This window comes from Achromobacter sp. MUI-25009338, from assembly GCF_057359325.1.
Genome location: NZ_CM170627.1, coordinates 2,323,365 through 2,378,202, shown reverse-complemented (window position 1 = coordinate 2,378,202; position 54,838 = coordinate 2,323,365). Strand labels below are relative to the sequence as shown.

Here is a 54,838-nt window from a genome sequence, read left to right as displayed (position 1 = left end):
CCGGCGGGGAATTCGCCTCGTCCACGGCCTACCTGGTGGAGGCGGCGCCGCCGGGCAAGAAAGGCGTGTACGGCGCCTGGCAGATGTTCGGCCAGAACCTCGCCAACCTGGCCGGCGCGGCCACCGGATTCCTGCTGACGTCGCTATTCACCGAAGAGCAGCTGATCGCAGGCATGTGGCGCGTGCCGTTCGTGATCGGCCTGCTGATCGCGCCGCTGGGCTGGTGGATACGGCGCTACCTGGACGAGCCGGAGGAATCCGAACTCGCCATGCGCAAGGGCGAGAAAGTCAGCTTGGCCGCGATGTTCAACCGCTACCCGCGCTCGATCGCCGCCACGCTGTGCCTGACCACCTGCGCCACCGCGTCGGTCTACACCTTCATCATCTACCTGCCGACCTTCGTCACGCGCCAGTTCAACTTCGCCCTGCACGACGCCTTCACGGCGCAGTCCATCGGGCTGCTGGCCCTGATCGTCGCGATTCCGCTGGCCGGCGCGCTGTCCGACCGCTACGGGCGCAGGCCGGTGATGCTGGCGTTCCTGCTGCCCTACGCCCTGTTGATGTACCCGCTGTTTTCCTGGGTGCAGTCGGCGCCCACGCTGGCCAACCTGACCGTCGCCTTCACCGCGCTCAGCATTCTGCTCGGCGGATTCCTGGGGCCGTTCGCGACCGCGCTGGGCGAGCAGTTCCCGACCAATGTGCGCTCGGCGGGGCTGGCGGTCTGCTACAACATCGCGGTGATGGTGTTCGGCGGCTTCGGGCAGTTCATCGTCACCTGGCTGATCCAGACCACCGGCGTGACGCTCGCGCCCGTCTTCTACAGCCTGGCCGGCGGCGTGGTCGGCGTGATCGGCTGCATGCTGAGCCAGCCTGCCCGCCACGCGGCGCCGGGTCAGCCGGTGCTGCGCGACAGGCTGGCCTGATAACATACGGCGCATCAACCCGGGGAGTCTGCGTCGACGGGCCGCGCCAGGCCCGCCACGCGCGGCGCCCCGTCCAACCCGATCCAGATGCCAGACCGCTCCCCCACCCTCGCCGCCCAGGCCCGGCTGTCGCACGACCTGCTCCAGGCCGTACGCCGCGATGCGCCGCTGGTGCAGTGCCTGACCAATTTCGTTTCCATGAACTATGCCGCCAACGCGCTGCTGGCCATCGGCGCTTCGCCCGCCATGGTGCACGCCGCCGAAGAGGCGCCGGAATTCGCCCGCCTGAGCGGCGCGGTGGTGATCAATATCGGCACGCTGTCGGCGCCCTGGCTGGACAGCATGCTGCTGACCGCCGGGTCGGCCGGCCGCGCCGGCACGCCCTGGGTGCTGGACCCGGTGGCGCATCACGCCACCGCCTTCCGCCGCGACGCGGTGGCGCGGCTGCTGGACCTGCGCCCCGCCGTCATCCGCGGCAACGCCTCGGAAATCATCGCGCTGGCCGGCGGCCAGAGCGCCGGCAAGGGCGTGGATGCGCGCGACGCCGTCGCGCAAGCGGAGGAATCGGCGCGCGCCCTCGCCGCCGCCCGCCAGACGGTGGTGGCCGTCACCGGCGAAACCGATTACGTCACGGACGGCAGCCGCGCGCTGCGCATTACCGGCGGCTCGCCCTGGATGCCGCGCGTCACGGCCACGGGCTGCGCGCTGACGGCGGTGGTCGGCGCGTTCGCGGCGGTGTCGCGGGACGATCCGTACGCCGCCGCGGTGGCGGCCCTGTCATGCTTTGGCATCGCCGGCGCCAGCGCGCACGACCAGGCGCAAGGCCCCGGATCGTACGCATGGCGCTTCCTGGACGCGCTGGCGGCCCTGGATGCCGACAGCCTGGTCCGGGCTTCGCCGCTACGCGCCTAGGGCCTGTTCACACTAAAAGGAGCCATGCACAGGCCCTAGCTTCACATCCGGTACTGCAGGCTCAGCATCGCGTTGCGCGGCGCGCCCGGCATGTTCAGGTTCGGGCTGGTCCCGTGCGCCGACACGATATAGCCCGCGTCGAACAGGTTGTACACGTTCAGCTGCACCGCATACGGCCCCTTGCGCCACCATGCGGCGACGTCGGCGGTCACATAGCCGGGCAGCCTGACGGTGTTGCTCGGGTTCGCGTAACGCGCGCCCACTAGGTTCAGGCCCGCGCCGGCGCCGAAGCCGTCTCCCAGGTTCTTGGTGACCCAGATGTTGCCGGCATGGCGCGGCGTCAGCGTGGCGCGCTTGCCTTCCACGTTCCTGCCGGCGTCCTTGGCGATCGATTCGGTGACGCGGGCATCCAGGTAGGCATAGCCCATCATCGCGCGCCAGCCGTCGCCCAGGTCGCCCGACAGCGTCCATTCGGCGCCGTCGGTGCGTTGCGTTCCGACCGGCACCAGTGAGTTGGTGACCGGATCGTTGACCTTGATGTCGGTGCGCTCCAGGCGGAAGATGGACACCGTGGTCGACAGCTTGCCGTCCAGGAAGTCGTACTTGGCACCGATTTCGTAGTTGGTGGTTTTCTCGGGCGCCAGGTCGGCGTTGCTCGCGGCCAGCGAGAACGCTTCGCCGGAAGGCTGGTACGACTGGCTCCACGAAACGTAATACGACTGCACGGCGTCGGGCTGGTACACAACACCCAGGCGCGGACTCCAGTTGGAATCGGTGCGCGACAGCCTGGCGCCGCTGCGGCGGTCCTCGGTCTTCTGCTCGAAGCGGTCATGGCGCACGCCGCCCAGCATCTTCCAATGCTCGCCCAGCGACACCATGTCCTGGACGTACAGGCCCAGGGTATTGAAACGACCCAGGTTGTCGGCGCTGGGCCGTCCCCCCACCTGCATGGGCAGCGTGGGCAGCACCGGGTCGAACAGGTCGACCGTGGCCACGTTGTTGGCCGAATAGTTCACCAGGTCCTTGTTCTGCTGCCCGACCTCCACGCCGTACAGGATCTCGTGCGAGACCGAACCCCATTGCGCGCGCTGCGTCAGCTCGGTCTGGTTGGTCCAGCCGTGCTCCTCGCGCCGCACGTTGGAGCGGTTCAGCGTCACGGTTTGCGCGGCCTCGTTCACCACGCCCGGCAGCGTGTTGTTGCGGTCCAGCGTGTAGTGGTAGTAGCGGGTGGCGTTGCGCAGCGACCAGGTGCCGTTGAAGCGGTGGTTCAGCGTGCCGGCGTAGGACTGCACGCGCGCCTGCGTGTAGTCCACGTCGCGCGCGTTCTCGGCGCCGTAGTAGGTGGACGGGTCCACGTCCACCGGCCGGCCGTGATAGGCGGGAATGCCGAAGTCCGTGACGCGGCGGTCTTCCAGGAATTCGGTCTGGATCAGGAAGGTCGTGTCCTCGCCCAGGCGCAGCATGGCCGACGGCGCGATGGCCTTGCGGTCCAGGAACTGCTTGTCGCGGTAGCTGTCGCCCTTCTCGACCGCGCCGGTCAGCCGCCACGCCATGCTGCCGCTCTCGGTCGCGCGGCCCAGGTCCAGCTCCAGGCGGCGGTCGTTCCATGAACCGTAGCTCAGGCCCAGCTGGGTGATGTCCTCGCCGGGCTTCTTGGTGATGCGGTTGATCAGGCCGCCGGAGGACCCCCGGCCGTACAGCACCGCGGCCGGGCCCTTGATGACGTCGACGCGCTCGACGTTGGAAAGATCGCGGTAGTACAGCGCGTCGTCCCGGAAGCCGTCGACGTACTGGTCGGCGATGGCGGTGAAGCCGCGGATCGACACCTGGTCGCGCTGCCCGTCGCCCGACGAAAAGCTGACCCCCGGCACGTTCTTCAGCGCGTCCTGCAAGGAATTGGCGTGCTGGTCGCGCATGACCTGCGCGGGCACCACGTTGACGGTCTGCGGGATGTCGCGCAGGGGCGCGTCGATCTTGGTGGCGCTGGACGAGTCCGGCGGGTTATAGCTCTGCGACGTATCGTCTATGCCGTAGACGCTGACGGCGGGCAAGGTGGCGGCAGAGGTTTCGCTCTGGGTCTGGGCCAGGCCGGACAGCGGCGCAATGGCGAGCAATGCTGCGGAAATCGAGCGAGTGGGATGCATGACCGTGCTGCGTTATCGGGTTGGGGATAAAACGGTCCGGCATTATTCTGCAAATGCGAATCTGTCGCAATATTTTTATCATTTGCTCATAGATCCGTGGTTCCGCATACAAGTTGCGGCCTATTACCCCTGCGGCTGGCGGTAGTAGACGCAGATGCGCCTGCCGCCGATTTCATGCACCTCGATGGGCAATTCGTACAGTTCGCTCAGCACCTCGGCCCGCACCAGCTCGGACGGCGCGCCCTGGCAGGCGATGCGGCCCGCCCGCATGGCGACGATGCGGTCGGCGTAGGTGGAGGCGAAGTTGATGTCGTGCAGCACCAGCACCACGGTCTTGCCCAGTTCGTCGGCCGCCCGGCGCAAGGTGCCCATCATGGCGACGGCATGCTTCATATCCAGGCTGTTGAGCGGCTCGTCCAGCAGGACGTAGCGCGTGTCCTGGCACAGCACCATGGCGACGAAGGCGCGCTGGCGCTGGCCGCCGGACATTTCGTCCAGGTAGCGCCCGGCCAGCGGCTCCAGGTTCAGGTAGGCGATGGCCCGGTCGATGTGTTCCTTGTCGGCCAGCGTCAGGCGCCCGCCGCTGTGCGGATAGCGGCCGAACGCCACCAGGTCCCTCACCGTCAGCCGCAGCGGCAGATGGTTGTCCTGGCGCAGGATGGACAGGCGGCGGGCCAGTTCACGGCTGTCGGCGCGGGTCACGTCCAGGCCATCGACCCGTACCGAGCCCGCGGACATCGGCAGCAGCCGGCTGACCATGGAAAGCAGCGTCGACTTGCCGGCCCCGTTGGGGCCGATGATGGCGGTCACGCCGCCGGCCGGCAGCGACAGGGACACGCCGTCGACCACCACGCTGTCGCCGTATTGCTTGCTGACTTGCTGGATCTCTATCATCGGCGCCCCCTGCGCAGGATCAGGACGAGGAACATCACGCCGCCCACGAATTCAATGACCACGCTGACCGTGGTGTTCAACTGCAGCACGCGCTCGAGCAGCGTCTGGCCGCCCACCAGGAAAATCACGCTCAGCAGCGTCGCGGCGGGAATGGTATGGCGGTGCCGGTCCGAGCCCATGGCCTGGTAGGCCAGGTTGCTGACCAGCAGCCCGAAGAAGGTCACCGGGCCGACCAGCGCGGTGGACACCGACACCAGCACGGCGATGGCCGCCAGCGTCTGCAGCAGCGTGCGGCGGTAGTCCACGCCCAGGTTGACGGCGATCTCGCGGCCCAGCGCCAGCACGTCGTAGCGGTGCCGCATGCGCCACACCAGCAGCGAGGCCGCGCACACGGCGGCCAGCGCGATCGGCAGCAGGCCCACGCGCACGCTGTTGAAGCTGGCGAACATGCGGTCCTGCAGCACCAGGAATTCGTTGGGGTCGATCAGCCGCACCACGAAACTGGACAGGCTGCGAAACAGCAGCCCGAAGATGATGCCCACCAGCATCATCAGGTGCAGGCTGCGCACGCCGTCGGCGAACAGCCAGCGAAACAGCAGGCAGGCGAACGCCGTCATCACGCCCACCTCCAGCAGGAAGGCGGCCACGGGATGCTCGACGTTCGCCGCCGCCTGGCCGAAGCCGAACACCACCACCGCCTGGATCAGCAGATACAGGGCGTCGAAGCCCATGATGGCCGGCGTCAGGATGCGGTTGTGCGTGATGGTCTGGAACAGCACGGACGAGAGCGCCACGGCATAGGCCACCAGCAGCATGGCCGCCAGCTTGGCCCCGCGAAACGGAATCACGAACGACCACTGCCCGTTGGCGCCCAGGGTCATGAAGGCGGCCACGCAGGCCAGCGCGGCGATGCCGAGCAGGCCCAGCCGCCAGGTTTGCGCGCGCATCGCCGGCGCCCGGATGACGGTCTCAGCCAAGGCGGTTCCTCCGCACGCGCAGCAGGCCGAGGAACAGGATGCTGCCCAGCACCCCGACCACCGTGCCGATGGGAATCTCGTACGGGTGGATCACCAGCCGGCCGATGATGTCGCAGGCCAGCACGAAGATGCCGCCCAGCGCGGCCACCCACGGAATGGAGCGGCGCATGTTGTCGCCCAGCAGCAGGCTGACGGCGTTGGGCACGATCAGGCCCAGAAAGGGAATGGCGCCGGCCGTCACCACCACCACGGCGGAAATCGCCGACACGATGAGCAGGCCCGCCAGCGTCAGGCGCGCGTGGTTCAGGCCCAGGTTCGAGGCGAACTCGCGGCCCATGCCGGCCACCGTGTAGCGGTCGGCCGCCGCATAGGCGGCGCCGGCCAGCGCGAAGCCTATCCACAGCAGCTCGTAGCGCCCGCGCAGCACGCCGGAGAAATCGCCGGTGGTCCAGGCATGCAGCGATTGCAGCAGGTCGTAGCGGTAGGCGACGAAGGTGGTCGCCGCCTGGATCACGCCGCCCAGGATCAGCCCGATCAGCGGCACAATGAACGGCGTGCGCAGCGGCACGCGGCGCAGCAGCGCCAGGAACAGCAGGGTTCCGGCCAGGGCGAAGCCCGTGGCCGTGAGCATCTTGCCGATCACCGGCGTGTCCGGCGCCAGCAGCGTGATGACCAGTATCCCCAGCGTGGCGGATTCGACGGTGCCGGCGGTCGAAGGTTCGACATAGCGGTTGCGCACCAGCATCTGCATGATCAGGCCGGCCACCGCCAGCGACATGCCGGCCAGCAGCAGCGCCAGCGTGCGCGGCACCCGGCTGACCAGCAACAGGCGCCAGGCGCGCTGGGCGTCGTCATCGCTCCATAACGCGCTCCAGGACCACTGGCCCGCGCCCAGGCTGATGCTGGCCGCGCACAGCAGCAACAGCAACGCCATCACCGCCGCCAGACCGCCCCAACCGCGCATCGACCGCCGCCAACCCACCTGCCCGACTCCTGCTCCCGACATGCGGCGCTACTTGGCCGCCGCCAGCGCGCCCGCGATTTCGTCGACGCTCTGCTGCATGGCCGTCAGGCCGGCGCTGCCCATCAGATACCAGTTGTAGCCGTTCAGGTACACCACGCGCTTGTGCTTCCAGGCCTTGGTCTGGCGCACCAGTTCATTGTCCAGCATGCGCTGGGCCGACACGCCTTCGCGGCCGATGGCGGCGTCGCGGTCGATCACGAACAGCCAGTCGGGATCGGTCTGCGCGATGAACTCGAAGGAAATGGCCTGGCCGTGGTTGGACACGCTCAGGCCGGTGGTGGCCGGCTTGATGCCGAAGGCGTCGTGGATCACGCCGAAGCGCGAGCCGGGGCCGTAGGCGCTCATCTTGCCGCCCGTGGTCAGCACGATCAGCGCCGTGCCCGCGCCGCCGGCCCGCTCGCGCAGGGCCGAGATCGACGCGTTCAAGGCGTCGAGCTTGCCGCGCGCGACGTCCTCCTTGCCGTAGATGGCCGCCAGCGTGTGCGTGTTGCGCGTGACGCTGCCGACCAGGTCCTTGGCGTCGACGGTCAGGTCAACGGTGGGCGCCAGCCTGGCCAGTTCGTCGTACTTGGGCGCGGAGCGGCCCGCCACGAAGATCACCTGCGGCGCGGCCGCGTGGATCACCTCGTAGTTGGGCTCGAACATCGTGCCTACCTTGAGGTAGCGTTTGTCGGCGTACTGCGCGAGCTGCGGCGGCAGCTTGGCCACGCTGGGCAGGCCCGCGACTTCCACGCCCAGCGCGTTCAGGGTGTCCAGCACCGCCAGGTCCATCACCACCGTCTTGGACGGATTGGCCGGCACCGCGGTCTCGCCGCGCGCGTGCTTGACCGGCGCCGTGGCCTGCGCCGCGCACACGGCGGCCGTGGCGCCCAGCGCCAGCGCGGTTGCGGCGCGGGCCAGCCAGTGGCGGGCGCGGCCCGTTCGTATCTGCTTTTTCATGCGTACCTCTTCATGTGGCGGGCGCCACGCGCCCTGCTGTCTCAGAACTTCACGCCCATGCCCAGCCAGTAGCGGCGGCCGTCCTCGACATAGCCGTAGTCGTCGTAGGCGACCTGCTTGTCGAACAGGTTGTAGATGCCGGCGTACACCGACACGGTCTTGTTGAGCTGGTAGGAACCGCCCAGGTCCACGAAGGTGTAGGACGGCGCCACCAGCGACGACGAGGACGGGCCGGTGATGGGCTGGCTTTCCTTGCCGCGGTAGTTCAGCCGCGCCCAGGCCTGCAGCGCGTCCGACGGCTGCCAGTTCACCGTGGTGGTGAACAGGTGCTTGGGCAGCTGGTTCAGCGGCTGGCCCTGGTACTGGCCCGACTTCTGCTCCGACTTGGTGTAGGTGTAGCTGCTGGTCATCGACCAGGCCTGCGACAGCGCGAACTGCATGCTGGCTTCCACGCCGCGCGAGTTGGCCTTGTCCACGTTCATGTAGGTGGTGGGGTCCGAGCCGAACTGGTTGGGACCGTCGGTGCACTGGGTGGCCGGGCACGCGACGCGGGTGATCTTGTCCTTGAAGTCGTTGTTGAACAGCGTCAGGCCGGCGTTGAAGCCTTCGCCGTCGTCATACAGGATGCCGATTTCCTCGGTCACCGACTTCTCCGGCGTCAGGTCCGGATTGCCGTACATATTGCCGCCGCGGCTGACCTGGCCCCAGCCGGCCACCGTCTGGCGCAGGTCGGGCGCGCGGAAACCCGTGGACACGCCGCCCTTGAGGGTCCAGCGCTCGGCCATGTGCCAGACGCCGTACAGACGCGGGCTGAAGTGCGTGCCGAAGTTCTCGTCCTCGTCCATGCGCAGGCCGGTGGTCAGGGCGAAGCGCTCGGTCAGGCGCCATTCGTCCTCGGCGAACAGGGCCCACTGGTAGCGCTCGACCTTGCTCGGACCGCCGGCCAGCTGGTTGCCAGTCTGGTCGTTCAGGCGCTGGTTCAGGTAGCTGCCGCCCAGGGTCAGCATGTGCGAGCCCAGCGGCAGCGTCCAGCTGGTCTGCAGGTCCAGGTTCTTGATCTTCATCTGGCGCGAGCGGTTGTCGAACTCTTCCTGCTGCACATAGCTGTCGGACACGCCCCAGCCCCAGCGCCCGGTGTGCGACAGCGCCCACTTGTTGCTGCGGTAATCGGTCTCGGACGACGCCGGGCAGCCATTGCGCGAGCACGCCTCGCCCGGCGCCAGCGGCGCGACGGTCTTGCCCAGCGTTTCCTGCAGCTTCTGCCGCATGGTGGTCGCTTCCAGCACGATGTCGTGGTCGCGGTTGGGCGTGAGCGCCAGCTTGGCGGTCACGCTCTCGGCGTTGCGCTTGCGAAAGCCGTCGACGATGTCGTCCTCGTCGCGCTGCGTGGCCTGGCCGTAGATCTGCAGGCCCAGCAGGTCGGTCTTGATCGGGCCGGCCAGGTAGAAGTTGCCCTGGTAGATGTCGCCCGACTTGCTGCTTTCCTGGATCGTGGTGTCCAGGCGGATCTCGCCGCCCCAGGCTTCGGGCACTTTGCGGGTGATGATGTTGATCACCCCGCCCATGGCGTCCGAGCCGTACAGCGAGGACATGGGGCCGCGCACGACCTCGATGCGCTCGATGGCCGACAGTGGCGGCGTCCAGCCGCCCTCCACGCCCGTCGAATCCGAGTTGGTGCGGGTCTCGCGGGAGTTCTGGCGCTTGCCGTCGATCAGGATCAGCGTGTACTTCGGGCCCATGCCGCGCAGGCTGATGTCCTGGCGGTCGCCGCCGCCGGTGACGATGACGCCGGGCACTTCGACCAGCGCGTCGTTCAGGTCGCGGTAGAACTTCTTGTCCAGGTCCTCGCGGGTGATGACGCTGATCGAAGCCGGCGCGTCCTGGATCTGCTGCTCGTAGCCGGAGGCGGTGACCACCACCGTGTCCAGCGTCTTGGCGGTTTCATCGCTCTGCGCCCATGCCGGCGCGGCCCCGAAACCCGCCGCGCACAGGGCCGCCGCCAGCCGTGTGCGCGAGCCCGTTGCGCGCCTGGCGCCGGCCAGTTCTTTGCTGCTCATGATCTTCGATTTCTCCCGTCCCGGGCGCCGCGCCACCCCGCGTGCCGCGTCCCGCCCACTTCCAATTTATGAATGAAAACTATTCTCATATTAGAATTGGAGCTGGCGGACAGCGGCAACACGCTTTCCGCAACTTTTATCTTCTTTGCACTTCTTGACGCATGCCTTTTTTCCATACCCCGGCGCCGCGCCGCATCCTGCTGATCGACGACGACGTCGAACTGGCGCAGATGCTGCGCGAATACCTGGAATCCGCTCATTGCCGGCTCACGCTCGCGCACACGGGCGCGCACGGGCTGGACCTGCTGGCGCAGGACGATTTCGACCTGGTGCTGCTGGACCTGATGCTGCCCGACGGCAACGGCCTGGACCTGCTCAAGCAATACCGGCAGCGCTCGCGCCGCCCGGTCATCATGTTCACCGCCCACGGCGGCGAAACCGATCGCGTGCTGGGCCTGGAGTTCGGCGCCGACGACTACCTGGCCAAACCCTTCAGCCCGCGCGAACTCAAGGCCCGCATCACGGCGGTCCAGCGGCGCTTCGACGAGCTGCCGCAGGCCCCGTCCGCCCCCCTGGCGCTGGGCGACCTGTCGCTGGACCCGGCCAGCGGGCTCGCGCGGCTGGGCGACGAAGCAATCGCGCTGACCGGCGCCGAGCAGCGCATCCTGGAGATCCTGATGCGCACGCCCGGGCAGGTGGTCGCGCGCGAGCAGATCGGCCAGTACGCGCTGGGCCGCAAGCCCGACCGCTACGACCGCAGCATCGACACCCACATCAGCGCGCTGCGCAGGAAGCTGAGCCTGGACAACGGCGCGGCCGCGCTCTCCATCCGCAATCTGCGCGGCCTGGGCTACGTGCTCACCGGCGGCGCCTGATGGCCTGGCTGCCCGCCCGCTCGCTGTTCTGGCGCGCCTTCCTGACCTTCTGGAGCGCCATGGCCATCATCATGGTCTGCGCCATGATGCTCACGGCCGCGGTGGCCTGGTACCGCTTCAACTCGCTGGACGGCCTGAATCCCGCCAGCCTCACGCATGACGCCGAGCAGATCGCGCGCCTTCAGGGCAAGCAAGGCCTCAAGCGCTGGGTGCAGGCCATGGACCAGCGCTACACCGCCCTCAAGATCTACATCGTGGACGCGCGCGACGCCGACATCCTGGGCCGCCGCCTGCCCGCCCGCGTGCACGACTGGCTGGGCGCGTACCGCGCGGCGCCCGAGCGTGCGCAGGTGGACTACCCGCCGCCCGATCCGGCCAGCGAGCGGGTGTCCTGGTGGGACCCGCAGCTGCTGACGCTGCCGGACGGCTCGCGGCTGCTGATGCGCTTCCTGCCCTTCGATTCCTCGCGCTGGGAAGTGCTGGCGCTGTCGCCGGTGGCGCTGGCGCTGCTGTTGTTCGCGCTGGCCGTGACCGCGCCGTTGTGCTGGGCCCTGACCCGCCACGTCGCCGCGCCGCTGGCGCAGCTGCGCCAGGCCACGCAGTCGCTGTCGGCCGGCCGGCTCGACGCCCACACGCCCGCCAGGCTGGCGCGCCGCCGCGACGAACTGGGCCTGCTCGCGCGCGACTTCAACGCCATGGCGGACCGCCTGAAGGCGCTGGTCGATACCCGCGAACAACTGCTGCACAACATCGCCCACGAACTGCGCTCGCCGCTGGCGCGGCTGCGGCTGGCGGCCGAGCTGGCTCGCCGCAAGGACGAACGCCAGGACCTGCAGCTCGACCGCATCGAACACGAGTGCGAGCGGCTGGACGCGCTGATCGGCAACACGCTGCGGCTGGCGCAGCTGGGCGCCCTGCCGGCGCCGTCCGACACGGTGGATCTGGCCGAAATCGTGTCCGGCGTCGTCGAGGACGCGCGCTACGAGGCCGGCGGCCGCCAGGTCGGCATCGTCTGGGACGGGCATCCGCCGGTCGCGCTCATCGGCGAGCGCTGCAGCCTGGCCAGCGCCATCGAGAACGTGCTGCGCAACGCCCTGCGCTTCGCCCCCGCGCACAGCGCCATACGCGTGCGGCTGCAGGCCGGCGCGCGCGAGGCCTGCCTGGAGATCGAAGACCGGGGGCCGGGCGTGGCGCCCGAGGAACTGGAGTCGCTGTTCGAGCCCTTCTATCGCACGCCTTCGGGCGCGCGCAAGCCGGGCAGCGGCGCCGGCCTGGGGCTGTCCATCGCGCAGGCCGCGATCGCCGCGCACCGGGGCCGCATATCGGCTCGCAATCTTTCGCCGCGGGGGTTGAGCGTGCGCATGGAACTGCCGCTGCCGCCAGCCTGAAGCCGCCGCTCAGTCGGCGTCGGCCAGGATGGCGGCGGGCAGCCGCGGCAGCACCCGCAAGGCGTTGGCGGTGGTGGCGTGCGCCACCTGGGCCGTGGTCAGCCCGCGCAGTTCCGCCAGGACCTGCGCGATGCGCGCCAGCTCCGCCGGCCGGTTGCGGCGCTGGGGCGGATGCAGCCAGGCCGGCGGGATGTCCGGCGCGTCGGTTTCCAGCACCAGGTGCGCCAGATCGACCTCGACGGCGTGGCGGCGGATCTGCAGCGCGCGCTCATAGGTCATGGCCCCGCCCAGCCCCAGCGCGAATCCCTGGTCGATAAAAGCCTGCGCCTGCTGGGCGCTGCCGTTGAAAGCGTGGGCGATGCCGCCGATGCGCGGATGGCGGCGCAGGTACTTCAGCAGAATGTCCTGCGACTTGCGCACGTGCAGCAGCACCGGCAGGCCGAATTCGGCCGCCATCGCCAGCTGCGCCGCGTAAAAGCGCTCCTGGCGCGCGCGCGGTTCGCCGCTGGCGATCCCGGGCACGAAGAAATCCAGGCCGATCTCGCCGATGGCGACGAAGCGCGGGTCGCCCAGCGACTGCCTGACGGCCGCGCGCAGCGCGTCCAGGTCGGCGTCGTCGGCGCGCTGCACATAGAGGGGATGGATGCCCAGCGCGTAGGCGCCGCCCGCCGTCCGGCCGGCCAGTTCGCGCACCACCGGGAAATTGGCGCGTTCGATCGCCGGGATCACGATGGACTGGACCCCGGCTTCGCGGGCCTCGTCGGCGACCTGCTCGCGGTCGGCGTCGAACTCCGCGGCGTCCAGGTGGCAATGGGTGTCGATCAGCATGGGCGCGGCCTCCTTGCGCCGATTATCCGCCCGTCCCGCTCAACCCGAAACCAGGCGGCCGTTTTCCATGAGAAGCTGGCGGTCGGCGCGGGCGGCCAGTTCCGGATCGTGCGTGACGATGGCGAACGCCGTGCCCGATTCCCGGTTCACCCGGGTCAGCAGCTCGAACATATTGTGCGCGGTGTGGCGGTCCAGGTTGCCGGTGGGCTCGTCGGCCAGCACGCAGACCGGCCGGGTCACCAGCGCGCGCGCCAGCGCCACGCGCTGGCGTTCGCCGCCGGACAACTGCCCCGGGAAATGCCCTTCGCGCGCGGCCAGGCCCACCAGGCCCAGCACTTCGCGCGCCGCCTCGCGCGCCCGCTCGCGGTTTTCGCGGCGCACGATCAGCGGCATCGCCACGTTGTCCAGCGCCGAAAATTCCGGCAGCAGGTGGTGGAACTGGTAGACGAAGCCCAGGCTGCGGTTGCGCACCGCGCTCTTGCGGCTCTCGGACAGCCCGATGGCGAGCTGGCCGTCGACCGACACCGAGCCGCTGGTCGGCACGTCCAGCAGGCCCAGGATGTGCAGCAGCGTGCTCTTGCCCGAGCCCGAGGCGCCGACGATGGCGACCATCTCGCCGCGCGCCACCGACAGGCTGACGTTGCTCAGCACCTCGATGCGCGCCGGGCCTTCGTCGTAGATCTTGACGATGTTCTCGGCCTGCAGCGCCGGGGTCGTGTTCTCGGTCCGGATATCAGTCATGGCGCAGCACCTGGGCGGGTTGCAGGCGCGAGGCGCGCCAGCTGGGATACAGGGTCGCCAGCAGCGACAGCACCAGGGAGGTCACGCCTATGGTCACGATGTCGCCCACCTGCGGGTCCGAGGGCAAGGCGCTGATGAAATAGATCTCGCGCGGCAGGAAATGCACGCCCAGCAGGCGCTCGATGAAAGGCACGATCACGTCGACGTTGTAGGCGATGACGATGCCGCCAGCCACGCCCAGCAGCGTGCCGATCACGCCGATCAGCGCCCCCTGCACCAGGAAGATGCGGGCGATCTCGCGCGGCCCGGCGCCCAGCGTGCGCAGGATGGCGATGTCGGACTGCTTGTCCTTCACGGCCATGACCAGCGAAGACAGCAGGTTGAACGCGGCCACCGCCACGATCAGCGCCAGGATCAGGAACATCATGCGCTTTTCGGTCTTGACGGCGGCGAACCAGGTGCGGTTGTTGCGCGACCAGTCGCTGGCCATCACGTAGGGCGGCAGCACCTTCTGCAGCTCGGCCGCCACTTCCGGCGCGCGCTGCATGTCGGCCACGCGCAGGCGCACGCCGGCCGTGCCGCTTTCGCGGAACACGCGGGCGGCGTCCTCGTCGTCGACGAAGGCCAGCGAGGAATCGTATTCGTAATGGCCCGAAGAGAACACGCCGACCACGGTGAACTGCCGCATGCGCGGCGTGAAGCCCGCCGGGCTGATCGACCCCTGCGGCGCCATCATCAGCAGCGTGTCGCCCAGCTTCACGCCCATGCCGTCGGCCAGTTCATTGCCGAGCACCACGCCGAAGCTGCCCGGCTTCAAGTCGGTAAGCCTGCCCGACACCATCTGCCTGGGCAGGTCCGAGACCTTGCCCTCGGCCTGCGGATCGATGCCGCGCACCTGCACGCCGCGCAAGGCCTGCCCGCGCACCAGCATGCCCTGCGCCGCGACGAACGGCGCGCCGGCCTTGACCTCGCTGTTCTTCTCGGCCGCCGAGGCGAACTGCTGCCATTGCTCCAGCACCCGCTCCGGCACCGCGCCGGGTATATAGAGTTCGATGTGCGGCAGCACCGACAGCATGCGGTCGCGCACTTCCTTCTGGAAACCGTTCATGACCGAAAGCACCACGATCAGGGCGGCGACGCCCAGCGCGATGCCGGCCATGGAACTGGCGGCGATGAATGAAATGAAGCGATCGCGGCGGCCGCGTCGCTGGCGGATTCGGGCCAGCCCGGCGTAGCGGGCGCCTATCCAGAGTTCGTAAGGTATTTTCAGCACGTGCGCATTATGGCATTAACGGGGCGAGGCGCCGTCGCGCGAAACGGGTTGTATCCGTTCCGGTCCCGGGCATGGCCTTACAATCCCCCACACCATGCTGATTGTTCTACCGGGCGCCCTGCCCGCCTTATCCGTGGCCGGCGAGCTGGCCAAGCTGTTGCCCGAACGCGCGCCCACCCTGCACGCCTGGCTGCAGGCCGGCAGCGCCCGGCCCCAGGCCTACGACGTGCGCGCCCACGGCTGCACCGCGTTCGAGTCCTGGCGGCTGGCCCGCGCCGGCTACACGCCCGAGGCCGGCCTGCTGCAAAGCGCCGGCCTGGGCCCGCTGCTGGCCGGCGGCCAGGCGCAAGGCGGCGAACCCGTCTGGCTGGCCGAGCTGGTCCATCTGGCCCTGGGCACCGACCAGGCCACCCTGCTGGACCCCGGCCTGATGGACCTGCGCGCCGAGGAAACCGCCGCCCTGCTGGAGACGGCCCGCCCGCTCTTCCAGGACACGGGCTTCACGGTCGAAGCGCTTGCGCCCGAGCGCTGGCGCCTGCGCCTGCCCGGCGATCTGCGTCCCCAGACCGCCAGCCCGCTGGCGGTGGCCGGGCAGCGCCTGAACGACTGGTGGCGCCAGGACGCGCAGACCCGTCCCTGGCGCCGACTGCTCAATGAAATACAGATGGCCTGGCACGACCACCCGGTCAACGATGCGCGCGCGGCCCGCGGCCTGCCGCCGGTCAACGGGCTCTGGCTGTACGGCGGCGGATCGCCCTGGACGGCCGCGGCGCCCGGCTCCGAACGCGTATACACCGAGCTGGACGCCGCGCAGCGCGGCGGCGACTGGGCCGCCTGGCTCGACGCCCTGGCGGCGCTGGACGCGCAGCATCTGCGTCCGCTGGCCGGCAAGCACGGCCTGCCCGACCAGCCCGCCGAACTGCTGCTGCTGGGCGATGACCGCCAGGTCACCCTTACCCTGAAACCGCGCGGGGGCCTGCTCGGCTTGCTGCCCGCGCCCAAGAAAAACTGGAGCGCCTGGTGGTCACACCCCGCCTGACTGTCCGCCCGTCCGACCTGGACGCCTGCCGCGTCCTCGAAGCCTCGGGCATCCATCCGCTGCTGGCCCGCCTGTGGGCCGCGCGCGGCGTCACCCATCCCGACCAGACCCGGCTGGCCTGGCCTTCGCTGCTGCCGCCGGCCGGCCTGACCCATTCGGCCCACGCGGCCGGCGTGCTGGCCGACGCGATCCAGGCCGGCAAGAAGCTGCTGATCGTGGCCGACTACGACTGCGACGGCGCCACCGCCTGCGCGGTCGGCCTGCGCGCCCTGTCGGCCATGGGCGCCGACGTGGACTTCCTGGTCCCCAACCGTTTCGAGACCGGCTACGGCCTGTCGCCGGCCGTGGTGGAACTGGCCTGCCGCCACCGCGCCGGCAAGCCCGACATCATCATCACCGTGGACAACGGCATCGCCAGCGTGGACGGCGTGGCCGCGGCCAACGCCGCCGGCATCGGCGTGGTCATCACCGACCACCACCTGCCCGGCGACACCCTGCCGCAGGCCCTGGCCATCGTGAACCCCAACCAGCCCGGCTGCGGCTTTCCGTCCAAGAACCTGGCCGGCGTGGGCGTGATCTTCTACATGATGCTGGCGCTGCGCGCCGAGCTGCGCCGCCGCGGCGTGTACGCACCCGACGGCGGCCCGCGCCTGGACGCGCTGTCCGATCTGGTGGCGCTGGGCACGGTGGCCGACGTGGTCAAGCTCGACGCCAACAACCGCCTGCTGGTCACCCAGGGCCTGCAGCGCATGCGCGCCGGACGCCTGCAACCCGGGCTGCGCGCGCTGTTCGCCGTGGCCGGGCGCGAGCCGCGCAGCGCCAACGGCTTCGACCTGGGCTTCGCGCTCGGGCCGCGCATCAACGCCGCCGGCCGGCTGGCCGACATGAGCCTGGGCATCGCCTGCCTGACCACCGACGACGAGGCCCAGGCGCTGGAGATGGCGCGCGAGCTGGACAACATCAACCGCGAACGCCGCACGATCGAGGCCGAGATGCGCGAACAGGCGCTGGCCGCCATGGAAGCGCCCGAGGCGGCCGCCGGCGCCACCGTCTGCGTGTTCGACCCGGGCTGGCACCAGGGCGTCGTGGGCCTGGTGGCCTCGCGCCTGAAGGAAAAATTCTGGCGCCCCACCCTGGCCTTCGCGCCGGCCGGCGACGACGAGATCCGCGGCTCCGGCCGCTCGATCCCGGACGTGCACCTGCGCGACGCGCTGGACCTGGTGTCCAAGCGCCACCCCGACCTGATCCGCAAATTCGGCGGCCACGCCATGGCGGCCGGCCTGACCCTGGCCAGATCCGACTTCGCCGCCTTCGCCCCGGCCTTCGACGCCGCGGTGCGCGAACTCACCGGCCGCGACACGTTCGAACCCGTGATCGAAACCGACGGCTCCCTGGAATCGGGCTACGCCAACGCCGACGTGGCCGGCATGCTGCAGCAGCAGGTCTGGGGCGCGGGCTTCGCCGCCCCCCTGTTCCTGGATGAGTTCGTGGTGCGCAACCAGCGCCTGGTCGGCGAGAAACACCTCAAGCTGTCGCTGGAACGCGGCCACCAGCGCTTCGACGCCATCTGGTTCGGCCACGACCAGTCCCTGCCCGAACGCATCCAGGCCGCCTACCGCCTGGAACAGAATGTCTGGAATGGGATGGTGTCGGTGCAATTGGTCATCGAACACGCTGGGTAGAGGCCCACCCCCGAAGCGCCTGCGGCGCTTCCCCCTCAAGGGGGCGCCACTGCGGACCGGCGAAGCCGGCTCCGCGTGGCCCGGCTCTGCGGGACCGGCATCCACACTCACCCTACCTGTTCACCAGCCTCGCCGGCTGCGCCAGGGCCACCAACGCCCCCACCACCAGGCAGCCCGACAGCATATAAAGCCCGGTGTTGGTGGTCCCGGTCAGGTCCTTCAGCCACCCCACCAGATAAGGGCTGACGAAGCCGGCCAGATTGCCCACCGAGTTGATCAGCGCAATCCCGGCCGCCGCCGCGGTGCCGCCCAGCAAGGCGGTGGGCAGGCTCCAGAACAGCGGCAGCACCGTGCAGATGCCGATGTTGGCCACGGTCAGGGCCACGATGGCCAGGGCCGTGTTGCCGCTCCACAGCGCCGACAGCAGCAGGCCGACCGCGCCGAACAGCGCCGGCAGCGCGACGTGCCAGCGGCGTTCGCGGTGGCGGTCGGAGTTGCGCGAGATCAGGATCATGCCGATCACGGCGAACAGGTTGGGCACCGCCGTCAGCAGGCCGATCGCCAGCGGGCTCTGCACGCCGCTGCCCTTGATCAGCGTGGGCATCCAGAAGCCGACGCCGTACAGCCCCATGACGAAAGAAAAATAGATCAGCGCCATGGCCCAGACGCGCGGCCGGGTGAGCGCGGCGCGGATCGGCGGGTCCTCTTTCTGCTGTTCCTCGGCGGCGATGTTGCGGATCAGCACGGCCTTTTCGCTGGCGGTCAGCCACTTGGCGCGGTTGATGCGGTCGTCCAGGTAGATCAGCACCAGCACGCCGATCACGACCGAGGGTATGCCTTCCAGCAGGAACAGCCATTGCCAGCCCGACAGGCCGTGGTCGCCGTGGAAGGTGCTCATGATCCAGCCCGAGATCGGGCCGCCGATCAGCCCGGACATGGGCACCGCGGTCATGAAGAAGGTGGTGATGCGTCCGCGGCGCGCCGCCGGATACCAGTAGGTCAGGTACAGGATGATGCCGGGAAAGAAGCCGGCCTCGGCCGCGCCCAGCAGGAAGCGCAGCGCGTAGAACATGTGCACGCTGGTCACGAACATCATGCAGGCCGAGATGATGCCCCAGGTGATCATGATCCGCGCGATCCAGACGCGCGCGCCCACCTTGTGCAGGATGATGTTGCTGGGAATCTCGAACAGGAAGTAGCCGATGAAGAAAATGCCCGCGCCCAGCCCGTACACCGTCTCGCTGAACTGCAGCTCCTGCAGCATCTGCAGCTTGGCGAATCCCACGTTGACCCGGTCCAGGTAGGCCACCACATAGCAGACCACCAGCAGCGGCACCAGCCGCCAGCCGACCTTGCGGTAAATCCTGTCCTCCTCCGTCGCCGGGATCGCCGGCGAGACCCCGGGGGCCATCGCATTTTCCATCTTTGTCTCCATTCCTCTGACGGGATGGGCCGACTTCCGGTCGGCCGCTACCCGCAGCCTAGAGCCGCAGAGTTGACAAAAAACTGAACAACTTTGGACGGCCGGAAATCGCCGACCACGGATCCGTCCCCCACCCCGCCGAGATCGCCCCACGCGGCGCTGCCAAGCGCGCTAAAATGCCAGGTTTCGCACAAAAGTCATCAAGACAGGATCAATCATGGAAGCCGAACGTCAGAACCAGCTCGCAGCCCGCCTCGCCGACTACGCGGAGCGCGAACAGGCTCTACGGAGGTATCTTTGACTACGATGCCAAATCCGAACGCCTGCAAGTCGTAAACGCCGAGCTCGAAGACCCGGCGGTCTGGAATGACCCCAAGCACGCCCAGGACCTGGGCCGCGAGAAGAAATCCCTCGAAGACGTGGTCGAGACGCTGACGGCGCTGGGCTCCGGCCTGGCGGACTCGAACGAGCTGTTCGAGCTGGCCGCCGCCGATGACGACGACGCCACGCTGGAATCCATCGAGCAGGACGCCGACGCCTTCCAGGAAAAGCTGGAAGCGCTGGAATTCCGCCGCATGTTCTCCAACCCTGCCGACCCGCTGAACTGCTTCCTGGACATCCAGGCCGGCGCCGGCGGCACGGAAGCGCAGGACTGGGCCTCCATGCTGCTGCGCCAGTACCTCAAGTACGCCGAACGCAAGGGCTTCAAGGCCGAGGTGCTGGAAGAATCCGAAGGCGAAGTCGCCGGCATCAAGTCCGCCACCATCAAGCTCGAAGGCGAGTACGCCTTCGGCTACCTGCGCACCGAAACCGGCGTGCACCGCCTGGTGCGCAAGAGCCCGTTCGACTCCTCGGGCGGACGCCACACCTCGTTCGCCAGCGTGTTCGTCTACCCCGAGGTCGACGATTCCTTCGAAGTCGAAGTGAACCCCGCCGACCTGCGCGTGGACACCTACCGCGCCAGCGGCGCGGGCGGCCAGCACATCAACAAGACCGACTCGGCGGTGCGCCTGACCCACATGCCCACCGGCATCGTGGTGCAGTGCCAGAACGACCGTTCCCAGCACCGCAACCGCGCCGAAGCCATGCAGATGCTGAAATCCAAGCTCTACGAGCTGGAAATGCGCAACCGCATGGCCGAGCAGCAGAAGCTGGAAGACTCCAAGACCGACGTGGGCTGGGGCCACCAGATCCGCTCGTACGTGCTGGACCAGAGCCGCATCAAGGACCTGCGCACCAACGTCGAAATCTCCAACACCCAGAAGGTGCTGGACGGCGACCTGGACCCGTTCATCCAGGCCAGCCTGAAGCAAGGCATCTGAGTTTCGCGACACTCCCTTCCACCGCTTCCCGAGGTTCACGAATGTCCGACACCATCGCAATCCTGACCGGCGCTTCGCGCGGCATCGGCGCCGCCATGGCGCGCGGCCTGGCCCGCCCGGGCACGCGCCTGATCACGCTGGCGCGCCGCGAAGATCCCGAACTGGCCGAGCACGCGCGCGCCCAGGGCGCGCAGCTCGAACAGCTCTCCGTGGACCTCTCCGACCTGGCCGCGGCGGGCGCGGCGGCCGAGCGCATCTGCGCCTCGCTGCCGCGCGACGCCAGGCGCTACCTGCTGATTAATAACGCCGGCACGGTGCACCCCATCGCCGCCACCGGCACGCTGACCGACGGCGCGGCCATCGCGGCCGCCTTCAACCTGAACGTCTCGGCCGTGATGCTGCTGACGGCGCGCTTCCTGGCCGCCGTCGAGGGCCTCGACGCCGACCGCCGGGTGCTCAACATCTCCTCCGGCGCGGGCCGCAACCCCAACGCCGGCTGGGGCGTGTACTGCGCCACCAAGGCCGCGCTCGACATGTACACGCGCGTGGTCAAGGCCGAGCAGGGCGAAGGCGGCGCGCGCATCGTGGCGCTGGCCCCCGGCATCGTCGACACCGACATGCAGGTCGCCATCCGCTCCAGCGATCCGGAAGACTTCCCCGCCCTGGCCAAGTTCCAGGACTTCCACGCCAGCGGCAAGCTGTCCTCGCCCGCCAACGTGGCCACCCGCATCCTCGCCTACCTGGATCGCTCGGATTTCGGCACGACCGAGATCGACGACATCCGCAATTACGACTGATTTCCCTACCATGACCGACCAATCGACCGCCGCGGCGCCCGCCCAGGATGAAAACCGCTTGATCGCCGAACGGCGCGCCAAGCTGTCCAAACTGCGCGAAGCCGGGGTCGCGTATCCCAACGACTTCGTTCCCGACGCCCGCGCCGCCGCGCTGCACGACAAATACGACGGCCAGGAGCAGGAAGCCCTGGCCGCCAACCCCGTGGCCGTCAAGGTCGCCGGCCGCATGATGCTCAAGCGCGTCATGGGCAAGGCCAGCTTCGCCACGCTGCAGGACAGCACCGGCCGCATCCAGATCTACCTGGACCGCGGCACGCTGGGCGAAGACAGCTACGCCGCGTTCAAGCAATGGGACATCGGCGACATCATCGCGGTCGAAGGGTCGGTCTTCAAGACCAACAAGGGCGAACTGTCGGTGCACGCCGCCAGCGCGCGCCTGCTGTCGAAGTCGCTGCGCCCGCTGCCCGACAAGTTCCACGGCGTGGCCGACCAGGAGCTGCGCTACCGCCAGCGCTACGTCGACCTCATCATGACCGACGCCACGCGCCGCACGTTCGAGGCGCGCAGCAAGGCCATCGGCAGCATCCGCCAGTTCATGCTGAACGCGGGCTTTCTCGAAGTGGAAACCCCGATGCTGCACCCGATCCCGGGCGGCGCGGCGGCCAAGCCCTTCGTCACGCACCACAATGCGCTGGACATGGAAATGTTCCTGCGCATCGCGCCCGAGCTCTACCTCAAGCGCCTGATCGTGGGCGGCTTCGAGCGCGTGTTCGAAGTCAACCGCAACTTCCGCAACGAGGGCGTGAGCCCGCGCCACAACCCCGAATTCACGATGATGGAGTTCTACGCGGCCTTTGCGGACTACCGCTGGCTGATGGACTTCACCGAGGAACTGATCCGCCAGGCCGCCATCTCGGCCACCGGCAGCGCGGTGCTCACCTACCAGGAGCGCGAGCTGGACCTGGGCAAGCCGTTCGACCGCCTGACCATCTGCGAAGCCATCCTCAAGTACGCCCCGGGCTACACCCAGGCGCAGCTGGACGACGCGGCCTTCGTGCGCGCCGAGCTCAAGAAGCTGGGCGCCGACGCCGACGGCCCGGTGCTGGCGCGCGCCGGCCTGGGCGCGCTGCAGCTGGCGCTGTTCGAGGAAACCGCCGAAGCCAAGCTCTGGAACCCCACCTACATCATCGACTACCCGGTGGAAGTCTCGCCGCTGGCGCGCGCCTCCGATACCCGCGAAGGCATCACCGAGCGCTTCGAGCTCTTCATGACCGGCCGCGAAATCGCCAACGGCTTCTCCGAGCTGAACGACCCCGAGGACCAGGCCGAGCGCTTCCGCGCCCAGGTCGAGGCCAAGGACGCGGGCGACGAGGAAGCCATGTACTACGACGCCGACTACATCCGCGCGCTGGAATACGGCATGCCCCCCACGGGCGGCTGCGGCATCGGCATCGACCGCCTGGTGATGCTGCTGACCGACAGCCCCAGCATCCGCGACGTCATTCTCTTCCCGCACCTGCGCCGTGAAGACTAACGGGCGCACGGCGTCATGATCTTCAAGATCCTGATGCTGCTGCTGGTCGTGGCGGGGCTGATCTACTGGATCAAACAGCCCCGCGGCGTCCAGCCGGTCGCCTACGCGCCGGCGCGCCCGCGCCGGCCGGCCTTCATCGCGCTGTGCATCGCCGCCGCCATCGCGGCGATCGCGGCGCTGCTGACCGCGGTGCTGTGGATGGGCAGCGTGGCCGGCGGCGTCACCGGCGGCGGCTACCGCGGCGAGGCGGATTTCCTGCTGCCGGTCTCCGGCGCGCTGCTGGCCCTGTCGGTGGCCTGCGCGGTCGGCGCCTTCTTCAAGCGGCGCGGCTGATTTCCCTGTTCATAACGGCCATCTGCCGGCGCCCGCCGGCAGCGCCGGCAGCGAAGCCTGCAGCATGGCGTCGATGAATTCCGCCGGCTGCAAGCGCCCGCCCGGCTTGTACCACTGCACCGTCAGGTTCATGGCGCCCAGCACGCAACGCTTGATGATGCGCGCATCGCCCTGCAGCAGGCCCGCGTCCACCGCCCCGGCCACCACGTCCTGCCACATCTTCTCGTAGCGGTCGCTCAGCGACTTGACCGCGTCGCGGCTGGGCGGCGACAGGCTGCGCCACTCGTAGACCAGCGCGTTCATGGCGTCGCCGCCGGCGCCGTGCAGCATGCTCCACATATGCACCCGGAACAGCGCGGCCAGCCGGTCGGCGGGCTCGTCGTAGCGCGCCAGCGCCTGCCCGCCGCCGTCTATCACTTCCTGGATGCCGTTGTTCATCACCGCCACCAGGATTTCCTCCTTGCTGCGGAAATGATGGAACAGGCTGCCCGACTGCAGGCCCACCGCGCGCGCCAGTTCGCGCACCGTGGTGCGCTCGTAGCCGTGGCGGCAGAACAGCTGCCCCGCCGTCAGGATCACCTCGCGCCGGCGCTCGGACTCCGAACGGTCGTCCCGCGCCGCGCCGCTAGCCGTCTTTTGCATCGCCGCTCACCGCCGCTGCTTCATGCCGCCGTCTCCTCGGCGTAGAGCGCCTCGATCTCGCCCGCATAGCTGCGGTAGATGCTGGCGCGCCTGACCTTCATGGTCGCGGTCACTTCGCCGTCGTCATGGTCCAGCTCCTTGGTCAGCAGATGGAAGCGCTTGATCTGCGCCACCGGCGCAAGCCCGGCGTTGGCCCGCGCCACTTCCTGCTGGATCAGTTCGCGCACCGGCGCGGACTCGGCCAGCGAGCGGAAATGCGTGAACGCGATGCGGCGCGACTCGGCCCATTTGCCGACCGTGTCGAATTCCAGCTGGATCAGCGCCGACACGTACTTGCGGCCGTCGGCGATGACGATGCATTCCTTCACGTACGGGCTGCCCTTGACCGCGTTTTCGATCTCGGAGGGCGTCAGGTTCTTGCCCCCGGCGGTGATCATGATGTCCTTCAGGCGGTCCACGATGCGCACGCGCCCGTCGTCCTCGGCCACCACGTCGCCGGTATGCAGCCAGCCCTCGCGCACGGTGTCGGCGGTCGCGTCCGGATTCTTGTAATAGCCCTGGAATACCATCTCGCCGCGCACCTGCAGTTCGCCGGCCTCGCCCATGCGCCACTCGACGCCCAGTATCGGCTCGCCCACCGTGCCGACCTTGACCCGGTCGGGATGCTGGCCGAAGATCATGCCGGCCGATTCGGTCAGGCCGTAGACCTCCACCAGCGGCACGCCCAGCTTGCGGAAATAGCGCACCACGTCCGGCGGAATCGGCGCGGCGCCCGTCATGGCCACCCGCACCCGGCGCAGCCCGATGAAATTCTGCAAGGCGCGCAGCACCAGCCAGTACCACAGCCAGCGCGTCAGCCGCTCGCCGGCCGTGTACTGCGCCGGCGACTTCTCCAGGAAGGGCTCGCACGCCGCCAGCGCGCGCCGGTACAGCCAGCGCTGCAGCCGCCCGGCTTCCTGCATCTTGATGGAGATGGCGGCGTGCAGCTTTTCCCAGATCCGCGGCACGCCCAGGAAGATGGTCGGCGCGACTTCACGCAGGTCTTCCTGCACGGTGCGGATCGATTCGCCGAAATTGACCTGCGTGCCCAGGTAGATGGGCACGAAGGTCGACAGCATCTGCTCGGCCACGTGGCACAGCGGCAGGTAGGACAGGTGCACGCTGGCCCGGTCCATCGCCAGCCGGTCCGCGATGCCCGGCGCCACCGCGCGCATGTTGCGGTAGCTCAGCATCGCGCCCTTGGGCTTGCCGGTGGAGCCCGAGGTATAGATCATGAGCCCGGTGTCGTCCAGCCGCTGGCCGTCCAGCGCCGAGTCCAGCGCGGCCAGTTCGGCGGCCTCGCGCCGCTGGCCGTCGGCCTCGACCTCGGCGAAGGTCACGATGCGCGCGCGCTCGGCCGGCGCGTAGGAGCGCAGGCCCTTGCTCTCGATCACCACGATGCGGCGCAACAGCGGCAGCCTGTCGGCCACCTGCAGCACCTTGTCGGTCTGCTCCTGGTCCTCGCACACCACCAGTTCCACGTCGGCGTGCTCGAGCACATAGCCCATTTCTTCGGCCGGGCTGGTGGCGTACACGCCCACCGCCACGCCGCCGACCGCGCCCGCGCCCATCTGCGCCAGCAGCCACTCGACACGGTTCTCGGACACGATGGCGACCCGCCCGCCCGGCCCGAGGCCCAGCGCGCGCAGGCCCATCCCGACCCGGCAGGCCCGCTGCCAGTATTGCGACCACGATATCGGCTGCCAGATGCCGAAATCCTTCTGCCGGATGGCGATGGCGCCCGGCTGGCGGCGCGCCTGCTCGCGCAGCATCTGCGGCAGCGTCAGCGCCGGCCATGCCCCGGCCGCGGGAAGATTGCGTTCCTTTTCCGTCATGAGAGCCAGCGCTTGCGGCGCTTGTAGTGCTTGATGTCGCGAAAGCCGCGGGCTTCGCCCCCGCCGCCCACGCCCAGATAAAACTCGCGCACGTCGGGGTCGGCCGCCAGCTTGTCGGCGCTGCCGTCTATCACCACCTTGCCCGTCTCCATGATGTAGCCGTAGTTGGCAACCGCCAGCGCCACCGAGGCGTTCTGCTCCACCAGCAGCATCGACACGCCCTGCTCGCGGTTGATGCGCGCGATGATGGAGAAGATGTTCTCCACCAGCATCGGCGACAGGCCCAGCGATGGTTCGTCCAGCAGCATCAGCCTGGGCTGCGCGATCAGCGCGCGCCCGATGGCCAGCATCTGCTGCTCGCCGCCCGACAGGTAGCCGGCCAGGCCGCGCCGGCGCTCGAACAGGCGCGGGAAATAGGTGTAGACCAGGTCGAAGTCCGCGCGCACCCCGGCCCTGCCGGTCAGGGCGTAGGTCGCGGCCACCAGATTCTCCTCCACCGTCAGGTCCTCGAACACGCGGCGCCCTTCCATCACGTGCGCCAGGCCGGCGCGCACCAGGTTCTGGGGCCGCGCGCCGGCCGTGTCGCCGCCGTCGAAGACGATGCGCCCGCGCACCAGCGCGCCGTCCTCCAGGTCCAGCAGGCCGGACACGGCCTTCAGCGTGGTGGACTTGCCGGCGCCGTTGCTGCCCAGCAGCGCCACGATGCTGCCCGCCGGCACCGACAGCGACAGGCCGCGCAGCACCTGCACCGCCTTGTTGTAGACGACCTCGATGTTGTTGATATCGAGCACCGCCGCGTGCGCCGCCCTCACTTCAGCACGATCCAGTCGGAAGCCGGCACCATCTGCTTCTGCTTGACGTCGGCGCGGTAGATGCGGCCCACCGGAATCGAATTGCCCTTGATGGTGATGGGCACGCCGATCAGCCCGCCGGTATCGAAGTCCTTGATGCCGTCGAGCGCCGCCTTCATGTTGGCCCCGGTCAGCTCCTTGCCGGCGTCCAGCGTGCGCTTGGCCACTTCGGTGAACAGCATGGCGGCCAGAAAGCCCTGCATGTAGCCGGTGCTCTGGTACTGCGGACGCATTTCGCGGATCTTCTTCAGCATGGGCGCGTCGCCCTCGGTGTCGTAGTAATAGCGGTACGGCATCACGCCCATGAAGCCCTCGGCGTCCTCGCCCATCTGCATCACGGTGGAGTTGTCCATGGTCCAGAAGGTGCCCATGTAGCGGGTCTTCAGGCCCATGCGCTTGCCCTGCCCCACGAACTCCGGAATCGGCGCCAGCACGTAGCCGTGGAAGATCGTGTAGTCCGGATCGGCGCGGCGCAGCTTGATGACTTCGGTGGACACGTCCACGCTGCCCGGCGGGGTCATGATCTCGGTGGCGACCTTCAGCCCCAGCTTCTCGGCGACCGCGCGCGAGCTGGCTATCGGGTCGCGCCCGAACTCGGTGTCCGAGTACACGAACGCGACCTTCGCGCCCGGCTGTTCCTTGGCGATGTAGCGCAGCAGGATGCCGAACATCTCGGTGTAGTCCGGTCCCAGCATGAATTGCGCCGGATACTTGGCCGGGTCGTTCAGTTCGGTGGCGAAGGAAGCGCCGGTCATCAGGATGTCGCCGCTGCGGTTCAATTCGGCGTTGATGGTCTTGGAGAACCCGGTGGAATCGCCGTAGTAGAAATTCACCTTGTTCTGGCTGGTGATCTTCTTGAAGGCCGCCACCGAGGCGTCGACCTTGTACGCCGTGTCCTCGGGCACGTAGCGCAGCTTGCGTCCGTTCACCCCGCCCTGGTCGTTGACGATCTTCACGTAGTCGGTGATGCCGGCGTGGATGCCCTGCCCGGCGAAGGCGAAGACCCCGCTCAGCGGGATCGAGCCGCCCAGCACCAGGTCCTCGGCCGCCTGGGCGGCGGGCGCCGCCGCCAGTGCCGCCGCCAGGCCCAGCGGGGCCAGCAACCTGGATAAACCGCTACCGATCCGGATGCGCTTCATGGTGAGTCTCCTGTGGGTCTTGTGGCTGGCCTTCAGGTGCGAAACGGCCAGAGGTGGAAGAAACGGCGCACTCGCCGCCAGATTTCCGCGAGCCCGTGCGGCTCGAAGATCAGAAAGCCCACGATCAGCAGGCCGAAAACAATGGTGCGCACCGGCGAGATCAGCCGCAGCGCGTCGCCGCCCACCGGCAGCCAGCCGACGACCAGCTTGAGCAGCTCCGGCACCATGGTCATGAAGATCGCGCCCAGGATGGAGCCCAGGATCGAACCCATTCCGCCCACGATGATGGCCGCCAGGAAGAAGATGGACATGATGAGCGGAAAGCTCTCCGGCGTGACCACGCGGAAGAAATACGCCCACAGCCCGCCCGCCACGCCCGCGTAGAACGACGACAGGCCAAAGGACAGCAGCTTGTAGCGCAGCAGCCGGATGCCCAGCACCTCGGCCGAGATGTCGCGGTCGCGGATGGCGATGAAGGCCCGCCCGATGCGGGTGCGGAACAGATTGGCCGCCCCCAGCACCATCAGCGCCGTCACCGGCACGATCAGCCAATAGATCTTGAACGAGGTGTCCAGGTCCACGCCCAGCAGCCGCGCCGGCGGCACCTGCAGCCCGGTGGTGCCCCCGGTGAACTCCCAGTTGGCGAAAATGAAATGCGCGATGAACGAGGCCGCGATGGTCGAGATCGCCAGGTACAGGCCCTTGACCCGCAGCGACGGGATGCCGACGAACAGGCCGCCCAGCATCGCCACTACGCCGCCGCCCAGCAGGTTCACCAGCACCGGCGTGCCCAGGCGCAGCTCCATCACGGCCACCGTATATGCGCCCAGGCCCATGAACGCGGCCTGCCCCAGGCTGACCAGGCCGGTATAGCCGGTCAGGATGTTCAGGCCCGTGGCGCTGGCGATGTTGATCGCCACTAGGCAGGCCAGGTACAGCCAATAGGCGTCGGCCATGAACGGAAACAGCACCAGCGCGGCGGCCAGCAGCGCCAGCCAGGTCCGCTGCGTGGCGGTATCGAACAGCGCTTCGTCGGCAAGATAGGTCTCTTTGGCAGTCGCGATGCGCATCGGTCACAGCCTCTCGATTTCACGGGTGCCGAACAGGCCGTAGGGCCTGGCCATCAGCACCACCACCAGCACGATGAAAGTGGCCAGCAGCTTGTACTCGCCGCCCAGGTAGGCGCCGGCCCAGGCCTCCAGCAGCCCGATGAACACGCCGCCCACCAGGGCGCCGGCCACGCTGTCCAGCCCGCCCACGATCACCACCACCAGCACCGACAGGCCGAACACGCCCATCGACGACGAGATCCCGCCGATCGCGCCCACGATCACGCCGGACACCGCGGCGATGGCGCCGGCGGCCACCCAGGCCAGCGAAAACACGCGCGGCACGTTGATGCCCATCGCATACGCCGCGCCCTGATCCGACGCCGTGGCGCGCAGCGCCACCCCGCCGCGCCAGTAGCGGAACACGACCAGCACCAGCAGCGCCAGCGCCACGGCCACCCAGAACCCGTAGAACACCTTGGGCGCCACGAAGGCCTCGCCCACCATCACGGGCGCGCGCGGCATGAATTCCGGCAGGCGCCGCTGGTCGGCCGTCCAGATCAGCTCCACCACGCCCACCAGGATGGACGCCAGTCCCACCGTGATCATGAACACCGAGATCGGCGATTCGCCCAGCATGGGCCTGATGGTCAGCCGCTCGACCAGCGCGCCGAACACGCCCGAGGCCAGCACCGCGCCGGCGATGGCCAGCCATATCGGCCAGTCCATGCCCGCGGCGAACGCATAGAACAGATAGGCGCCCAGCATCAGGAATTCGCCGATGGCGATGTTGACCACCCGCGTGGCCTTGTAGACGATGACGAACGCCAGCGCCGCCAGCGCGTACAGCCCGCCGCTGCCCAGCCCGGCCAGCGAGACCTCCAGGAAGAACAGCATGTCCATCAGGCCGCCTCCCGCAGCCGGCGGCGCAGATCGCCCACGTCGCCCGCGCCCAGGTAGGCCTGGATGACCTGCGGATCGGCCTGCACCTGCGCCGGCGTGCCGTCGGCGATGACCTGGCCGAAGTTCAGCACCACCACGTGGTCCGACAGGTCCATCACCATGCCCATGTCGTGCTCCACCATCAGCACCGTCACGCCCCACTCGGCGCGCGCGTCCAGGATGAAGCGCGCCATGTCGTCGGTCTCCTCGCGGTTCATGCCGGCCACCGGCTCGTCCAGCATCAGCACCTTGGGGTTCATGGCCAGCGCGCGCGCCAGCTCCACGCGCTTTTGCAGGCCGTACGACAGCGCCGCCACCGGCGCGTGGCGGATGTGGTCGATCTCCAGGAAATCGATGATGCGTTCTTCGATATCGGCGCGCAGCGCCATCTCTTCGCGGCGCGCCCGGCCCAGGTAGAAAAGCGCGTCCAGCACGTTGCTGCGCAAATGGGCATGGCGGCCCAGCTTGATGTTGTCCAGCACCGTCATGCCGCGAAACAGCGCGATGTTCTGGAAGCTGCGGGCCAGGCCCAGCCTGGCGCGCTCCGGCGCCGCCACTCGCGTGATGTCACGCCCCAGGAAGCGGATCTGTCCCGCCGAGGGCTTGTAGAAACCGGAAATGGTGTTGAACAGCGAGGTCTTGCCGGCGCCGTTCGGGCCGATGACCGTGGTGATGGAGCCGGGCTCCACGCGGAACCCCACGTCCGTGAGCGCCTTGACCCCGCCAAACGACAGCGTGACGCCATCGACCTCCAGCAACGGAGGGCTGTCCGACCGATCCACCATTTGTCTCCCCGCTTTCGATGCGAAGTTTTTATCGGTTGTCGGCGTCAGTCTGGCGAACCCGCGAGGCAGGCGATGCAGCGAACCTGTCTTTACCCACGCCAGTACAGCGCCGGAAAATCGTTCAATGCTTCGTTCAATGCGTTACGCTAAGCGTGCTCAAAACAAAACCAAGCAAGCGCTCGGTTCAGACCATAGCATCGCGTTTTTTGGATCGACAGCTGGTATTTACCCGATAACGGAGACTCCCCCATGACCCCTGCACTTCCGGCCCTGCGGACGCTGCTTCTGGAAACCGACGGCGCCATCGCGACGGTGACGCTCAACCGCGCCGACGCGCTCAACGCCATCGACGTGGCCATGGCCCGCGACCTGCAGCAGGCGGCCCAATGGCTGGAAGCCCGCGACGACGTCCGCGTGGTGCTGCTGCGCGCCGCGGGCAAGGCGTTCTGCGCCGGCGGCGACATCTCCATGTTCGAAGGCGAGCCCGCGCACGTGCGGGCCACGCTGCTGGACCTGTTCACTCCGCTCAACGATTTCGTCGCCCGCGTCGCGCGCATGGACAAGCTGTGGCTGGCCCAGGTGCATGGCATCGCCGCCGGCGCCGGCCTGTCGCTGGTGCTGGCCTGCGACCTGGCCATCGCCGCGGCCGATGCGCGCTTCCTGACCGCCTACCTGAAACTCGGCGCCACGCCGGACGCCGGCATGACGCATGGCCTGACCCGGGTGCTGGGCGCGCGCCGCGCGCTGGACCTGCTGCTGCGTCCCGACCCCTTCGGCGCGGCCGAGGCGCTGGCCTGGGGCATCGTCACCCGCACCGCGCCCGCCGGGGATCTGGCCGAAGCGGCGCGGGCCTACGCCGGCGCCCTGGCCGCGAACGCCCCGCACGGCATCGCCGGCGCCAAGGCGCTGCTGCGCGCTGCCGAACACGCCCCGCTGGAAACCCAGCTGGCCGAAGAGACCGCGCGGTTCCTGGACTCGGCCGCGCGCGCCGATTTCGCCGAAGGCGTGCAGGCCTTCCGCGAGAAACGGCCGCCGACATTCAGCGGCAGATAAAGCATAAGGAAAACTAGACGACGCGCTTTTCGACCGCCTGCGCCCAGCGCCGCGCCACCGTCGGCGAGGTGGCGCAGGTGGCCGATTCCGTCACCACGCGCACCGCGCGTTCGAGCAGCTGGATGTCGGCCTCGTGCTGGCGCGCCACGTGCGGATCTTCGAAGAAGATCACGCGCTGGCACTGGTGTTCCAGCACCAGCTCGGCGATCTGCGCGTCGCCGCCCAGCGGGCCGCTCAAGTAGCGGTGCACCCAGGGCGTGTCCTTGGGCCAGCCGCGCGACCAGGCCAGCTCGTTGAGGCGCCCGCCCGTGGTGCCCGTGGCCACGCGGCGCGCAAAGCGCGACAGCACGTCGAAGTGCTCGGCCGCGAACGCCACCATTTCGTCCTTCAGGGCGTCGTGGGCGATCAGCGCCAGGGTCTGGCCGGTGAAGTTGAACAGGCGCGAGACCGAAGCGTCCGGCGCCAGCCCGGCGTGCACGCGCTCGACCTCCATCCATTCGATGGCGCCGGCCAGCGTCGAGATGAACGGCCGGCCATGCGTGATGCACTGGCGCTTCAAGGCCAGCGCCTCGGGAAAAATCGAAGACGGGTCGACCGGATCGATCAGGTAGATCGCGCCGTCGAACGGCGCGTCGCCGTCGCGGCCCTCGGTGACCCGGGCCACCAGCTTCATCAGGCCGCCCTCGCGGCCATAGGGATAGCGGATCAGGCCGCTATAGCCCTGCAGCATGCCTTCGCGCACGATGGCGTCGTGCGTGCGGCCCACGGTGTGCAGCTGCACGCCCAGTTCGCGGATGGTGGACGAGCAGGCGCGCAGCCAGCTGAACAGGGCGGCGTCGGGAGTTTCGTGGTGGAGCCGGTTGGCGGCCAGGCCAAAGCGCAATTGGGCAGCGGGCATCGATAGACTCGGGCAAAAGAAACGGCGGAGATACCGATGATACCGTGGCCCGCATTACCTGCCGGCGAAAAAAAAAGCTCCCCAGGGGGGAGCTTGTCCGAAGCCGGCCTTCAGTCGGCTTCGTCGATCCAGGCCATCTGGATGGCCTCCAGGATTTTCTCGCCGCAATGGGCGGGATCGTCGCTGAAACCCGGCAAGGCCAGGACCCATTCGCGCAGCTGCACGAAGCGCAGCGTCTTGGGGTCCACGTCCGGATACGCATCGGCCAGCGCGGCGGCAATCTCGTAGGTGTCGGTCCACTTCATCAATGGCCCTCTTTCGCGTGGTTGATGGTGTACTTGGGAATCTCGACCGTCAGGTCGGCGTCCGCCACCAGCGCCTGGCACGACAGGCGCGAGGTCGGGGTCAGGCCCCAGGCCTTGTCCAGCAGATCCTCTTCGTCGTCGGTGGCGTCCTCGAGCGAAGCATAACCCTGCTTGACCACCACGTGACAGGTGGTGCAGGCGCACGACAGTTCGCAGGCGTGCTCGATGTCGATGTGGTTGTCCAGCAGCACGCGGCAGATCGACACGCCCTTGGGCGCGTCTTCGATCACGGCGCCTTCCGGGCAGTAATCGGGATGAGGCAATACGGTCAGTTTCGGCATAACGTGTTATCAGGCGATCTCATCTAGTTTGCGGCCGGCCAGCGCGGCGCGGATGCTGCGGTCCATGCGGCGCGCCGCGAACTCGTCGGTCGCCGCCGCCAGGGCCTGCACCGCGTCCTTCACGGTATCGGCGTCGGTCGCATCCTGCGCCGCGGTGGCGGCCTGCAGGCACTCGTCCACGCGCTTGCGCTCTTCGGCGTCCAGCAGGTCGCCGTCCACGGCCAGCGCGGCCTGCACGGATTCCACCAGCTGGCGGGCATCGACCTGCTGCTCGCGCAGCATGCGGGCCTGCGCGTCGGAATCGGCCTGCGCCACGCTGTCGGCCAGCATCTGCGCGATTTCCTCGTCCGACAGGCCGTAGGATGGCTTGACCGACACCATGGCCTCGACGCCCTGGCTTTGCTCGCGGGCGGTCACGCTCAGCAGCCCGTCGGCGTCCACCTGGAAGGTCACGCGGATGCGCGCCGCGCCCGCCACCATGGGCGGAATGCCGCGCAGCTCGAAGCGCGCCAGCGAGCGCGAATCGGCGACCAGGTCGCGCTCGCCCTGCACCACGTGGATGCTCATGGCGGTCTGGCCGTCCTTGAAGGTGGTGAATTCCTGGGCGCGCGCCACCGGAATGGTGCTGTTGCGCGGAATCACGCGCTCCACCAGGCCACCCATGGTTTCCAGTCCCAGCGACAGCGGGATCACGTCCAGCAGCAGCCAGTCCTCGCCCGGAGCGCGGTTGCCGGCCAGCAGGTTGGCCTGCAGCGCCGCGCCCAGCGCCACCACCTGGTCGGGGTCCAGGTCGGTCAGGGGCGTGGTGCCGAACAGCTGCCCCACCGCCGCGCGCACCACCGGCATGCGGGTCGCGCCGCCCACCATCACCACGCCGCGCACGTCGGCCGGCGCGAGCGCGGCGTCGCGCAGCGCGCGCCGGGCGCAGTCCAGGGTGCGTTCGATCAGGGGCCGGGCCAGGGTTTCGAATTCGGCGCGGGTCAGCGCCGCGTCCAGCTTGCGGCCGTCCGACAGCGCCAGTTGCACACGGGCCTCGTCGGCATCGGACAGCGCTTCGCGCGCCGCGCGCGCGGCCATCAGCAGGCCGCGCCGGTCCGACGGCGTCAGCTCGCCGCCGGCGGCCAGTCCGGCCAGGGCGCGGTCGGCGATCAGGGAGTCGAAATCGTCGCCGCCCAACGCTGTGTCGCCGCCCGTGGCGATCACTTCGAACACGCCCTGGGTCAGGCGCAGGATGGAAATGTCGAAGGTGCCGCCGCCCAGGTCGTACACCGCGTACACGCCCTCAGCCGCATGATCCAGGCCGTAGGCGATGGCCGCCGCGGTCGGCTCGTTGAGCAGGCGCAGCACGTTCAGCCCGGCCAGGCGGGCCGCGTCGCGGGTGGCCTGGCGCTGGGCGTCGTCGAAATACGCGGGCACCGTGATGACGGCGCCCACCAGGTCGTCGCCCAGCACGTCTTCGGCGCGCTGGCGCAACACCGCCAGGATCTGCGCCGACACCTCGACCGGGCTCAGGTCGCCCTGCACCGTGCGGATGCGCACCATGCCGGGCGCGTCCACGAATTCGTAGGGCGCGCGCATGGCCTGGGCCTCCGCCAGCGAGCGGCCCATGAAGCGCTTGACCGACACCACGGTGTTGTGGGGGTCCTGCGCCTGCTGGGCCAGCGGCTCGCGACCCGTGGTGACCTTGCCGTCGGGGAAATAGCGCACGGCCGACGGCAGCAGGGCCTGGCCCTGCGCATCCGTCAGCACTTCGGCGACGCTGCTGCGCACCGCCGCGACGAGGGAATTGGTCGTGCCCAGGTCGATCCCGACCGCCAGCTTGCGCTGGTGCGGCGCGGGCGATTCACCGGGTTCGGATATCTGCAATAAGGCCATGTGATTCGGTTCTTCTGATCTGTGGGCGGCGGCGCGGCCGCGCGCCTTGGGCTATCCGGCGGGCTGGGCTTCTGCCAGTTCCTGCGCCAGCTTCTCCACGAACATCCATTCCCGCACCTTGGCGCCGGCCGCAGCGTAGTCGCGCTCCTGGTCCAGCAGGCGGGCGAGCGTGGCGTGCATGGAAGCGCGCGCCTGCTCCAGCTCGGCCTGCAAGGCGGCCAGGGCGGCGGCGTCGCCGCGCGCATCGTCCAGCATCTCGCGCCAGGTCATCTGCTGCATCAGGAAGGCGCCGTCCATGGAGGTGTTGCTTTCGGTCTGCAGGTCCACGCCGGCCTGTTCGCACAGGTAGCGGGCCCGCAGCAGCGGGTCGCGCAGCTGGCGGTAGGCCTCGTTGGCGCGCGCCGCCCATTGCATGGCGACGCGGCGTTCGGCCGGACTGGCGGTGGCGTAACGGTCGGGATGCACCTGGGCGGCGACGGCGCGCCACGCGCTTTCCAGCGCCCGGGCGTCGAGGTCGAAGCGTGCCGGCAAGCCGAACAGGCTGAAGTGGTCGTCTCCAGCCAAGACTACACCGTGAACGACTCGCCGCAGCCGCAGGTCGCCTTCTCGTTGGGGTTGCGGAACTTGAAGCCTTCGTTCAGGCCTTCGCGGGCGTAGTCGAGCTCGGTGCCGTCGAGGTAGGACAGGCTCTTGGGATCGACGAAAACCTTCACGCCGAAGCTCTCGAACACCTGGTCCTCGGGCGCCGCGTCGTCCACGTACTCGAGCTTGTAGGCCATGCCGGAGCAGCCCGTGGTCCTAACGCCGAGCCGCAAGCCGATACCCTTTCCGCGCTTCTGCAGGTAGCGGCCGATATGGGTGGCGGCCTGTTGGGTCAGGGTAACGGACATGTTCAGCTCGCCACGGTTTCGGCCGCGACCGAATGCTTTTCTTTGTAGTTCTGCACCGCCGCCTTGATCGCGTCTTCGGCCAGGATGGAACAGTGCACCTTCACCGGCGGCAGGGCCAGCTCTTCGGCGATCTGCGTGTTGCGGATCTTCATGGCCTCGTCGAGCGTCTTGCCCTTGACCCATTCCGTCACCAGCGAGCTGGAGGCGATGGCCGAGCCGCAGCCGTAGGTCTTGAAGCGCGCGTCTTCGATCACGCCGGCTTCGTTGACCTTGATCTGCAGCTTCATGACGTCGCCACAGGCCGGCGCGCCGACCATGCCGGTGCCCACCGATTCGTCCGACTTGTCGAACGAGCCGACGTTGCGGGGGTTTTCGTAGTGATCCAGAACTTTGGTGCTGTAAGACATGCTATTTCTCCACGGATTTCTTGGCGCGGGCGCTTAGTGCGCGGCCCACTGCACGGTGTTCAAGTCGATGCCTTCCTTGGCCATTTCCCACAGCGGCGACATATCGCGCAGCTTGCCGACGCGGCTCTTGATGAGCTCGACGGCGAAGTCGACTTCCTGCTCGGTGGTGAAGCGGCCCAGCGTGAAACGGATCGAGCTGTGCGCCAGTTCGTCGTTGCGGCCCAGGGCGCGCAGCACGTAGGACGGTTCCAGGCTGGCCGAGGTGCAGGCCGAGCCGCTGGAGACGGCCAGTTCCTTGATCGCCATGATCAGGGACTCGCCTTCGACATAGTTGAAGCTGACGTTCAGGTTATGCGGCACGCGCTGGTCCATGTCGCCGTTCAGGTAGACCTCTTCGATCTGCGACAGGCCTTTCCAGAGACGGTCGCGCAACATGCGGATGCGCTCGTTCTCGGTGCCCATTTCCTCGCGGGCCAGGCGGAAGGCCTCGCCCATGCCGACGATCTGGTGGGTGGCCAGCGTGCCCGAGCGGAAACCGCGCTCATGGCCGCCGCCGTGCATCTGCGCTTCGATGCGGATGCGCGGCTTGCGGCGCACGTACAGGGCGCCGATGCCCTTGGGGCCATAGGTCTTGTGGGCCGAGAACGACATCAGGTCGACCTTGAGCTTCTGCAGGTCGATTTCCACCTTGCCGGTGGCCTGCGCGGCGTCGACGTGGAAGATGATGCCCTTCTCGCGGCAGATTTCGCCCAGGGTTTCCACGTCCTGGATCACGCCGATTTCGTTGTTCACCATCATCACGGACACCAGCACGGTGTCGGGGCGCAGCGCGGCCTTGAAGGTGTCCAGGTCGATCAGGCCGTTGTCCTTGACGTCCAGGTAGGTGACTTCGAAGCCCTGGCGCTCCAGCTCGCGACAGGTGTCGAGCACGGCCTTGTGCTCGGTCTTGACGGTGATGATGTGCTTGCCGCGCTCGGAGTAGAAGTTCGCGGCGCCCTTGATGGCCAGGTTGTCGGATTCCGTGGCGCCGGAGGTCCAGACGATTTCGCGCGGGTCGGCGTTGACCAGCTTGGCGACTTCTTCGCGGGCGCGCTCGACGGCCTCTTCCGACTCCCAGCCGAACGCGTGGCTGCGCGAAGCCGGGTTGCCGAAGTTGTCGTACAGCCAGGGCACCATCTTTTCAACGACGCGGGGATCGACGGGCGTCGTGGCGGAATAGTCCAGATAGATCGGGCGGGTGGTCATTTCTACAACTCCTACTACTTATACGGTGGCATTGGCGGCGACGGTCGCGGTCGGGGCATTGGCGGCGTTGGCGCCCCCCACCCGGTTGACGCGGACTGCGCAGGCCTGTGCCTGATTGTTGGCTTCCTGCAGCTGGCGCACGCGCTGCTGATCGACCAGATCCTGCAGCGACACCGAGTCCAGGTAATCGACCATCTTGCGGTTGAGCGTGGCCCAGAGTTCGTGCGTCATGCACTTGCCCGGCTTGCCGTCGTTGCCGCTGGTACAGTCGCGCTTGCCGCCGCAGCTGGTGGCGTCCAGCGGCTCGTCGACGGCGAAGATGATGTCGGCGACGGTCACGTTGCGCGCCAGGCGGGCCAGCGAATAGCCGCCGCCCGGGCCGCGCACGCTGTCCACGAGTTCGTGGCGGCGCAGCTTGCCGAACAGCTGTTCCAGGTAGGACAACGAGATATTCTGACGCTGGCTGATGGCCGCAAGCGTGACCGGACCGCTATGCTGCCGCATAGCCAGGTCGATCATGGCAGTCACGGCGAAACGCCCTTTGGTAGTTAGCCGCATGGTAGGTTCCCAGTGATTCGGCAACGGCCGCCGGCGAATCCAGCGGCCAATACCCGAGTAATTGGCTCAAGTATAGCCTAATCCCGACTAATTTGGTATGGCACCGGCCTAGAAAAAACCGCGCATATGCGCGGTTTTTCATTGCCAGGCACTTCCGGGAACCGCACACAGGCGGTTCCGAGTACGGAATCAGGCTGCCTGGTACTGGGTTGCGCGCTTGCGCACCAGTTCGAGCACACCCTGACAGGCGTCTTCGAGATAGTCCAGAACCTTGCCGAAACCGTCGGCGCCGCCATAGTAGGGATCGGGCACGGTGGCCTCTTCGAACTCGTTGGCAAAGCGCATCAGCAGCATCAGCTTGTGCTGGTAGGCCTTGGGGCACTGCTGCTGCATGGCCGAGAGGTTGTCCCAGTCCATGGCGAGGATCAGGTCGAAATCGCGGAAATCTTCCGCGGTGACCTGACGCGCTTCGCAGTGCGTGATCTCGTAGCCGCGCTTGCGCGCTGCGGCCTGCGCCCGGGCATCAGGCGCCTCGCCGATGTGAAACGCGTGCGTGCCCGCGGAGTCGATGCGAACCACATCGCTCAAACCCGCGTCATTCACCAAATGGCGAAACACGCCCTCTGCGCTCGGCGAGCGACAGATATTGCCCATGCAAACGAAAAGTACCTTGGTCATCATGGGTGTAAGTGTGCGGGAAAACCCGAGATAAGGCAAGTTTTTTTTGCGTTTGCGTAAATGGCTCAGGGCAAATATGTCCCCATCACTTTTTCATATGATTCAATGGCTTACATCAACAATCAAAAGCAACGCTTGAACTCCGGGGCGGGATAATCGACGGCGCCGCAGGCGGGCGATTGCAACGCAACAGATCGGCGGCCGATTCAGCAAGGTGTCAGCAAAAAGACACAACAAGATACGTCAGACGGCGCCGTCCAGCAGCACCCGCTGTTTCAGCGCGGTCAGGGCGTCGCGCGCCGCCGCGGCCTGCTCGAATTCCAGGTTGCGGGCGTGGTCCATCATCAGCTTTTCCAGGCGCTTGATTTCACGCGCCATGGCCTTTTCGTCCTTCATGAATTCGGCCGGCACCGCCGCTTCCAGCGCGTCGTGCTGGGTCGGCGCGACGATGCCGTCGATGAGCTCGCGCACCGCCTTCTGCACGCCGCGCGCCGTGATGCCGTGGTCCTCGTTGAACTGCAGCTGCTTGTTGCGGCGGCGGCCGGTTTCCTCGATGGCGCGCTGCATCGAATCGGTGATGCGGTCGGCATAGAGGATGGCGTGGCCGTTCAGGTTGCGCGCGGCCCGCCCGATGGTCTGGATCAGGCTGCGCTCGGAACGCAGGAAACCCTCTTTGTCGGCGTCCAAGATGGCGACCAGCGACACTTCGGGAATGTCCAGGCCTTCGCGCAGCAGGTTGATCCCCACCAGCACGTCGAAGGTACCCAGGCGCAGGTCGCGGATGATCTCCACCCGCTCGACCGTGTCGATGTCGGAGTGCAGGTAGCGCACCCGCACGCCGTGCTCGCTCAGGAAGTCCGTCAGGTCCTCGGCCATGCGCTTGGTCAGGGTGGTGACCAGCACCCGTTCGCTGCGCGCCACGCGTTCCTTGATCCGGCCCAGCAGGTCGTCGACCTGGGTGCGCGCCGGAAGCACCTCGACCAGCGGATCGACCAGGCCGGTGGGACGCACCACCTGCTCGACGACGTTGTCGGCGTGCTCTTTCTCGTAGGCGGCCGGCGTGGCCGAGACGAATACGCACTGGCGCATGCGGGCCTCGAACTCCTCCAGCCGCAGCGGCCGGTTGTCCAGCGCCGAGGGCAGCCGGAACCCGTACTGCACCAGCGTCTCCTTGCGCGAGCGGTCGCCGCGGTACATGCCGCCCAGCTGGCCGATGGTGACGTGGCTTTCGTCGATGAACATGAGCGCGTCGGCCGGCAGGTAGTCGATCAGGGTGGGCGGCGGCTCGCCCGGGGCGGCGCCCGACAGGTGGCGCGAGTAGTTCTCGATGCCCTTGCAGAAGCCCAGCTCCTGCAGCATCTCCAGGTCGAAGCGGGTGCGCTGCTCCAGGCGCTGGGCCTCGACCAGGTGGCCGTCGTCGGTGAAGCGCCTGACGCGTTCGCGCAGCTCTTCCTTGATGGTCTCGATGGCGCGCAGCACGGTGTCGCGCGGCGTTACGTAGTGCGAGCCGGGATAGACGGTGAAGCGCGGCAGCTTCTGGCGGATGCGGCCGGTCAGGGGGTCGAAGAGCTCCAGGCTTTCGACCTCGTCGTCGAACAGCGTCAGGCGCAGCGCCAGCTCGGGGCTTTCGGCCGGAAAGATGTCGATGGTCTCGCCGCGCACGCGGAAGGTGCCGCGCGTGAAATCGGCGTCGTTGCGGGTGTACTGCATGGCGACCAGGCGCGCCAGGATCTCGCGCCGCGAGATCTGGTCGCCGGCGCGCAGGATCAGCACCATCGCGTGGTAGTCGCCGGGATTGCCGATACCGTAGATACACGACACCGTGCCCACGATGATGGTGTCGCGGCGCTCCAGCAGGCTCTTGGTGGCCGACAGCCGCATCTGCTCGATGTGCTCGTTGATGGAGGAGTCTTTCTCGATGAACAGGTCGCGCGTCGGCACGTAGGCCTCGGGCTGGTAGTAGTCGTAGTACGAGACGAAGTACTCGACCGCGTTCTTCGGGAAGAACTCGCGCATCTCGGCGTAGAGCTGCGCGGCCAGCGTCTTGTTGGGGGCCAGCACCAGCGCGGGCCGGCCCAGGCGCGCGATGACGTTGGCCATGGTGTAGGTCTTGCCCGAACCGGTCACGCCCAGGAGCGTCTGGAACATCAGGCCGTCTTCGACGCCCTGGACCAGGCCGTCGATGGCGGCGGGCTGGTCGCCGGCCGGCGGATATGGCTGGTACAGGTGAAACGGGCTGCCCGGAAAGTCGATGAAGCCGCCGCCGGCAACGGCTGGCACGCCATCGTCCCCGGCGACGACGGCTTCCACGCTCGGGTCTATTGTGGGCTTAGGCATGCTAGACTCTTCCAGGGTAAACCCCCCATTATCCACAGCACCCCGGACTGCGTCCACCCACCTCATCAGACTCCCATGAGCACCCTTTTCGATTCCGTCGAACTCGCGCCGCGCGACCCCATTCTTGGCCTGAACGAACAATACAACGCCGACACGCGTCCCGGTAAAGTCAATCTGGGCGTGGGCGTGTACTACGACGACGAGGGCCGCATCCCCCTGCTGGGCGCGGTGCGCAAGGCTGAAACCGCCCGCATCGAGGCCGCCGCGGCCCGCGGCTACCTACCGATCGAAGGTATCGCCGGTTACAACGCCGGCGCGCAGGCCCTGCTGCTGGGCAAGGATTCCGCGCTGGCCGCCGCCGGCCGCGTGCTGACCACCCAGGCCCTGGGCGGCACGGGCGCGCTGAAGATCGGCGCCGACTTCCTGCGCCAGCTGCTGCCCTCCTCCAAGGTCCTGATCAGCAACCCGAGCTGGGAAAACCACCGCGCGCTGTTCGAGCGCGCCGGTTTCGAAGTCGGCACCTACGCCTACTACGACGCCGCCACCCGCGGCCTGGACTTCGACGCCATGCTGGCCGACCTGAAGGCCGCTCCGGCCAAGACCGTGGTCGTGCTGCACGCCTGCTGCCACAACCCCACCGGCGTGGACCCCACCATGGACCAGTGGAAGCAGATCGCCGCCGTGGTCAAAGAAAACAATCTGGTGCCGTTCCTGGACATCGCCTACCAGGGCTTCGGCGACGGCCTGACGGAAGACGCCGCGGTCGTGCGCATGTTCGCCGACCTGGACCTGACCATGTTCATCAGCTCCTCGTTCTCGAAGTCGTTCTCGCTGTACGGCGAGCGCGTCGGCGCGCTGACGGTCGTGGCCGGCAGCAAGGACGAAGCCGCCCGCGTGCTGAGCCAGCTCAAGCGCGTGATCCGCACCAACTACTCCAACCCGCCCACCCACGGCGGCACGGTGGTGTCCACGGTGCTGAACACGCCCGAACTGTTCGCCATGTGGGAACAGGAACTGGCCGGCATGCGCGACCGCATCCGCCTGATGCGCAAGCAGCTGGTCGAGAAGATCCAGGAACACGGCGGCAAGCAGGACTTTAGCTTCGTGCTGCGCCAGCGCGGCATGTTCTCGTACTCGGGCCTGACCGCCGCCCAGGTGGACCGCCTGCGCGAAGAGCATGGCGTCTACGCCGTGTCCAGCGGCCGCATCTGCGTGGCCGCGCTCAACAGCGGCAACATCGACAAGGTCGCCAAGAGCATCGCCGCGGTGCTGTAAACGGCCCGCCATCCGGCCTCAAACGGGACCCGCGGGTCCCGTTTTTTATGGGCGCCCGCCCACGGCTTGCTTTTTTGCGCTGCGTCCCCCAGAATGGCCGCTGTATATATGTACAGTCCGCCAGCAACGGATCATCGCCATGGCCAGCAAACTCACCGATCGCCAACAGCAAATCCTGGATCTCATCAGGCAAACCGTCGCGCGCACGGGTTTTCCGCCCACACGCGCCGAGATCGCGCAGGCCCTGGGTTTCCGCTCGCCCAACGCAGCCGAAGACCACCTCAAGGCGCTGGCGCGCAAGGGGGCCATCGAGCTCACCGCGGGCGCCTCGCGCGGCATCCGCCTGAAGGACGCCGCCGGCGCGCCCGCGCAGGCATCCCTGCCCATGCCCGCCCTGGCGCAGCTCTTGCTGCCGCTGGTGGGCCGCGTGGCCGCCGGCAGCCCCATCCTGGCGGCCGAACACGTCGAACGCGAGGTCGGCGTGGACCCCAACCTGTTCGCCCAGGCGCCCGACTACCTGCTGAAGGTGCGCGGCATGAGCATGCGCGACGCCGGCATCCTCGAAGGCGACCTGCTCGCCGTCAAAAAAGCGTCCGAGGCCCGCAACGGCCAGATCGTGGTGGCCCGCCTCGGCGACGACGTCACGGTCAAGCGCCTGCAGCGCCAGAACGGCCATATCGAGCTCCTGCCCGAAAATCCGGACTTCCAGACCATCGTGGTCGGGGCCGACCAGGATTTCGCGCTGGAAGGCATCGCGGTGGGGCTGATTCGTACGCACGCGCTGCATTGATCCTGCGCGCAGGCATAAAGAAACCCAAGCGGATCAAGTAAAAACCCCCGAAGGTTGGATCAATGTCCAACTTTCGGGGGTCAGTTCACTAGGGCGGGTTTCCTTTTGGGCGGCCGAACCGGTCAGTGCTTGAGCACCGGATCGGTCGAGCCTTCGGCGGGCTTGGCCACCAGGGGCTCCTTGACCGCTTCTTCCTCGGCCAGGGGCTCGGGCAGGCGTTCCAGCGCCAGCTCCAGCACCTTGTCGATCCAGCGCACCGGCACGATCTCGAGGTGGTTCTTGACGTTGTCCGGAATCTCCGCCAGGTCCTTGACGTTTTCTTCCGGGATCAGAACCATCTTGATCCCGCCGCGGTGGGCGGCCAGCAGCTTTTCCTTCAGGCCGCCGATGGGCAGCACTTCGCCGCGCAGCGTGATCTCGCCGGTCATGGCGACGTCGGCGCGCACCGGGATGCGCGACAGGGCCGACACCATGGCCGTGGTGATCGCGATACCGGCGGACGGGCCGTCCTTGGGCGTCGCGCCTTCCGGCACGTGCACGTGCATGTCGTGCTTCTCGAACACGCTGTCGGCAAAGCCCAGGCGGCGGGCGCGCGAGCGCACCACCGTGCGGGCCGCCTCGACCGATTCCTTCATCACGTCGCCCAGCGAACCGGTGCGTTGGATGACGCCCTTGCCGGGCATGTCGGCGACTTCGATCGTCAGCAGGTCGCCGCCGACTTCGGTCCACGCCAGGCCGGTGACCTGGCCGATCTGGTTTTCCTTCTCGGCCATGCCGAAGGCGTAGCGGCGCACGCCCAGGTATTCGTTCAGGTTCTCACCCGTCACGTTGACCGGCTTGACCTCGGGCGTCTTGCCCTCGGCCTTGGCGCGGTCGGCCTGGGTCAGCAGCTGCTTGATGACCTTGCGGCAGATCTTGCCCACTTCGCGTTCGAGCGCACGCACGCCGGCTTCGCGGGTGTAGTAGCGCACGATGTCGCGCAGCGCGCTGTCGTCGACGGTCAGCTCGCTATCCTTGACGCCGTTGTTCTTCATCAGCTTGGGCAGCAGATGGTCGCGGGCGATGTGGATCTTTTCTTCCTCGGTGTAGCCCGACAGGCGGATCACTTCCATCCGGTCCAGCAGGGCCGGCGGAATGTTCAGCGTGTTGCTGGTGGCCACGAACATGACGTCGGACAGGTCGAAGTCGACTTCGATGTAGTGGTCCTGGAACGTGTGGTTCTGTTCCGGGTCCAGCACTTCGAGCAGGGCCGACGAGGGGTCGCCGCGGAAATCCATGCCCAGCTTGTCGATTTCATCGAGCAGGAACAGCGGATTGCGCACGCCCACCTTGGACATGTTCTGGACGATCTTGCCCGGCATGGAGCCGATGTACGTGCGGCGGTGGCCGCGGATCTCGGCTTCGTCGCGCACGCCGCCCAGCGCCATGCGCACGAACTTGCGGTTCGTGGCCTTGGCGATGGACTGCCCCAGCGAGGTCTTGCCCACGCCCGGAGGGCCGACCAGACACAGGATCGGCGCCTTCACCTTGTCCACGCGCTGCTGCACGGCAAGGTATTCCAGGATGCGTTCCTTGACCTTCTCCAGGCCATAGTGGTCGTTGTCCAGCACCGCCTCGGCGTTGCTGATGGAATTGTTGATCTTGCTCTTTTTCTTCCAGGGAAGATTGATGAGCGTATCGATGTAGTTGCGCACCACGGTGGCTTCGGCCGACATGGGCGACATGAGCTTGAGCTTCTTGAGCTCGGCATCGGCCTTCTTGCGCGCCTCTTTGGGCATGTGCGCGGCGATGATCTTCTTTTCGAGCTCTTCGATGTCCGCGCCCTCTTCGCCCTCGCCCAACTCCTTCTGAATGGCCTTGACCTGCTCATTCAGGTAGTAGTCGCGCTGGCTCTTTTCCATCTGCTTCTTCACGCGGCCGCGAATCCGCTTCTCGACCTGGAGGATGTCGATTTCGGTTTCGAGCTGCGTGAGCAGGCCTTCGAGGCGCTCGGAGGTGCCGACGATCTCGAGCATTTTCTGCTTCTGCTCGAGTTTCAGCGGAAGATGCGCGGCGATCGTGTCGGCCAGGCGCCCGGCATCGTCGATGCCGGCCAGCGAGGTCAGGATCTCCGGGGGGATCTTCTTGTTCAGTTTTACGTACTGCTCGAACTGGGCGACGATCGCGCGGCGCAGGGCCTCGGTTTCGGAGCCCTGCATGGCGTCGGGTTCGATCGGCGACACCTGGCAGGTGAAGTGCGAATCGGCGTCTTCGATGCTGTTGATGCGGGCGCGCTGGGTGCCCTCGACCAGCACCTTGACGGTGCCGTCGGGCAGCTTGAGCATTTGCAGGATGCCGGCGACGCAGCCGATCTCGTAGACGTCTTCGGGCGTGGGATCATCCTTGCCGGCGGATTTCTGGGCCACCAGCATGATGCTTTTGCCCGCTTCCATCGCAACCTCGAGCGCGCGGATCGAGCGCGGACGGCCGACGAACAGCGGGATGACCATGTGCGGGAACACCACCACGTCGCGCAGTGGGAGCAGGGGCAGGTCGATCGGGTCGGAAGGCAGGGTCTGGCTGGCAGACATAGGAGGTTCCTCGGTATGACTCGGCGTATCGGGGACGGTTGGCCCGATTTTCGGACCAAGCACGTCAGTTACGTCTGTTATGGGAACAATAGCCGAAAATTCAAGATCTCGGCGCCTCGATAGCCCAAAGGTTAAAAAAACCCCGCGGGGGCACCTTCAGTATGCAGGGGACAGGGCCGGGAGAAAAGCGGATTTCCCCCGACGGTACGCCTGGAGACAAAAAAACCCGTTACGAGAACGGGCTTTTTTGAAATATCAGGCCGCGGCGTCCCTGACTTCTCCCCGCTCCGGCTTGTCCGTCGCGGCGGCTTCGTCGGCGTAGATCAGCAAGGGCTTGCCGTCTCCGTCGATGGCGCCTTCGTCCAGCACCACGCGCTTGACGTTGCCCTGGGAAGGCAGGTCGTACATGGTGTCGAGCAGGGCCTGCTCGATGATGGAGCGCAGGCCGCGAGCGCCGGTCTTGCGGCGCAGCGCCTTGCGGGCGATCGCCTTGAGGGCGGCGGGCCGCACGTCGAGCTCGGCGCCTTCCATGGCGAACAGCTTCTGGAACTGCTTGAGCAGGGCGTTCTTGGGCTCGGTGAGGATCTGCACCAGCGCGGCCTCGTCCAGCTCGTCCAGCGTGGCGACCACCGGCAGGCGGCCGACCAGCTCGGGGATGAGGCCGAACTTGATCAGGTCTTCCGGCTCGACTTCGGAGAACAGCTCGCCCACGCCGCGTTCGGACTTGGCGCGCACCGAGGCCGAGAAGCCGATGCCCGATTTCTCGGTACGGTCGCGGATGACCTTTTCCAGCCCGTCGAAGGCGCCGCCGACGATGAACAGGATGTTGGTCGTGTCGACCTGGACGAAGTCCTGGTTGGGGTGCTTGCGCCCGCCCTGCGGCGGCACCGAGGCGACCGTGCCTTCGATCAGCTTGAGCAGGGCCTGCTGCACGCCCTCGCCCGACACGTCGCGGGTGATGGACGGGTTGTCCGACTTGCGCGAGATCTTGTCGATTTCATCGATGTAGATGATGGCGCGCTGCGCCTTTTCCACTTCGTAGTTGCAGTTCTGCAGCAACTTCTGAATGATGTTCTCGACGTCTTCGCCCACGTAACCGGCTTCGGTCAGCGTGGTGGCGTCGGCCATGACGAAGGGCACGTTCAGCATGCGCGCCAGCGTCTGGGCCAGCAGCGTCTTGCCCGACCCGGTGGGGCCGATCAGCATGATGTTGCTCTTGGAGAGCTCGACCTCGTCGCCCTTGATCTCGCCGTGGCGGATGCGCTTGTAGTGGTTGTAGACCGCCACCGCCAGCATGCGCTTGGGCGAATTCTGCCCGATCACGTACTGGTCGAGGAAGGTCTTGATTTCAGCCGGAGTGGGCAGCTCGGAACGAATCGCCGCGCGCGCGGTGGCCTGCGCCTCTTCGCGGATGATGTCGTTGCACAGATCTATGCATTCATCGCAGATGAATACCGACGGACCCGCGATCAGCTTGCGGACTTCATGCTGGCTTTTATTGCAAAACGAGCAATGCAGCACTTTTGCGTCTGCCGATCCCTTTTTTTCAGGCATATTTCTTTCGTATCTCAGGTAAAGATGCGCCAGCCCAGCGAAGGTCTGGCGCATGCGCTTACTCAAATATGGTGGCAGCGGGTTCGAATATCAACCGGGAAGTCAGCCTTCCGTGCGGGAGCTCATTACCTTGTCCACCAGTCCATACGATACCGCATCTTCGGCCGACATGAAGTTGTCACGCTCCGTGTCTATGCCGATGCGCTCCATCGTCTGGCCGGTATTGTCGGCCAGGATGCGGTTCAGGCGCTCGCGCAGGTCCAGGATTTCGCGGGCCTGGATCTGGATGTCCGAGGCCTGCCCCTGGGCGCCGCCCGAGGGCTGGTGGATCATGATGCGGGAGTTGGGCAGCGTGAAACGCTTGCCCTTCTTGCCCGCCGCCAGCAGGAACGCGCCCATGCTGGCCGCCAGACCGGTGCACAGCGTGGACACGTCCGGCTTGACGAACTGCATCGTGTCGTAGATGGCCATGCCCGCGTACACCGACCCGCCGGGCGAGTTGATGTACAGGGAAATGTCCTTGTCAGGATTCTCCGATTCCAGGAACAGCAACTGCGCGACGACCAGGTTGGCCGTGGCGTCGTTGACCGGTCCCACCAGGAAAATGAGCCGCTCGCGGAGCAGACGCGAATAGATGTCGTAGGCGCGCTCGCCGCGCCCCGACTGCTCGATCACCATGGGAATGTAGCCCAGGCCGGTAGGGGTCACCGACGACCCGCCGTTCATTGCCGCATAGAAATCGGTGAATCTCTGCATAGTGTTACGCCATCCCCATCAACTGATCGAAAGGCACCTTCTCTTCGGTGACCTTGGCCTTTTCCAGCACGTGCGCGACGACATTGTCTTCCAGCACGATCGCCTCGATTTCAGCACGACGCTGGCGGTCGGCCAGGTAATAGCTGACAACCTGGGCGGGTTGTTCGTAGTTCTGGGCGAACTCTTCGATGCGCGCGCGCACCTGCTCGGGCTTGGCCTGCAGCTGGGCTTGCTTGACCAGTTCCGAGACCAGCAGGCCCAGGCGGACGCGACGCTCGGATTCGGTCGTGAAGGCTTCGGCCGGGATCGGCACGGACTCGGCGTTGGGGATGCCGCGCTGCTTCAGTTCTTCGCGGGCGGCGGCCACGCGGCCTTGCACGTCGTTGTCGACCAGGGCCTTCGGCACGTCGAACTTGCCGGCTTCGACCAGGGCGTCCATCACGCTGGACTTGGTGCGGCCTTGCGAGCGCACCTTGACTTCGCGTTCGATGTTGCTGCGGATGTCGGCCTTGAGCTTTTCCAGGTCGCCTTCGGGCTGGCCGAGGGACTTGGCGAATTCGCCGTTGAGTTCGGGCAGCACGCCTTCGGCCACTTCCTTCACGGTGATCGTGAATTCGGCGGTCTTGCCGGCGACTTCCTTGCCCTGGTAGTCATCGGGGAACTTGAGCGGGAAGACCTTGGTGTCACCGGCCTTCAGGCCGCGCGCGGCTTCTTCGAACTCGGGCAGCATGCGGCCCTGGCCCAGCACGAAGGGGAAGTCTTCGGCCTTGCCGCCTTCGAACGGCACGCCGTCGATGGTGCCGGCGAAGTCCAGCGTGATGCGGTCGCCGTCGGCGGCGGCACGGCCTTCGCGGGCTTCGAACGTGGCGCGCTGCTTGCGCAGGACGTCCAGGGTCTTTTCGACTTCGGCGTCGGTGACGGCGGTTTCGTAACGGGTGACGGCCAGCGCCGACAGGTCGGGCACGGCGACTTCGGGGTAGACCTCGAACGTGGCGGTGAACGCCAGCGTGTCGTCGGCGACGCCTTCGGTCTTGGGTTCGAGGTTCGGGGCGCCGGCGACGCGCAGTTTGGCGCCGTCCACGGCCTGCTCGAAGGCACGGCCGACTTGGCTATTGATCACGTCGTAGCGGATGCCGGGGCCATGGCTGCGCTCGAGCATGGCGAGCGGGGCCTTGCCCGGACGGAAGCCGGGGACCTTGGCGGTCCGGGCCACGCGCTTCAATTGCGCCTGGACTTCCTTTTCGACGTCGGCCACCGAGACGGCCAGATCAACACGGCGCTCCAGGCCGGAGAGGGTTTCAACCACAGGCTGCATTAAAAGACCTATATTCCGAGAGATAAGAGATAACGGGCGGATAAACACGCCATTTTACCGGAAAGTTCCGGACCGCTGACGCAAAGAGGCGCGAGCACCCGGATAAGTCCGGATACTCGCGCCCCGTTTTCCACTCCGCATGGGGCGGAAAAGCGCCTGCCGGCGCCTTACTTGGCCTTGGCGATGCGCTCTTCGATGTGCTGCGCGCGCTTGGCCGAGGATGGATGCGAGCTCATCATATCGCTCTTGCCGCCGTCCAGTTCGGCCAGCTTCTGGAACGCGGTCACCAGGCCGCGGGTGTTCTGCTTCTTGGACTGCAGCAGGTCGAACGAGTAGTCGTCGGCGGCGCTTTCCTGCGATTGCGAGAACTGCGCGTTGATGAACTTCTCGGTCAGGTCGCCCAGCTGCGACGAGCTGAGGGCGGCGACCGTCGCGCCGCCCGCCGCGCCGGCGGCGTCGCGCGCGGCCGAAACCGTGTAGGCGGTCTGCATGGCCTTCTTGCTGTGGCCCAGCGCCACGTGGCCGATTTCGTGGCCGACCACGCCCATCACTTCGTCGTCGGTCATCATGTCCATCAGGCCGCTGTAGACGCGGATGCAGCCGTTGGCCATGGCCCAGGCGTTCACGTCCTTGGTGATGTAGACCTTGTAGCTGGCCTTCTGGCCGTTGACCGTGCCGCCCAGCGCCTTGGCGATCTTCTGCAGGCGGGCGTCGTACTTGCTGCCGGGCGCGGCGATCTTCTCCTGCGAATCGCTCTGGGCGCACGACTTGTCCGAAAGCGTCTTGATTTCGGCGTCGCTCAACGTGGCGGCCTGCACGACCTTGCTGCCGGCGCCGACCAGTCCGCCGATGTCCAGCGCATGCGAGGCGGAATAAGGGGCAAGCGCGACGGCCAACGCGGCCACGGTGTAGCGGATCTTCATGGGAACAAACTCCTCTTGAGTGGCTCTATGCCAACGAGGCGGCAATTCTATATATGGCCAATGTGCTCCGAACGTTTCGGCACACAGTTTCGCAAATGCCAGTTTTTCTTACATAAAACCCCGGCAGACGGCGGGCAATCGTGCTATCGGCCGTGGCCCGCCGTCATGAAAACGGATGCACGCCGCCACATGCCGTTGATAGAATTGCGCCCGCTTTTTTCGCACACATCTACGGCTCGCACCCAACATGATTCATAACTCCCCTCCCCGCCTGGGCCTGCTGCCCGGCCTGATCTTCAGTTCCCGCTGGCTGCAGCTGCCGCTGTACCTGGGCCTGATCGTGGCGCAAGGCGTCTACGTCATGCTGTTTCTGAAGGAGCTGTGGCACCTGCTCACGCACGCCACCAGCTTCGGCGAGATGGAGATCATGCTGCTGGTGCTGGGCCTGATCGACGTGGTCATGATCTCGAACCTGCTGGTGATGGTGATCGTCGGCGGCTACGAGACCTTCGTCTCGCGGCTGCGCCTGCAAGGCCATCCCGACCAGCCGGAGTGGCTCAGCCATGTCAACGCCAGCGTGCTCAAGGTCAAGCTGGCCATGGCCATCATCGGCATCTCGTCGATCCACCTGCTGCGCACCTTCATCGAGGCCGGTACGCTGGGCACGGCCAACGCGCGCTTCACCGAAGCCGGCGTCATGTGGCAGACCATCATCCATGCCCTGTTCATCTTCTCGGCGCTGGGCATCGCGCTGGTCGACAAGCTCTCCACGCCCGCCAGCCACGCCAAGCACTGACGGCGCCGCGGCTACGCGGAGGCGAAAAAAAACCCCACGCATGCGCGTGGGGTTTTTTCATGCGGCCGCTGAGATCAGGCCGCGACCTTGATGTTCTTCGCACTGGGCCCCTTGGGCCCGGTGCCCACGTCGAAGGTGACGCGCTGGTTTTCCTGCAGCGACTTGTAGCCTTCGCTGCGGATCTCGGAGTAGTGCGCGAAAAGATCCTTGCTGCCGTCGTCGGGCATGATGAAGCCATAACCCTTTTCGGCGTTGAACCACTTAACGATGCCGGTTGCCATGGAGTGTCCTTGACCTATGAAAAGCGATTGCTCGCGGGGCGCCAGATCATCAAGGATGGGAGAGGAAACAACCGCTGCACCACTGACGGCGACAAGAGAAACGCAAACCGCGTCGCTTGAAAATCTCGCTGAACCCAGTGTATTGGCGAACCTCGAAAATCGTCAAACAAATGCGCGCACCGGTTTATTTTTCAAGTTGCCACGTCAGGAAACATAAAGATACCAAGTGGCTAGCCCGCGAATCCGCCGGCGTCCAGGAACTCCTGTTCGGCCTGCGTAGTCTGCCGGCCGAGCGCGCCGTTGCGATGCGGAAAGCGTCCGAAACGCTTGATGATGTCGCGATGCAGGACCGCCCAATGCAGCGAATCCGCGTCCACCGGCTCCATCAGCGCGACGGCGCGGTTCTGCGCCGCCAGGTTTTCGGCATGCTCGAACGGCAGGTAGAAAAACGGGCGCAGCTGCCGGTCGACGGCCAGGTCGTGGCCGGCCGCGATGGCGCGCTCGGCGAAGTATTGGGCCAGAGGATCGGTGGCGTACATGTGCGCCGTGTCCCGATAGGCGTTGCGGGGGAACTGGTCCAGCAGGATCATCAGCGCCAGCGCGCCGGTGGCGTCATCCAGCCAGCCGTCCAGCCGGCGCGCGGCCGCCTCGCGGTGCGCGTCCTCGAAACGGACGCGGAACTCGGCGTCGAACTCGGGATTCTTGCTGAACCATTTTTGCGGCCCGGCATCGACCCAGAAGGAAACGACGTCCTGCGGTCGGATGGCGAGCGGCGTGGCGGTGGATTCGGTCATGTGGGCGCGATCCTGCTTGATTGGCAGCGGTGGGAATAGCCAGAGAATAACGCGCCCGCGGCGCCGGGGCTGCGGCCGAAAAACAAAAAAGCCCCGCTAGCGGGGCTTCTTCGAAAAACTCAGGACCTTACAGGACCTGGATTTTCGTGGCTTGCGGGCCCTTGGGGCCATTGGCCGTCACAAAGCTGACGCGCTGGTTCTCTTCCAGGGACTTGAAGCCCGTACCCTGAATTTCGGAGAAGTGGGCGAACAGATCCTTGCCACCCGCTTCCGGAGTGATGAAGCCATAGCCCTTTTCCGAGTTGAACCACTTAACGACGCCGGTTTCCATACTGTATTTCCTAGAGATAATGGGCAAATGCCCGGAGGTCACGAATCAATCAAGGAGGGGACAGTAGAACAATAACGCTGAGCCGGAAAAGGCACGGCACTGAACGAAAATCGCAACGCTTGTGATCGTGTGCCGACACTATCGTTAGGTTCCCCTCATAAGTCAACATAATCCTAAAAATTGCGTGCCAATAATGCAACAAAGGGAAACGGCGCACAAAATACACACGAATTCATAGGCAATAAGAGGTCCTGCATAGGTGTAAACACCCATACATCATAAAAAAACAATCAAGGCTTATATAAATGCCGTCCCCACCTGCGCACACCCTGCATACGCCGTTTGGACTAGCACTTTGGTTTGCCGCCAGGCTTACTCGTCGATAGGTAAACCCAACAAATCGAGTGCCGCGCCAAAAGCATCGGGACCCGAGCAAAGGAAAACCGCCACGTCGCCGGGATTCATATTTTCCAGGACCTGGTCGATTTGTTCTTGCGCATTATCAACATTGTCGACATTCGCGGCGTGTATATCCGCCCCCGCATCGACTTTTGCGCGCGGCACAATGTCTGCGATCGCATTCAGATCGGTCACGCCCACGACCACGTAGACGCTGATGCTTTCGCCGTCCAGCGTGGTGTGCAGCTCAACGCCGCCCGCCACGTCGGCAACCTGCCGACTTACAATTTCCATGTTCCATCTTCCTAAATTCGCGGGACAGGCCCGCCCGGGCACGCACCTCGCGGGTGCACACGCACGCCCAGGCGCGACTATAACAGCCTTGGGCTAGGGCTTCCTGACATTCGGACCGAGCGAGCGGCGTGCCGCGCCCGAGGTGGCCGCCACGTTGCGGCATTGCACGCCTGCGGCGGCCAGCGCATCGCGCAGCGGCTTCTGGGCGGCCAGGAATGCGGACTTTTCATCGTCCGCCAGCTTGCAGACGAACAACTGCGCCTGCAGCTGGGTGCGGCGGGCCTTGCGGTTGCCGGCATCCTGCGCGAGCCAGTCGCCGATCCAGGCGGCGGCCGCCTCGGCGCTGCCCTGCTGCTTGACGTGGCCCAGCAGGTCGAACACGGTCACGCCGTCGATCCGTTCGTCGTCGCCGCGCGACAGGAACAGCTTGGCGGCCTGGCCCGAATAGCCGGGGACCACCGCGAGGCAATCGCGTTCTGCGGGTTTTTTCATGGTGTATGCACTGTCGGTTATCGGAAAGCCTGGACTGTAACCCGGGCGCGGCCGCTGTCGCATTGCCGCCGCCGAACTCTGCTATCGTCGGACTGATCCCTTCCCTACATGGTGGACATCATGCAACGCGATTTCGATCTGGTCGTCACGATTCTGGGCGCCCTGCGCGACGCGCCGGGCCCCAACCTGAGCACGCACGACATCAAGAACGCGGCCCTGGCGCCGCATCCCGAAGAACAAGCCCTGCAGCTGGTCGCGCATCATCTCGACCTGCTCGAGGATGCAGGCCTGGTCAAGCAGGTCAGCGAAACCGCCGCCAATGCGGGCGCGACGCGCTGGCGCATCACCTGGAAGGGCTATGACGCCCTGGAGCAGGACGAGGAAGACGAAGACGAGGATTTCGACGCCGAGGAATGAGGCGCCGGCAGGCTCAGCGGCGCCGCAGAATGCGCCGCGTGAGCAGCGACGCGGCGGCGCCGATCACCAGGCTGAACATGAAGGCGGCGATCGACAGCATCACCGACAGATCGCTGAAGCCGCCGCGGCGCGACAGCACGAACACCGCCACGAACACGGCCGCCGCCAGCGCGGCGACACCCGCGAGCGCATGCTTGACGGAACCCAGGCGGCCGCACAGCGCACCGCCGGCCAGCGCCGCCGCCACCACCGCGGCCATGGACCAGAACAGATATTCGTACTGCATGCGAACCATCTCCCCGAAGGCATTGAGGCGCACGCATTATAGGCGCGCCCCCGCGCCGCCCTACCAGCCGCGGAAGCGTTCCCAGTGCGCCACCACCTCGGGCGAGCCGTCGCGCACGACTTCATACGCGTCGTGCTGGGCGCAGGTGGCGCAGGCATGGTTGGGCACGATCCGCAATTTGGCGCCCAGCGGCAGGTCCGGCAGGGCCGCTGCGCTGCCGGGACGCACCTTGATGATGCCCTGCTCCTGGTTGGTCTCGGCCAGCAGCAGATCGGGATAGACCTTGCCGGAGGCGTCGCAGACAAGCCCGTACAGCTGATCGACGCGCTGCCTGGCGGTTCCGCGGTCGCGCGACATGGCCATCCACCCGGCGTCCACCAGTATCCAGCCCTTGTCGGGCTGATGGCCGATCACTGTGGTCAATACGGTGGCCGCGATGTCGTCGACCTCGCACACGCCCAGGCCCGCCATCACCAGGTCGAAGAACACGTATACGCCGGCGCGCACCTCGGTCACGCCGTCCAGGCTGCGCGCGAAATGCGCCGTGGGCGTGGAGCCCACGCTGACCACCGGGCACGGCAGGCCGGCCTT

The 54,838-nt window shown here is 67.1% G+C and carries 55 protein-coding genes (2 of these 55 only partly in view); 15 read left to right on the top strand and 40 right to left on the bottom strand.

The window, feature by feature from the left end:
- Both AC1IQ6_RS11385 and thiM read left to right on the top strand, forming a co-directional pair.
- Positions 1 to 923, top strand: partial view of an MFS transporter gene (locus AC1IQ6_RS11385; protein ID WP_485866337.1) — the 3' portion only. The gene continues 382 nt to the left of window position 1, outside the view; the window shows 923 of its 1,305 coding nt (coding positions 383–1,305); the start codon falls outside the window, past its left edge; its stop codon occupies positions 921 to 923.
- Between the two features lie 87 nt (positions 924 to 1,010).
- Positions 1,011 to 1,835: a hydroxyethylthiazole kinase gene (gene thiM / locus AC1IQ6_RS11380; protein ID WP_485866336.1), complete on the top strand. Its 825-nt coding sequence runs from the start codon at positions 1,011 to 1,013 to the stop codon at positions 1,833 to 1,835.
- Between the two features lie 41 nt (positions 1,836 to 1,876).
- Here thiM and AC1IQ6_RS11375 read toward each other — a convergent pair whose 3' ends face one another.
- The 6 genes from AC1IQ6_RS11375 to AC1IQ6_RS11350 form a co-directional block, all read right to left on the bottom strand.
- Positions 1,877 to 3,979 (bottom strand): TonB-dependent receptor, encoded by a 2,103-nt coding sequence (locus AC1IQ6_RS11375; RefSeq protein ID WP_485866335.1) that lies wholly within the window; start codon positions 3,977 to 3,979, stop codon positions 1,877 to 1,879.
- Positions 3,980 to 4,102: 123 nt separating this feature from the next.
- The gene (locus tag AC1IQ6_RS11370; RefSeq protein ID WP_485866334.1) at positions 4,103 to 4,873 is read right to left on the bottom strand and encodes an iron ABC transporter ATP-binding protein; all 771 of its coding nucleotides are present in this window, start codon (positions 4,871 to 4,873) and stop codon (positions 4,103 to 4,105) included.
- Positions 4,870 to 5,850, bottom strand: coding sequence for an iron chelate uptake ABC transporter family permease subunit (locus tag AC1IQ6_RS11365; RefSeq protein WP_485866333.1), 981 nt, complete (start codon positions 5,848 to 5,850; stop codon positions 4,870 to 4,872). Before AC1IQ6_RS11365 ends, AC1IQ6_RS11370 begins: the two co-directional genes overlap by 4 nt.
- On the bottom strand, positions 5,843 to 6,814 hold the full coding sequence (locus tag AC1IQ6_RS11360; protein WP_485866567.1) for an ABC transporter permease: 972 nt from the start codon (positions 6,812 to 6,814) through the stop codon (positions 5,843 to 5,845). The genes AC1IQ6_RS11365 and AC1IQ6_RS11360 overlap by 8 nt, the downstream gene beginning before the upstream one ends.
- Before the next feature lie 48 nt (positions 6,815 to 6,862).
- Complete coding sequence (locus AC1IQ6_RS11355; protein WP_485866332.1) at positions 6,863 to 7,813, bottom strand: siderophore ABC transporter substrate-binding protein; 951 nt, start codon at positions 7,811 to 7,813, stop codon at positions 6,863 to 6,865.
- 41 nt (positions 7,814 to 7,854) lie between these two features.
- Entirely contained in the window at positions 7,855 to 9,870 is a 2,016-nt protein-coding gene (locus tag AC1IQ6_RS11350) for a ligand-gated channel protein (RefSeq protein WP_485866331.1), read from the bottom strand.
- Between the two features lie 161 nt (positions 9,871 to 10,031).
- Between AC1IQ6_RS11350 and AC1IQ6_RS11345 the strand changes: the two genes are divergently transcribed.
- Positions 10,032 to 10,745: a response regulator transcription factor gene (locus AC1IQ6_RS11345; RefSeq protein ID WP_102772064.1), complete on the top strand. Its 714-nt coding sequence runs from the start codon at positions 10,032 to 10,034 to the stop codon at positions 10,743 to 10,745.
- Positions 10,745 to 12,133 (top strand): HAMP domain-containing sensor histidine kinase, encoded by a 1,389-nt coding sequence (locus AC1IQ6_RS11340; RefSeq protein ID WP_102772065.1) that lies wholly within the window; start codon positions 10,745 to 10,747, stop codon positions 12,131 to 12,133. The genes AC1IQ6_RS11345 and AC1IQ6_RS11340 overlap by 1 nt, the downstream gene beginning before the upstream one ends.
- Positions 12,134 to 12,142: 9 nt before the next feature.
- Here the strand turns inward: AC1IQ6_RS11340 and AC1IQ6_RS11335 are convergent, their stop codons facing one another.
- Genes AC1IQ6_RS11335 through AC1IQ6_RS11325 form a run of 3 tightly spaced genes read right to left on the bottom strand, consistent with a single transcriptional unit; the run spans position 12,143 to position 14,927 of the window.
- A complete protein-coding gene (locus AC1IQ6_RS11335) occupies positions 12,143 to 12,961 on the bottom strand; it encodes a TatD family hydrolase (RefSeq protein WP_485866330.1) in 819 nt (272 codons plus the stop codon).
- A gap of 39 nt (positions 12,962 to 13,000) precedes the next feature.
- Positions 13,001 to 13,702: an ABC transporter ATP-binding protein gene (locus AC1IQ6_RS11330; RefSeq protein WP_102772067.1), complete on the bottom strand. Its 702-nt coding sequence runs from the start codon at positions 13,700 to 13,702 to the stop codon at positions 13,001 to 13,003.
- Positions 13,695 to 14,927, bottom strand: coding sequence for a lipoprotein-releasing ABC transporter permease subunit (locus AC1IQ6_RS11325; protein WP_246842419.1), 1,233 nt, complete (start codon positions 14,925 to 14,927; stop codon positions 13,695 to 13,697). Before AC1IQ6_RS11325 ends, AC1IQ6_RS11330 begins: the two co-directional genes overlap by 8 nt.
- Positions 14,928 to 15,069: 142 nt before the next feature.
- Here AC1IQ6_RS11325 and AC1IQ6_RS11320 point away from each other — a divergent pair, with 142 nt between their 5' ends.
- Together AC1IQ6_RS11320 and recJ are read left to right on the top strand one after the other, a co-directional pair.
- Positions 15,070 to 16,014, top strand: coding sequence for a hypothetical protein (locus AC1IQ6_RS11320; protein ID WP_485866329.1), 945 nt, complete (start codon positions 15,070 to 15,072; stop codon positions 16,012 to 16,014).
- Complete coding sequence (gene recJ, locus AC1IQ6_RS11315) at positions 15,996 to 17,696, top strand: single-stranded-DNA-specific exonuclease RecJ (RefSeq protein ID WP_485866328.1); 1,701 nt, start codon at positions 15,996 to 15,998, stop codon at positions 17,694 to 17,696. The genes AC1IQ6_RS11320 and recJ overlap by 19 nt, the downstream gene beginning before the upstream one ends.
- Positions 17,697 to 17,808: 112 nt before the next feature.
- Here recJ and AC1IQ6_RS11310 read toward each other — a convergent pair whose 3' ends face one another.
- A complete protein-coding gene (locus AC1IQ6_RS11310) occupies positions 17,809 to 19,119 on the bottom strand; it encodes an MFS transporter (RefSeq protein WP_485866327.1) in 1,311 nt (436 codons plus the stop codon).
- A gap of 217 nt (positions 19,120 to 19,336) precedes the next feature.
- On the opposite strand from AC1IQ6_RS11310, the gene prfB reads away from it, so the two are divergent.
- The 4 genes from prfB (at position 19,337) to AC1IQ6_RS11290 (ending at position 23,105) form a co-directional block, all read left to right on the top strand.
- Positions 19,337 to 20,441 (top strand): peptide chain release factor 2 gene (prfB, locus tag AC1IQ6_RS11305; protein ID WP_102772071.1). Its coding sequence is split into 2 segments (ribosomal slippage): positions 19,337 to 19,417 and positions 19,419 to 20,441, totalling 1,104 coding nucleotides; the frame shifts between segments, so codons are not numbered across the junction.
- Between the two features lie 41 nt (positions 20,442 to 20,482).
- On the top strand, positions 20,483 to 21,238 hold the full coding sequence (locus AC1IQ6_RS11300) for an SDR family oxidoreductase (protein ID WP_485866326.1): 756 nt from the start codon (positions 20,483 to 20,485) through the stop codon (positions 21,236 to 21,238).
- Positions 21,239 to 21,248: 10 nt separating this feature from the next.
- The gene (gene lysS, locus AC1IQ6_RS11295) at positions 21,249 to 22,772 is read left to right on the top strand and encodes a lysine--tRNA ligase (protein WP_102772073.1); all 1,524 of its coding nucleotides are present in this window, start codon (positions 21,249 to 21,251) and stop codon (positions 22,770 to 22,772) included.
- A 15-nt stretch (positions 22,773 to 22,787) separates the two neighbouring features.
- The gene (locus AC1IQ6_RS11290) at positions 22,788 to 23,105 is read left to right on the top strand and encodes a preprotein translocase subunit TatB (RefSeq protein ID WP_485866325.1); all 318 of its coding nucleotides are present in this window, start codon (positions 22,788 to 22,790) and stop codon (positions 23,103 to 23,105) included.
- Between the two features lie 9 nt (positions 23,106 to 23,114).
- Here AC1IQ6_RS11290 and AC1IQ6_RS11285 read toward each other — a convergent pair whose 3' ends face one another.
- Genes AC1IQ6_RS11285 through AC1IQ6_RS11255 form a run of 7 tightly spaced genes read right to left on the bottom strand, consistent with a single transcriptional unit; the run spans position 23,115 to position 30,387 of the window.
- A complete protein-coding gene (locus AC1IQ6_RS11285) occupies positions 23,115 to 23,747 on the bottom strand; it encodes a TetR/AcrR family transcriptional regulator (protein ID WP_485866324.1) in 633 nt (210 codons plus the stop codon).
- 20 nt (positions 23,748 to 23,767) lie between these two features.
- Positions 23,768 to 25,621, bottom strand: a complete 1,854-nt coding sequence (locus AC1IQ6_RS11280) for an AMP-dependent synthetase/ligase (RefSeq protein WP_485866323.1) — start codon at positions 25,619 to 25,621, stop codon at positions 23,768 to 23,770.
- Entirely contained in the window at positions 25,618 to 26,412 is a 795-nt protein-coding gene (locus tag AC1IQ6_RS11275) for an ABC transporter ATP-binding protein (RefSeq protein WP_209166781.1), read from the bottom strand. The genes AC1IQ6_RS11280 and AC1IQ6_RS11275 overlap by 4 nt, the downstream gene beginning before the upstream one ends.
- 17 nt (positions 26,413 to 26,429) lie before the next feature.
- The gene (locus tag AC1IQ6_RS11270; protein ID WP_102772078.1) at positions 26,430 to 27,611 is read right to left on the bottom strand and encodes an ABC transporter substrate-binding protein; all 1,182 of its coding nucleotides are present in this window, start codon (positions 27,609 to 27,611) and stop codon (positions 26,430 to 26,432) included.
- 32 nt (positions 27,612 to 27,643) lie between these two features.
- Positions 27,644 to 28,681 carry a branched-chain amino acid ABC transporter permease gene (locus AC1IQ6_RS11265; protein ID WP_111824822.1) on the bottom strand — a complete coding sequence of 346 codons (1,038 nt, stop codon included), beginning with the start codon at positions 28,679 to 28,681 and terminating at the stop codon, positions 27,644 to 27,646.
- Between the two features lie 3 nt (positions 28,682 to 28,684).
- On the bottom strand, positions 28,685 to 29,563 hold the full coding sequence (locus tag AC1IQ6_RS11260) for a branched-chain amino acid ABC transporter permease (protein ID WP_111824821.1): 879 nt from the start codon (positions 29,561 to 29,563) through the stop codon (positions 28,685 to 28,687).
- The gene (locus tag AC1IQ6_RS11255) at positions 29,563 to 30,387 is read right to left on the bottom strand and encodes an ABC transporter ATP-binding protein (protein ID WP_168202104.1); all 825 of its coding nucleotides are present in this window, start codon (positions 30,385 to 30,387) and stop codon (positions 29,563 to 29,565) included. The genes AC1IQ6_RS11260 and AC1IQ6_RS11255 overlap by 1 nt, the downstream gene beginning before the upstream one ends.
- A 249-nt stretch (positions 30,388 to 30,636) precedes the next feature.
- Here AC1IQ6_RS11255 and AC1IQ6_RS11250 point away from each other — a divergent pair, with 249 nt between their 5' ends.
- The gene (locus AC1IQ6_RS11250) at positions 30,637 to 31,440 is read left to right on the top strand and encodes an enoyl-CoA hydratase/isomerase family protein (protein WP_485866322.1); all 804 of its coding nucleotides are present in this window, start codon (positions 30,637 to 30,639) and stop codon (positions 31,438 to 31,440) included.
- A gap of 13 nt (positions 31,441 to 31,453) precedes the next feature.
- Here the strand turns inward: AC1IQ6_RS11250 and AC1IQ6_RS11245 are convergent, their stop codons facing one another.
- The 11 genes from AC1IQ6_RS11245 to uvrB form a co-directional block, all read right to left on the bottom strand.
- Positions 31,454 to 32,338, bottom strand: a complete 885-nt coding sequence (locus tag AC1IQ6_RS11245; protein WP_102772082.1) for a methylglyoxal synthase — start codon at positions 32,336 to 32,338, stop codon at positions 31,454 to 31,456.
- 110 nt (positions 32,339 to 32,448) lie between these two features.
- Entirely contained in the window at positions 32,449 to 32,643 is a 195-nt protein-coding gene (gene iscX / locus AC1IQ6_RS11240; protein ID WP_111824819.1) for a Fe-S cluster assembly protein IscX, read from the bottom strand.
- Positions 32,643 to 32,984, bottom strand: coding sequence for an ISC system 2Fe-2S type ferredoxin (gene fdx / locus AC1IQ6_RS11235; RefSeq protein WP_102772084.1), 342 nt, complete (start codon positions 32,982 to 32,984; stop codon positions 32,643 to 32,645). The genes iscX and fdx overlap by 1 nt, the downstream gene beginning before the upstream one ends.
- 9 nt (positions 32,985 to 32,993) lie before the next feature.
- On the bottom strand, positions 32,994 to 34,859 hold the full coding sequence (gene hscA / locus AC1IQ6_RS11230) for a Fe-S protein assembly chaperone HscA (protein ID WP_111824818.1): 1,866 nt from the start codon (positions 34,857 to 34,859) through the stop codon (positions 32,994 to 32,996).
- A 51-nt stretch (positions 34,860 to 34,910) separates the two neighbouring features.
- Positions 34,911 to 35,423, bottom strand: coding sequence for a Fe-S protein assembly co-chaperone HscB (gene hscB / locus AC1IQ6_RS11225; protein ID WP_102772086.1), 513 nt, complete (start codon positions 35,421 to 35,423; stop codon positions 34,911 to 34,913).
- Between the two features lie 2 nt (positions 35,424 to 35,425).
- Positions 35,426 to 35,749: an iron-sulfur cluster assembly protein IscA gene (iscA, locus tag AC1IQ6_RS11220; protein ID WP_102772087.1), complete on the bottom strand. Its 324-nt coding sequence runs from the start codon at positions 35,747 to 35,749 to the stop codon at positions 35,426 to 35,428.
- A gap of 2 nt (positions 35,750 to 35,751) precedes the next feature.
- Complete coding sequence (iscU, locus tag AC1IQ6_RS11215; protein ID WP_102772088.1) at positions 35,752 to 36,156, bottom strand: Fe-S cluster assembly scaffold IscU; 405 nt, start codon at positions 36,154 to 36,156, stop codon at positions 35,752 to 35,754.
- A gap of 33 nt (positions 36,157 to 36,189) precedes the next feature.
- Entirely contained in the window at positions 36,190 to 37,401 is a 1,212-nt protein-coding gene (locus AC1IQ6_RS11210) for an IscS subfamily cysteine desulfurase (RefSeq protein ID WP_102772089.1), read from the bottom strand.
- 18 nt (positions 37,402 to 37,419) lie between these two features.
- Positions 37,420 to 37,959, bottom strand: a complete 540-nt coding sequence (gene iscR, locus AC1IQ6_RS11205; RefSeq protein ID WP_062682794.1) for a Fe-S cluster assembly transcriptional regulator IscR — start codon at positions 37,957 to 37,959, stop codon at positions 37,420 to 37,422.
- 189 nt (positions 37,960 to 38,148) lie between these two features.
- Positions 38,149 to 38,640, bottom strand: coding sequence for a low molecular weight protein-tyrosine-phosphatase (locus tag AC1IQ6_RS11200; RefSeq protein ID WP_042794076.1), 492 nt, complete (start codon positions 38,638 to 38,640; stop codon positions 38,149 to 38,151).
- A 240-nt stretch (positions 38,641 to 38,880) separates the two neighbouring features.
- Complete coding sequence (uvrB, locus tag AC1IQ6_RS11195) at positions 38,881 to 40,974, bottom strand: excinuclease ABC subunit UvrB (RefSeq protein ID WP_246842352.1); 2,094 nt, start codon at positions 40,972 to 40,974, stop codon at positions 38,881 to 38,883.
- A gap of 75 nt (positions 40,975 to 41,049) precedes the next feature.
- Between uvrB and AC1IQ6_RS11190 the strand changes: the two genes are divergently transcribed.
- On the top strand, positions 41,050 to 42,249 hold the full coding sequence (locus AC1IQ6_RS11190; RefSeq protein WP_102772090.1) for an amino acid aminotransferase: 1,200 nt from the start codon (positions 41,050 to 41,052) through the stop codon (positions 42,247 to 42,249).
- Between the two features lie 139 nt (positions 42,250 to 42,388).
- Positions 42,389 to 43,039: a transcriptional repressor LexA gene (lexA, locus tag AC1IQ6_RS11185; RefSeq protein ID WP_102772091.1), complete on the top strand. Its 651-nt coding sequence runs from the start codon at positions 42,389 to 42,391 to the stop codon at positions 43,037 to 43,039.
- Positions 43,040 to 43,161: 122 nt separating this feature from the next.
- On the opposite strand, the gene lon is transcribed toward lexA, so the two are convergent.
- From lon to loiP, 5 genes are all read right to left on the bottom strand, one after another.
- Positions 43,162 to 45,609, bottom strand: coding sequence for an endopeptidase La (lon, locus tag AC1IQ6_RS11180; protein ID WP_102772092.1), 2,448 nt, complete (start codon positions 45,607 to 45,609; stop codon positions 43,162 to 43,164).
- A 255-nt stretch (positions 45,610 to 45,864) separates the two neighbouring features.
- Positions 45,865 to 47,163 (bottom strand): ATP-dependent Clp protease ATP-binding subunit ClpX, encoded by a 1,299-nt coding sequence (gene clpX, locus AC1IQ6_RS11175; protein WP_102772822.1) that lies wholly within the window; start codon positions 47,161 to 47,163, stop codon positions 45,865 to 45,867.
- Positions 47,164 to 47,265: 102 nt separating this feature from the next.
- Positions 47,266 to 47,919 (bottom strand): ATP-dependent Clp endopeptidase proteolytic subunit ClpP, encoded by a 654-nt coding sequence (gene clpP, locus AC1IQ6_RS11170; protein ID WP_102772093.1) that lies wholly within the window; start codon positions 47,917 to 47,919, stop codon positions 47,266 to 47,268.
- A 4-nt stretch (positions 47,920 to 47,923) separates the two neighbouring features.
- Positions 47,924 to 49,234 (bottom strand): trigger factor, encoded by a 1,311-nt coding sequence (tig, locus tag AC1IQ6_RS11165; RefSeq protein ID WP_102772094.1) that lies wholly within the window; start codon positions 49,232 to 49,234, stop codon positions 47,924 to 47,926.
- Between the two features lie 167 nt (positions 49,235 to 49,401).
- Complete coding sequence (gene loiP / locus AC1IQ6_RS11160; RefSeq protein ID WP_102772095.1) at positions 49,402 to 50,157, bottom strand: metalloprotease LoiP; 756 nt, start codon at positions 50,155 to 50,157, stop codon at positions 49,402 to 49,404.
- A 247-nt stretch (positions 50,158 to 50,404) separates the two neighbouring features.
- Here loiP and AC1IQ6_RS11155 point away from each other — a divergent pair, with 247 nt between their 5' ends.
- Positions 50,405 to 50,953, top strand: coding sequence for a TIGR00645 family protein (locus AC1IQ6_RS11155; RefSeq protein WP_102772096.1), 549 nt, complete (start codon positions 50,405 to 50,407; stop codon positions 50,951 to 50,953).
- Between the two features lie 74 nt (positions 50,954 to 51,027).
- Here the strand turns inward: AC1IQ6_RS11155 and AC1IQ6_RS11150 are convergent, their stop codons facing one another.
- The 5 genes from AC1IQ6_RS11150 to AC1IQ6_RS11130 form a co-directional block, all read right to left on the bottom strand.
- Positions 51,028 to 51,234 (bottom strand): cold-shock protein, encoded by a 207-nt coding sequence (locus tag AC1IQ6_RS11150; protein ID WP_042794090.1) that lies wholly within the window; start codon positions 51,232 to 51,234, stop codon positions 51,028 to 51,030.
- Positions 51,235 to 51,464: 230 nt separating this feature from the next.
- Entirely contained in the window at positions 51,465 to 52,028 is a 564-nt protein-coding gene (locus AC1IQ6_RS11145) for a DUF924 family protein (protein ID WP_102772097.1), read from the bottom strand.
- 127 nt (positions 52,029 to 52,155) lie between these two features.
- Entirely contained in the window at positions 52,156 to 52,359 is a 204-nt protein-coding gene (locus tag AC1IQ6_RS11140; protein WP_102772098.1) for a cold-shock protein, read from the bottom strand.
- Positions 52,360 to 52,731: 372 nt separating this feature from the next.
- The gene (locus tag AC1IQ6_RS11135; protein WP_102772099.1) at positions 52,732 to 53,052 is read right to left on the bottom strand and encodes a hypothetical protein; all 321 of its coding nucleotides are present in this window, start codon (positions 53,050 to 53,052) and stop codon (positions 52,732 to 52,734) included.
- A gap of 93 nt (positions 53,053 to 53,145) precedes the next feature.
- Positions 53,146 to 53,544 (bottom strand): hypothetical protein, encoded by a 399-nt coding sequence (locus AC1IQ6_RS11130; RefSeq protein WP_102772100.1) that lies wholly within the window; start codon positions 53,542 to 53,544, stop codon positions 53,146 to 53,148.
- 120 nt (positions 53,545 to 53,664) lie between these two features.
- Between AC1IQ6_RS11130 and AC1IQ6_RS11125 the strand changes: the two genes are divergently transcribed.
- Positions 53,665 to 53,961 carry a DUF2513 domain-containing protein gene (locus AC1IQ6_RS11125; protein WP_102772823.1) on the top strand — a complete coding sequence of 99 codons (297 nt, stop codon included), beginning with the start codon at positions 53,665 to 53,667 and terminating at the stop codon, positions 53,959 to 53,961.
- A gap of 13 nt (positions 53,962 to 53,974) precedes the next feature.
- Here AC1IQ6_RS11125 and AC1IQ6_RS11120 read toward each other — a convergent pair whose 3' ends face one another.
- Complete coding sequence (locus AC1IQ6_RS11120) at positions 53,975 to 54,247, bottom strand: hypothetical protein (RefSeq protein ID WP_111824816.1); 273 nt, start codon at positions 54,245 to 54,247, stop codon at positions 53,975 to 53,977.
- A gap of 60 nt (positions 54,248 to 54,307) precedes the next feature.
- On the bottom strand, positions 54,308 to 54,838 hold the final stretch of the coding sequence (locus AC1IQ6_RS11115) for a DSD1 family PLP-dependent enzyme (protein WP_111824815.1). Its footprint extends 624 nt past the window's final position; the window shows 531 of its 1,155 coding nt (coding positions 625–1,155); the start codon falls outside the window, past its right edge; it ends in the stop codon at positions 54,308 to 54,310.

Excerpts from the sequence above, each read along its gene's own strand:
- AC1IQ6_RS11150 (WP_042794090.1), bottom strand. The coding sequence starts at position 51,234 with ATGGCAACCGGCATCGTTAAGTGGTTCAACGCCGAAAAGGGTTATGGC.
- lon (WP_102772092.1), bottom strand. The coding sequence starts at position 45,609 with ATGTCTGCCAGCCAGACCCTGCCTTCCGACCCGATCGACCTGCCCCTG.
- AC1IQ6_RS11130 (WP_102772100.1), bottom strand. The coding sequence starts at position 53,544 with ATGAAAAAACCCGCAGAACGCGATTGCCTCGCGGTGGTCCCCGGCTAT.
- AC1IQ6_RS11340 (WP_102772065.1), top strand. The coding sequence starts at position 10,745 with ATGGCCTGGCTGCCCGCCCGCTCGCTGTTCTGGCGCGCCTTCCTGACC.
- AC1IQ6_RS11200 (WP_042794076.1), bottom strand. The coding sequence starts at position 38,640 with ATGATGACCAAGGTACTTTTCGTTTGCATGGGCAATATCTGTCGCTCG.
- thiM (WP_485866336.1), top strand. The coding sequence starts at position 1,011 with ATGCCAGACCGCTCCCCCACCCTCGCCGCCCAGGCCCGGCTGTCGCAC.
- AC1IQ6_RS11265 (WP_111824822.1), bottom strand. The coding sequence starts at position 28,681 with ATGCGCATCGCGACTGCCAAAGAGACCTATCTTGCCGACGAAGCGCTG.
- loiP (WP_102772095.1), bottom strand. The coding sequence starts at position 50,157 with ATGAAGATCCGCTACACCGTGGCCGCGTTGGCCGTCGCGCTTGCCCCT.
- AC1IQ6_RS11210 (WP_102772089.1), bottom strand. The coding sequence starts at position 37,401 with ATGACCACCCGCCCGATCTATCTGGACTATTCCGCCACGACGCCCGTC.
- AC1IQ6_RS11320 (WP_485866329.1), top strand. The coding sequence starts at position 15,070 with ATGCTGATTGTTCTACCGGGCGCCCTGCCCGCCTTATCCGTGGCCGGC.
- lysS (WP_102772073.1), top strand. The coding sequence starts at position 21,249 with ATGACCGACCAATCGACCGCCGCGGCGCCCGCCCAGGATGAAAACCGC.
- AC1IQ6_RS11360 (WP_485866567.1), bottom strand. The coding sequence starts at position 6,814 with ATGCGCGGTTGGGGCGGTCTGGCGGCGGTGATGGCGTTGCTGTTGCTG.
- AC1IQ6_RS11345 (WP_102772064.1), top strand. The coding sequence starts at position 10,032 with ATGCCTTTTTTCCATACCCCGGCGCCGCGCCGCATCCTGCTGATCGAC.
- lexA (WP_102772091.1), top strand. The coding sequence starts at position 42,389 with ATGGCCAGCAAACTCACCGATCGCCAACAGCAAATCCTGGATCTCATC.
- AC1IQ6_RS11260 (WP_111824821.1), bottom strand. The coding sequence starts at position 29,563 with ATGGACATGCTGTTCTTCCTGGAGGTCTCGCTGGCCGGGCTGGGCAGC.
- AC1IQ6_RS11330 (WP_102772067.1), bottom strand. The coding sequence starts at position 13,702 with ATGACTGATATCCGGACCGAGAACACGACCCCGGCGCTGCAGGCCGAG.
- AC1IQ6_RS11135 (WP_102772099.1), bottom strand. The coding sequence starts at position 53,052 with ATGGAAATTGTAAGTCGGCAGGTTGCCGACGTGGCGGGCGGCGTTGAG.
- AC1IQ6_RS11125 (WP_102772823.1), top strand. The coding sequence starts at position 53,665 with ATGCAACGCGATTTCGATCTGGTCGTCACGATTCTGGGCGCCCTGCGC.
- AC1IQ6_RS11255 (WP_168202104.1), bottom strand. The coding sequence starts at position 30,387 with ATGGTGGATCGGTCGGACAGCCCTCCGTTGCTGGAGGTCGATGGCGTC.
- AC1IQ6_RS11310 (WP_485866327.1), bottom strand. The coding sequence starts at position 19,119 with ATGGAAAATGCGATGGCCCCCGGGGTCTCGCCGGCGATCCCGGCGACG.
- tig (WP_102772094.1), bottom strand. The coding sequence starts at position 49,234 with ATGCAGCCTGTGGTTGAAACCCTCTCCGGCCTGGAGCGCCGTGTTGAT.
- AC1IQ6_RS11155 (WP_102772096.1), top strand. The coding sequence starts at position 50,405 with ATGATTCATAACTCCCCTCCCCGCCTGGGCCTGCTGCCCGGCCTGATC.
- uvrB (WP_246842352.1), bottom strand. The coding sequence starts at position 40,974 with ATGCCTAAGCCCACAATAGACCCGAGCGTGGAAGCCGTCGTCGCCGGG.
- AC1IQ6_RS11190 (WP_102772090.1), top strand. The coding sequence starts at position 41,050 with ATGAGCACCCTTTTCGATTCCGTCGAACTCGCGCCGCGCGACCCCATT.
- AC1IQ6_RS11250 (WP_485866322.1), top strand. The coding sequence starts at position 30,637 with ATGACCCCTGCACTTCCGGCCCTGCGGACGCTGCTTCTGGAAACCGAC.
- AC1IQ6_RS11370 (WP_485866334.1), bottom strand. The coding sequence starts at position 4,873 with ATGATAGAGATCCAGCAAGTCAGCAAGCAATACGGCGACAGCGTGGTG.
- hscA (WP_111824818.1), bottom strand. The coding sequence starts at position 34,859 with ATGGCCTTATTGCAGATATCCGAACCCGGTGAATCGCCCGCGCCGCAC.
- AC1IQ6_RS11300 (WP_485866326.1), top strand. The coding sequence starts at position 20,483 with ATGTCCGACACCATCGCAATCCTGACCGGCGCTTCGCGCGGCATCGGC.
- AC1IQ6_RS11120 (WP_111824816.1), bottom strand. The coding sequence starts at position 54,247 with ATGCAGTACGAATATCTGTTCTGGTCCATGGCCGCGGTGGTGGCGGCG.
- iscX (WP_111824819.1), bottom strand. The coding sequence starts at position 32,643 with ATGAAGTGGACCGACACCTACGAGATTGCCGCCGCGCTGGCCGATGCG.
- AC1IQ6_RS11140 (WP_102772098.1), bottom strand. The coding sequence starts at position 52,359 with ATGGAAACCGGCGTCGTTAAGTGGTTCAACTCGGAAAAGGGCTATGGC.
- iscR (WP_062682794.1), bottom strand. The coding sequence starts at position 37,959 with ATGCGGCTAACTACCAAAGGGCGTTTCGCCGTGACTGCCATGATCGAC.
- AC1IQ6_RS11280 (WP_485866323.1), bottom strand. The coding sequence starts at position 25,621 with ATGACGGAAAAGGAACGCAATCTTCCCGCGGCCGGGGCATGGCCGGCG.
- clpX (WP_102772822.1), bottom strand. The coding sequence starts at position 47,163 with ATGCCTGAAAAAAAGGGATCGGCAGACGCAAAAGTGCTGCATTGCTCG.
- iscU (WP_102772088.1), bottom strand. The coding sequence starts at position 36,156 with ATGTCTTACAGCACCAAAGTTCTGGATCACTACGAAAACCCCCGCAAC.
- AC1IQ6_RS11350 (WP_485866331.1), bottom strand. The coding sequence starts at position 9,870 with ATGAGCAGCAAAGAACTGGCCGGCGCCAGGCGCGCAACGGGCTCGCGC.
- AC1IQ6_RS11145 (WP_102772097.1), bottom strand. The coding sequence starts at position 52,028 with ATGACCGAATCCACCGCCACGCCGCTCGCCATCCGACCGCAGGACGTC.
- iscA (WP_102772087.1), bottom strand. The coding sequence starts at position 35,749 with ATGTCCGTTACCCTGACCCAACAGGCCGCCACCCATATCGGCCGCTAC.
- AC1IQ6_RS11355 (WP_485866332.1), bottom strand. The coding sequence starts at position 7,813 with ATGAAAAAGCAGATACGAACGGGCCGCGCCCGCCACTGGCTGGCCCGC.
- clpP (WP_102772093.1), bottom strand. The coding sequence starts at position 47,919 with ATGCAGAGATTCACCGATTTCTATGCGGCAATGAACGGCGGGTCGTCG.
- AC1IQ6_RS11290 (WP_485866325.1), top strand. The coding sequence starts at position 22,788 with ATGATCTTCAAGATCCTGATGCTGCTGCTGGTCGTGGCGGGGCTGATC.
- AC1IQ6_RS11375 (WP_485866335.1), bottom strand. The coding sequence starts at position 3,979 with ATGCATCCCACTCGCTCGATTTCCGCAGCATTGCTCGCCATTGCGCCG.
- AC1IQ6_RS11245 (WP_102772082.1), bottom strand. The coding sequence starts at position 32,338 with ATGCCCGCTGCCCAATTGCGCTTTGGCCTGGCCGCCAACCGGCTCCAC.
- AC1IQ6_RS11270 (WP_102772078.1), bottom strand. The coding sequence starts at position 27,611 with ATGAAGCGCATCCGGATCGGTAGCGGTTTATCCAGGTTGCTGGCCCCG.
- AC1IQ6_RS11285 (WP_485866324.1), bottom strand. The coding sequence starts at position 23,747 with ATGCAAAAGACGGCTAGCGGCGCGGCGCGGGACGACCGTTCGGAGTCC.
- fdx (WP_102772084.1), bottom strand. The coding sequence starts at position 32,984 with ATGCCGAAACTGACCGTATTGCCTCATCCCGATTACTGCCCGGAAGGC.
- AC1IQ6_RS11335 (WP_485866330.1), bottom strand. The coding sequence starts at position 12,961 with ATGCTGATCGACACCCATTGCCACCTGGACGCCGCGGAGTTCGACGCC.